This window comes from Tolypothrix sp. FACHB-123 (genome assembly GCF_014697075.1).
GTDB lineage: Bacteria > Cyanobacteriota > Cyanobacteriia > Cyanobacteriales > Nostocaceae > Aulosira.
The window spans coordinates 1-47,095 of record NZ_JACJRE010000057.1 but is presented as its reverse complement, the minus strand read 5'-3'; the positions used below and the strand labels follow the sequence as shown (position 1 = coordinate 47,095).

Here is a 47,095-nt window from a genome sequence, read left to right as displayed (position 1 = left end):
ATGTCAATACATATAAGGCTTTTGGCAAAATAAAGATGCTTTTTTTGTGTTTATATGAGTGCTATAACTAATAATTTGGCATAATAGCTACTGAAGAACCATATTTTTATGAATTCCTAAATTATTATTTTCCGAATACTCAACTTCCTCTGTTTGATCTAGTCGGTATTCATATAATCCATCATAAACTTGGTAACCAGAAAGAACTTTCAGATAATATCCTCTTAAAATTTTTTGCGCTATTAATTCAACAAAAAGGCTAATTACTTCTTGTTCTTCTATAGGAGGAAAATATTTTTGTGTTAAAACTGAATCAAACCATTTTTTACCATTAAATATACGGGTCAGTTCTTCTTTAGGATCGTATAGAGGATTATTAATCCTACTGTCGCCACCACCTACAATATAACGACGATATTTTATAAAATTTCGTTGTTTTAATATTTCCAAAACTGTCTCAGCTATTTGTTTCATTCGATAAGCACTAATACCCTTACGACCAGCATCTAACTCTTTACGTACTGACATATCTTTTATGTCAACAATTACTGTATATGGTAAATAGTTACTATGATCAAATGGGTCTAAGCAAACACCAATTGGCATTCCGCATATTGAAAGCCAAAGCCCATGTTCTAAGGCAAAATCATAAGAAATACCATCTTCATTTCTAAATTGATCATTATACTGATTAATATGAGATTTGCTAGTTGCGGAAATAAATATACGTGCATGTAATGGGTTTATAGTACCAATTTTTATATCGTCTATTGTTTCATCTAGTACTATAGCCTTTCTGGCTTGATCTCTTAAATTTGTCGGTAAATTTTCTGTTCCTTCTACAAACTTTTCATATTGAGTGAGCCTATCATAAAATTGTAATTCACTATTTAAAACTGACTTAACTACTTCTCTAATAGTTAAATAACCAGTCTTTATTGGTACAATTCTTCCACTAATTGTTAAGCTAAATTCAAAACAGCTACCAGCATTAAAAACTGTGTCTAATATTCCTACAATAGATTGAGTTCTTAAAACTGCTATAATAGTTTTATCTGATTTGGCTATACGAAATGTTGCTGCAAGTGATTCCTCCACAACTTCTTCTGGAAATTTTAATGGAAATTTAAGTGTAATTTTTGTTCCATTTTTTTCATCAACATCGTGCGCCTGTTCACCAGAATCTTCTTCTTCAGAGTTTGGTATATCAGAACCAGAATATACAAATTGATATAAATTTCTGTAAGTTCTTGATGCCTTCTTTCTATTTTTGATGCTTTCTACTTGCAGATATTCACTTTGGAAAGCAACAAATGTAAATCCATAACCCATAAACCCAAATTTTCCAGCATCTCGCTCCCTTTTTAGAGATTTACCTGTAACCAGTATCTTGGATATAGCTGATTCTTCTATACCGACACCATTATCTATAATTGTAATAATCCTTTCATCAGGACTAATTTCAAGTGCAATCTTACCTTGACTAATATTTTCCTCACCAAACTGCTCAATAATTGCATCTGCGCTATTTTGTAATAACTCTGTATAAATATCCCAAATATGTCTATAACTTGAAATAATACGCTCAATATTAGAACGTATTTGGCTTGATTCCTGCTTTGATAACTCTTCTTTTAAAACGTTGGTCATATTTAAAACTCCAATATTTGGTAGTAAATACATATAAAAAGCTAAAGGCAGGCAAGATGCCCGCCCTGGAAGTACTATTCTATACTCTGATATTTAAAATTCCAATATTTGGCAGTAAATATCTAGAAAAGACTAAAGGCAGGCGTTATACCTGCCTAATTACTACTACTCAATCCCTTCAATCCGGTCTTCAACTTCTTGGTACAACTCGCGCAGGCGATTTAAATTTTCCTCGCTAGTCTCCCAATAACCGCGTCCATTCACTTCCAATAAAGTTGATACAACTTTGCGGAAAGAATGAGGATTAAGGTTCATCAACCGTTTCTGCATTTCTTCATCTTTGATGAAGGTTTCATTGGTATCTTCGTAAATCCAGTTATCCACAGCGCCGGCTGTCGCACTCCAACCCATTGTATTTACCAATCGCTTGGAGAGTTCGCGCACGCCTTCGTAACCGTGAGATAGCATTCCCTCGTACCATTTGGGATTTAATAATTTAGTACGAGCATCTAAGCGCACGGTTTCGGATAATGTCCGCACTTGCGCATTCGCTGTGGTGGTGTCTGCAATGTAAGATGCTGGTGTTTTACCATCACCCCGCAGGCTTGCTACTAACTTGGTAGGATCTGAGTCGAAGTAGTGGGAAACGTCCGTTAAGCTAATCTCGGAAGAATCGAGATTTTGGAAAGTCGCATCAGCAGTTTTCAAAGTGCTTTCAAAAATCTTGCGAGATTCGTCCATCATTCCGGGGTTATCGGAATTGAAGGCGAAAGATTTCCGCTTCAGGTACATTTCTTGTAATTCGGCTTCGCTATCCCAAGTGCTGTTTTCAACCGCCAAGTTGATGTTGGAGGAGTAGGAACCGGAAGCATTGGAGAAGACGCGGGTAGCTGCTTGACGCAGATTAATCCCCATTTCCTCAGCTTGTTGCAAGGCGTGTTTGCGGACAAAGTTCATTTCTAAGGGTTCGTCAACCTCAGCAGCCATCTTCACTGCTTGATCTAGCAGGTTCATTTGGTTGATGAACAAGTCGCGGAATACGCCAGAACAGTTGATGACAACGTCAATTCTCGGTCTGCCCAACTCTTCTAGAGGTATTAATTCTAACTTGTTGACTCTTCCCAAAGCATCGGGAACGGGTCTGACACCAACCATCCACATGATTTGGGCTAGTGATTCCCCGTAGGTTTTGATGTTATCGGTTCCCCAAAGTACACAGGCAATGGTTTCCGGCCATTTACCGTCATTTTCGGCTTTGTTTCTTGCCAATAGCCGATCGACAACGATTTTGGCTGATTGTACCGCCGCAGTTGTGGGGATGGATTGGGGGTCAAGGGCGTGAATGTTCTTACCAGTGGGTAATACATCGGGGTTGCGGATAGGATCGCCACCGGGGCCGGGTAGGATGTATTCGCCTTCTAAGCCTTTGAGTAATCCACCGAGTTCGTTATCTGCACAAACTTGTTGTAAACAGAATTCCAAATACTCAAATAGTGGCTTTAAGGCGGCGTTATCAACTTTGGTATAGCCTGCTTGATGCAATGCTTCTACCCAAGGTTCTTTTTTACCCATGTTGAAGAAATTCAACCGGGAAACCAGAGAAACGCGCCCTTCGGCGTCAGTTTGCTCTTTTACCAGGGCGCTAACTGCGGCGCGGGTAGCTAAGGTGATGTCTTGCAGTAGCTGGACATCTTCTAAAATACCTCGGTCATTATTTTGGTAAATATCGTCAATGTTACGCCCAATGCTGTTGGCGATAATTCCCGGTAAGCCTTGAAGTCCTTCTTCTTGACGATCTAAGCTAGCGATGTTGACCAGAGTTGCGATCGCTTCTTCGGCTGTTGGTGGTTTACCAATAATATGCAATCCACAAGGTAACAACCGCGATTCAATTTCCATCAGCTTGCGGTACACGCTGCCAACAATATTATCCCGTTCATCTTCGGACATATCCTTGGCATCGGTTTCGGGCAAGTTGATATCCTTGTCCAGGTTCACCATCCGGCATTTATCCATGATGGAGTTAACAATGGGGATACCGCGTCCTGTATCTTTCAGGGTTTGGTAAGAAGCAATCAACTCGCTGAGTTCTTTCAACCCCTTGTATAAACCAGCATTCTCAGCCGGGGGTGTCAGGTAGGAAATTGTTTCAGCATAGCTGCGGCGCTTGGCAATTGTCGCTTCGCTGGGGTTATTGGCTGCGTAATAATACAGGTTAGGAATTGTGCCAATTAGTTGGTCTGGATAACAATCACCAGACATCCCCATTTGCTTACCAGGCATAAATTCCAAGGAACCGTGAGTACCGAAGTGCAGTACAGCATCAGCTTGCCAAACTTGCTCTAGGTAGGTGTAGTAAGCAGCAAAACCGTGGTGCGGGCTAGCAGAACGGGAGAATAACAACCGCATCGGATCGCCTTCGTAACCAAAGGTAGGCTGAACGCCGATGAAGACGTTACCAAATTGTTTACCGTAAATCAGCAGATTTTGCCCATCGCTGTTGAGATGTCCGGGCGGTGGGCCCCAGTTTTCTTCTAGGCGTTGGGAGTAAGGTGTCAATGCTTCATATTCTGGCACTGACATTTTATAGGCGATGTTAAGCTCTGGGCTAGCGTACTGTGCTTGAGCATCGTGGATGACTTCTTGCATCAGCGCCTCGGCTGATTCCGGTAATTCCGGTAAATCGTAGCCGTTATTCTTGAGGGCTTTCATCACCTCGTAAATGGAACCGAACACATCCAAGTAAGCAGCAGTACCCACATTCCCCTTATCGGGTGGGAAGCTGAAAACAGTAATGGCTACTTTTTTATCCAACTTGGGTTTGCGGCGGAGATTTGCCCATTTTAAAGCGCGTTTGGCGACTACTTCCACACGATCTTGCAGTGCGATCGCTTTTCCGGTAGTACCATCTCTACCTGATAAAATGATCGGCTCAATTGCTCCATCCAATTCCGGTATGGCAATTTGCAAAGCTACTTGAATTGGATGTAACCCTAAATCACTATCCATCCACTCTTCAGTGGTTTGGAAGACTAAGGGTAAAGCTACCATGTAGGGACGATTTAACCGCTTAAGTGCGTCAATAGCTTTGGGATGGTCTTGTCTAGCCGGGCCGCCTACCAAAGCAAACCCAGTTAAAGAAATTACCGCGTCTACTAAAGCTGTATTGGTAGTTGGTTCATAAAAGTAAGCATCCACAGGCTTGGAGAAATCCAAACCACCAGCAAATACTGGTAGTACTTTTGCTCCCAGGGATTCTAACTCCTGGACTATGGCTACATAGTGAGCATCATCGCCTGTAACTAGGTGAGTGCGTTGTAATACTAAACCAACACAGGGAGCTAAAGGATCTTTGAGATCTTTGGGGATATCCTTCCGGGCTGTGTACCAATTGAGGTATTCTCTGACATCCTCAAACATACTCGGAGCCAGGGGATGCCAAATTCCCATATCTGGGTAAACCACTGGCGCTTGATATGTTGTCGAGGGCAGATTGGCTTTATCTACACCTTTTAATACGTATTTATCAGTCAGCATTAGCAAGAAGTTTTCCAGGTTTTCTGGCGAACCTCCTAGCCAATACTGAAAACTCAACATGAAATTGCGTGCATCTTGTGCTTTGTCCATTGGCAGAAACTTTAGCACCTGTGGCAAAGTCCGCAACAGTTTCAGCATCCCATCTTGGAAGCCTGCACCGGATTTTTCCTTGCGCTTGCGCATAAATTGCGCGATCGCACTCTTGGATTGCCCCAATTGTGCCAGAGAAAAGCTGCCCATTTTGTTTAGGCGCATAACTTCCGGCATTGATGGGAATACAACAGCTACGTCTAAGCGATCGCGGTATGGTTCTACGGCGGCTACTACTTTCTGTGCTAAGTCTTCAATGAAAATCAGTGAGGCAATAAATATATTGGCACTCTCGATATCCCGCTTGAACTCCTCGTAGTTCTCTGAATCTCGGAGTTCCTCAATTAAGTACCCGCTGATTTCAATCGCAAGGTTGGGATGGTTAGAGTTGATGGTGCGAACAGCTTGCGACAATGCACTCTGGTACTGGGACTCAAGCACGACATAGACCACCTTGATTAAATTACGTCCGCGTAAATTATCAGGCGCAATATGTCTGATGGTGGACTTGACGTGGGTGAACATGCTTCCTCGGCTCCTTTGATGCGCGTTCTCTACTAGAAGTTCATCACGGCTGATTCTGCCGTTCCTAACTTCACTTTATTTTTAGGAATATGAATTTTTTTTATCAGAAAACGTCTACCAAATGCTAATTTTGTCGTCTAACTGACACAAATCGATAAACATAATGACATATTTCTTTGCAGATATTGCTTTTATCCGTAAGTGTTTGCTACACTGATTGTTAAAATATGTAAACAAATAGCTGGCAGCATTTATGTTTTGAGGTTTTAAATGCTTGCTAGTTAACCATATAGCAATATTATTACTATCATTTTAGATCGCTATTCTTCAGATAAACTTCTATTTTTCTCGGAATGCTAGCTTACAGAGGAAAAATATTGTATTATATGGTACAAAATTTAGTTTTTATTGATAATAATTAGTAAAAATAGAGTCTTATTTAATTAGTTGCTTGTAGATAGCAGATCAGGATAAATAATCCAGCTTATAGCCATAGAGCATACAAGCGGATAAGCGTAATCTTGCTGGCAACTAATTACTAAAATATCTAACCTTCCTGTACCATCCAAACTAACATTCCCAATAGTTTTTCTACTAGGGGAACTGTATAATCATTTAAATCAATACTCAGTGTTTGTGCTTCTAATTTGAGAAAGCTCCAAGCTGCAGGGCGGCCGCATCATGTCAATAAGGCTAGACTATTCTCAATAAGCTTAAAAATAATCGCATTAAGCCATGCTTATTGACAAAAATTTAGGCGATCGCTTTGAGGTTTGGACAATGGATCAAATGTTAAATGCTGATTTTTTCGTTGATTCTCAATTTCAGTAGTCACCAAGTATACTTTAGATGCGTTCGCCCTGCTCCAAGCTGTACCACTGCTGACGCTGCCATAAATTGTTTGAATTAGTATATTATTAGCCTCATTGAATTTTTGCGCAGCAATCATTTCGGCTGCGCATTGTCCTAAACCAGGTTTTAAATCGCCTTTTTTCGCCACAATCATCACGATTACTGGAGCTTCAATAAAGATTTGCTCTGGTGAACGGCTGATTAAAAAATCACAGCCTCCACTTAAGCCTAAATCTGCTGCAACGGTAAAATCTTCACCGGAAAAAAAGCTGACTTTGCGTTCAAGTATTTTCCGAACTTCTACAAGGATAGGACTAATAATCAATTCTGAACGAGCTTTTTCGGAACTAGTTGCAGTTGCTAGTGGTAGTCCTTCACTTAAAGCTTCTTGCAGGTAAAAACTAGGTTCTCTAGACTGGGTTTCAGGTAAAAAGCGTCCGTTTTCAACAATAGTTAAGTTAAATTCGCGTTTGACTTTTGACAGTGAGAAGTCACTATCAGACATGAGTAATATGCTTACTGTGATTGATTATTGCTTGCTTGTGTTTGTAATTGTTCAACTTGCTCGATAGTTAAACCCGTGATCTCGACTATTGTTTCAACATCGATACCTTTATTAATCATTTTGATGGCAATTTCTTGAGCTTTTTGTTCAATACCTTGTTCAATACCTTGTTCAATACCCTGCTCAAATCCTTCTTTAAGTCCTTCTTGCAAGATATCTTGATAAATCACAGATTCGCGCATAATATCACTCCGCAAAATTCTTTTAATCTCGTCTTTCTTTAAAACTAGCCCAGCTAAAACTGCTGTTGACGCAGCAACATTACTGCGGATGCGGGTATCATTGATGGCTTCGATAACTTCCGCAACTTATTCTAAGATTTGGCGTTGATTTTCGGTTTGGCTTAAAGTTGCAAAAGGTAACAAACCTGGAGAGGTAAAAAATAGTTCTGTTGGTTGTTCCCAAAGGCGAATTACTTCAAATCTATGCCGGGTATTCTCTAATGTAAATTCCGTTTGGTAAACTAGATCAGAATCGCTGGGTTGTAAATAAATTACAACTTGACGCATTCGCTTCTGGGGAAATCTTCGATACACCCGCAAGCGATAATCACACATTCTAAAGAGTATGTCAGCGTCTGGTCGAGTTTGGAATTCCAGATGGAGGACGATTTCGTCTGACTGCAACAAAATTAATGCATCTGCACGGATTGGTTCGAGGGATAATTCCGATGGACTCAGTTCTGTGAGTGTAATTGGCTCATTAAGTAGCCAAGTTGCAAAGTCCCTGGAAAATGATTCAGCAAGAAATTTACATACATTGTCAAACATGCCCTGAAATTATATCCGTTAGGAACGAATGAGGTAAGATTTGCCTCTTGACTAATAACTTCTAACTATTCACGATTAACTCATGACTCCAGTCGATATTTTAATTCTCTCCAATGGCCCTGGAGAAGTGACAACCTGGGTACGTCCAGTAGTTAAGGCATTACGTCAACAATTGGGTGACGATCGCACAAGCGTGAGAATTTCTGTAGTTTTATCACCTTGTCCTAATGCTAGCGGTAAAGAAGCTGCGATCGCACTTTCTTATCCAGAAGTAGACAGAGTTCAAAAGGCTGAACATTTTTGGCAGTTTTTACTTTGGGGCAAAACCGTTGATAATTGGGATTGGAGAAGTCACGGTGTAGTTGTGTTTCTGGGTGGAGATCAGTTTTTTCCTGTAGTTATTGGGAAGAAACTCGGTTACAGTACAGTGATTTATGCCGAATGGGATGCGCGCTGGTACAGCATCATTGATAGATTTGGTGTGATGACAGCGAAAGTTGCTGAACGCATTCCCACAAAATATGCGCACAAATTTACTGTGGTTGGCGATTTGATGTTAGAAGCCAATAGTTATGCGTCTTTGGTACAGGATAAAGAACAAAGTGCAGAAATCATTGGTTTATTACCTGGCTCTAAAGCCGCTAAGTTAGCTCAAGGTGTACCATTAACATTAGCGATCGCAGAATATATTCACTCACAAAAACCCAATACCAAGTTTGTTATTCCCATAGCGCCAACATTAGATTTACAAACCTTAGCTAGTTTTGCAGATTCTCAGAAAAATCCTTTTGTAGAAACTTTTGGTTTTAGTGGTGCTTCCTTAATTTTTTCAGAAGATAATCAACAAAAACCAATATTAAAAACAGCCAAAGGTTTAACTATAGAACTTTGGCAAGAATCACCAGCCTATCAATTATTATCTCAATGTAGTATCTGTTTAACTACAGTTGGAGCTAACACCGCCGAACTTGGTGCTTTAGCTGTACCCATGATTGTCTTATTACCAACCCAACAACTTGATGCGATGCGTTCTTGGGATGGTTTACCTGGATTATTAGCTAATTTACCAGGTGTAGGTACAACATTCGCTAAAGTAATTAATTGGATATTTCTTAGACGCAAAGGTTTATTAGCTTGGCCGAATATTTGGGCACAGGCAGAGATTGTACCGGAATTAGTAGGTAAACTGCAAGCAAAAGATATTGGCGAAATGGTATTGAATTTACTTGCTCATCCTGAAAAATTAGAGCAAATGCAGATGAAATTACGTAATGTTAGGGGTGAAGCTGGTGCGGCGCAGAAGTTAGCAGCTTTGGTGAAGGAAGAATTAGAAAAGTCTGAAGACCTTGGAACTTTAGGAAGTAAAACCTAACATATTCTACAAATTAAAATCTACTGAATAAATAAAACATTATCTTAACCAAACAAGCAGAGATGGGAATAATTAAAACATACACCTGCTGATATTTTCCCTAACATGCTTTACTGTTCAAATCCTCATTGCTCAAATACCTTTAGTCCTGATGTAAATAAGTTTTGCATTCATTGTGGAGAAACACTTACACCACTATTCCGAAACCGCTTCCGTGTGATTAGGCTTTTAGGTGAGGGTGGATTTGGTAAGACTTATGAAGCCAGGGATACAGATAAGATGGATGAACCTTGCGTGATTAAGCAATTTTTCCCGCAAGTAGAAGGAACAGCAGCATTAGATAAAGCAACGGAATTGTTTAAGCAAGAGGCTAAACGTTTGTATGAATTGGGAGAACATCCGCAAATTCCCCGTTTGATTGCTTATTTTGAACAGGATAAGCGCTTATATCTTGTACAAGAGTTTATTGATGGACAGAATTTATTAGAAGAATTGCAGCAACAGGGAAGATTTAGCGAAGAAAAGATAATACAGCTTTTGAATGATTTATTACCAGTTCTGCAATTTATTCATAAACGCGGAGTTATTCATCGAGATATTAAGCCAGAAAATATTATGCGTCGTCAAAAAGATGGCAAGTTAATATTAATTGATTTTGGTGTTTCTAAACAAGCAATTGGTTCAATTATTGGACAAGTAGGAACTACAGTTGGTACACCTGGATATGCGCCATTAGAGCAAATGCGCGGTCAAGTTTTTCCTGCTAGTGACCTTTATAGTTTGGGAGTGACTTGTATTCGGTTATTAACTGGATGTTTACCAAAAACAGATGGTTATGATGAACTTTATGATGCATTAAAAGGTCAATGGATATGGACAAAATACTTACCATCTGTTAAAGGTATTAATTCTATTTTAGGAAAAATTTTAGATAATCTGCTGCAGGATTATGTGAAAGAACGTTATCAATCTGCCGAACAAGTAATAGCAGTTTTAAAGATTCAAAATACGCCAGATAAACCAAGAACAACCCCATCAGTACCACCTCATTATCGTGTACAAGTTTGCCCAAATATTCCAACAATCGGAGTTGATTATACAAAACTGGAAAATCTACTATCAGCGAGAAGATGGCAAGATGCTAATGAAGAAACTTTAAATCTCATGCTAAAAATAAGTAATCGAGAGAAACAGGGTACACTCTACCTAGAAGACATTGATAAATTTCCTTGTGTGGATCTTCGTGCGATTGACAAACTCTGGCTTAAATATAGTAATCATCGCTTTGGTTTTAGTGTACAGCAACAAATATGGAAAAATATTGGCGGCACACCAGAGACGAATGAGAAGATTTTGCGTATTTTTGGAGATAAAGTAGGATGGTTAGGTTCCAAAATCCTACGTAAAACATTATTATTTAATGCAGATTTGTTTTTTGAGTCCCTAAATCCTGTATGGTTTGATGAAGTTAATTTTTCTATAAAAGCACCAAAGGGACATTTACCTTGTTTGGGAGCTTGTGGGATGAAAATAGAATTACTAATAGGTTTAATTTGTTTATATTCTGAGTAATGTGGATAGTAGAAGTAGGGTGTGTTATGCCGCAGGCTAACGTACCTTGAATAAATAATAATGCCGGAATTTGAGTAATAACACAGTCTAAATTTTAATTTTATTAACGTAGTGCGATCGCACTCTATATTACTGTTTCATGAGCTATCTCATGAAGCCTTCCAGTCTTTTAGTTAAACCGAATTCTTATATTACCAATGACAAATGACGAAGGACAAATAACAGCCTTCGTCATTTATCTTTGAATTGCACCACGTAATTAAATCGAACTAATTAAATGCAGCTGAGCGATCGCGGCATTTATTAGATGATGGGTAATTGGCAGACTATCTACTACCATCCCCAGACACAACAGCATCATGTAAGAGATGGAATAGAGAAATAGCTGTCTGGCAATGGTACGATCTTCTGGGCTTTGCAATAAGCGCCAAGCTTTGTGGATGAATATAGCCCCTAAAGTAGCAGCGATCGCTCCATAGACAATGCCACTGTCATGTAACGGGTAAACAAGTAACAGGGTTGTAGCGACTGTTACCAAAGTATACCACCAAATTTGCTTCACAGTGGCGGGGTCACCGACTACCAAAGGTAACATCGGAATGCCGACTTTGGCGTAGTCATCGCGAATCATCAAGGCTAAAGCCCAAAAATGTGGGGGTGTCCAGAGAAAGACGCTGGCAAAAATTACCCATGCGCCCCAGTTTAGCGTACCTGTTACAGCTGCCCAACCAACTAATGCCGGAATTGCCCCAGCAGCCCCACCAATAACAATATTTTGGGTAGTGTGGCGTTTTAGCCAGTGGGTATAAACTACAACATAATAAACTATGCCCGCAAAAGCTAAAAGGGCAGCAAGGAGGTTAGCGAAAACTGTGAGGAGGGTAAAAGAAATGATAGCGAGAGCGATCGCAAAAACTAAAGCGCCTTTTGGCTGTATCTTACCGGAAGGAATCGGACGATGACGAGTCCGTTCCATTTCATAATCAATATCGCGATCGTAGATACAGTTAATCACCTGGGCACTAGCAGCAGCGAAAGTGCCGCCAGTCATAGTCACTAGCAACAATACTATATCTACTTGTCCCTTAGCAGCAATCCACATACTGCCAGCAGTAGTAATTAACAGCAACGGAATAATCCGCGGCTTAGTTAGCTGATAGTAACTTTGGATTACCTGGAGAAATGTTTCGTGGTGGCGAGAGACATTAGTCTCAATCATTTTGGCTCAAGTTCCTTTTTAACAAGTTATGTGTAGCCCTTGCTCATAACGAATTCGCCACTGAGGCTAAGGGAGGGAGAGGAGGCAGAGGGGCAGGGAGAAGGGGGCAGGGGGCAGGGGGACAAGACTTAACTGTTGACTCTTGAATCTTGACCAATGCCCAATACCCCATGCCCCATGCCCCATGCCCAATATTCAATGCAATCCGTTTACTGATGTTGTCGCAGTTACGGTTACAGCTACAGGGTGATTGTTGGTTTCACGGTTTGCAATCCAGTCGCGGAATGAGAGGACGGTGAACGCAACTAAAGTACCGAGTAAGGCTGCGCCTATGGCTTGGTGAGTGACGGTGAGGAGTTCTACTTGTAGGCGTAATTTAAAAGTCGCAACGCCTAAGAGAATTTGCAGCAGCAATAAGCCGCCTGCCATATTTGCTAGTCTACGTAAAGCTGGGTGAAGTGCTGGTCTTTGCCAGGATAGCCAGACTACTGCTAAGGTCGCTACCGTTGGCGGGACTAAGCCGAAAATATGGCTGTACATCACAGTGCAAAGTTGGGATGTGCCCAAACATTGGTGAAGTGCCCAGCGCGAACCGACTAAGGCACCTAAGAGACTTTGCAAGTAAACCAAAATTGCGGCTGTTAAACCTATCCAAGGTAACTTACCGACATTGCCAGTTCCTTGATAAGGAGTCAGGGCTGTACCAATTACCAAGAGGGTGATGAAGAACAGCAGTGCAGTTCCCAAGTGGGCAGTCACGATATCAAACCGTAACAGTTCTGTGACTGTCAGACCCCCTAAGATGCCTTGAAAGACAATTAAAAACAGAGCAAATGCCGATGCCCAAGGGAGCCAATTGGGTAAAGTGCGACGATACCACCAAGATAAACCAAGCAAGGCGATCGCACTGACACCAATCAAAGCTGCATCCAATCTATGAAACCATTCCAAAAATACTTGGAAATTCATCTGTTTGGCTGGCACTAATTCCCCGTAGCACAAAGGCCAGTCAGGGCAAGCAAGTCCTGCGTTCATCACCCGCGTGGCGGAACCTATCGCCATCAAAATCAAGGTGGCTATGCAGATCTTCCAAACCAAACGACGAATTATATCTGGCGGCTGTGAGCCTACCGCTTCATTTTGTTGTTGTAGGACAAATTCGCTCATGAACTATACCTTTAATGCCCGCTCTGAAATAGAGCTACTTACTTAAAACTATTAGTTTGTTAGTTTGTCAGTCACGACCCTTTTCCACCCTAGCGTATACGACTAGGATTGATAGATTAGCTTTCCGTTATACTTTTCCCTTACACTTTGAATCACTATTGCTACTTTTTGCTAAAAGCTTTAGGTATTTTTCAAGTTGTTGATATTTTTTTTAAGGCAATAAACTTTACTTGCGGAATCCAGTTTGATTCTTGATACTTGTAGGCTGGGCAATACCTACAAAAACACCAATACAGCGGGCATTAACCGCTCTAGGTAATTTTGTTAAAAATCAAAATATTCATCCTACATCTAAAATTATTCTTAAATTTTTTCCATGTTTCACATCTATCCATAGCAATATCCAATAAGACTCTTTTACTCAAAAATATTTATATAGCTAAAAAAATTAATAAAAATTTCAGACCTTTAACGTCCAGAGCCAGTGGACTCGACTACCTTAGTAAGTGGGCAGCTTTAAAATCACATAGTAAATTCATTTAAGTGAGCCGTGAAAATTCCAAGTTCGATCTGGACATTACTCATTGGCGTTGTGCTAACGCTCGTCAGCCTTTGGTACGGTCAAAATCACGGTCTGTTGCCAACAGCAGCCTCTGATGAAGCCGTCTTGGTTGATGGTCTGTTCAACACCATGATGATTGTTTCCACAGGCATTTTTTTAATTGTCGAAGGTGTTTTGCTTTACGCCGCTTTTCGCTATCGGCGGCGACCTGGTGACAATGAAGACGGGCTACCAGTGGAAGGTAACGTACCTTTAGAAATTCTTTGGACAGCGATCCCCGCAATTATAGTTATTGGTATTTCTGTATACAGTTTTGACGTATACAACGAAATTGGTGGCTTCGATCCCCATGCTGTCCATGAAGCGCCAATTACCCAAAATATGTCTATGAACATGCCAGGGGCAGCAATCGCCGCAACTCTCAACGATACACCCCCTAGCACAGAACCCAACCTCAATCAGCAAAAATCTGATGAGGCGATGCAAGACCCAGCTACAGCCGCTGTGCGCAATGCTGACCAAATTCCCCAAAAGCAAAATGCTCCGGGGATTGGGATTGTATCTCCCACCATTGGGGGAAGTCCCGACAAAGCCGGAAAACCCCCAGCCTTAGCAATTAACGTTACAGGTCTCCAATATGCCTGGATTTTCACCTATCCTGAAACAGGTATTACTACTGGGGAGATGCACCTTCCTATCGGGCGGGAAGTCCAAATTAATATGACCGCCAACGATGTGATTCATGCCTTTTGGGTACCAGAGTTCCGCCTCAAGCAAGATGCAATCCCTGGTAGACAAAGTGAAATTCGCTTCACACCCAGAACCGAAGGTGATTATTCCCTGATTTGCGCCGAACTTTGTGGTCCCTACCACGGTGCAATGAGAACGCAAGTAGTTGTAGAAAGCCCAGAAAAATTTGCACAATGGCTACAAGAGCAGCAAGTAGCTAGCCGTGACACCTTGAATCAAGCCGTTGCTCTTAACCCTAGCAATATATCAGCACATGAATTCCTGGCTCCTTACACCAAGGACATGGGAATTAAACCGGAAGTACTTCATCAAGTTCATCATTAGTCAGTGGTCAGTAGTCAGTGGTCATTGGTTAAAAAACAACTGACAACTAACAACTGACAACCACCAAAACCCTTATGACCCAAGCGCAAATTCAAGAAACTGCCAACATCCCTGCCCGCATTGAAGAACCAGGGGTGAGAAAATGGCAAGATTACTTTAGCTTTAATACCGACCACAAGGTGATTGGGATTCAATACCTCGTCACTTCGTTTATTTTCTACTGCATTGGCGGTGTGATGGCGGACTTAGTTCGTACAGAATTAAGAACCCCTGAGGTAGATTTTGTCACCCCAGAAGTTTATAACAGCTTGTTCACGCTCCACGCCACAATCATGATTTTCTTGTGGATTGTGCCCGCAGGTGCAGGGTTTGCTAACTTCCTCATCCCCTTGATGATTGGGGCTAAGGATATGGCATTCCCCAGATTAAATGCTGTGGCCTTTTGGATGATCCCGCCTGCTGGTGTGTTATTAATTGCCAGTTTAGCTGTGGGTGATGCACCGGATGCCGGCTGGACTTCCTACCCGCCCCTGAGCTTGGTCACAGGCCAAGTGGGTGAGGCGATTTGGATTATCAGTGTCCTGCTGCTGGGGACATCATCGATTTTGGGGGCGATTAATTTCCTCGTCACCTTGCTGCGGATGCGTATTCCCGGTATGGGAGTGCATCAAATGCCCTTATTTTGCTGGGCGATGTTTGCGACTTCCGCCCTGGTGTTGGTATCTACCCCAGTGTTAGCAGCTGGTTTAATTTTGCTAGCTTTTGACTTACTCGCCGGGACAACATTTTTTAACCCTACTGGTGGTGGCGATCCGGTTGTGTACCAGCACATGTTCTGGTTTTATTCCCACCCAGCTGTTTACATCATGATTTTGCCTTTCTTCGGGGCAATTTCGGAAATTATTCCTGTGCATTCGCGTAAACCAATATTTGGTTATAAAGCGATCGCTTATTCTTCTTTAGCAATTAGTTTCTTAGGGCTAATTGTCTGGGCGCACCACATGTTTACCAGTGGTATTCCCGGTTGGTTGCGGATGTTCTTTATGATCACCACCATGATCATTGCCGTACCCACAGGAATTAAAATTTTCAGCTGGTTAGCTACCATGTGGGGCGGCAAAATCCAGCTGAATACACCCATGCTATTTGCAATGGGCTTTGTCGGTACCTTTGTGATTGGCGGAATCAGCGGCGTCATGTTGGCGGCTGTACCCTTTGATATTCACGTTCATGACACCTATTTTGTTGTCGCCCATCTCCATTACGTTCTATTTGGTGGTAGCGTCCTCGGAATTTTTGCCGCTATCTATCATTGGTTCCCAAAAATGACGGGACGAAAATTGAACGAATTTTGGGGTAAGGTTCACTTTGCCTTAACCATTGTGGGTCTCAATATGACCTTCTTACCCATGCACAAGCTGGGTTTAATGGGCATGAACCGCCGGGTAGCGCAATATGACCCTAAATTCGCATTGCTGAATGAAATCTGCACTTATGGTTCATATATACTCGCCGTTTCCACATTCCCCTTCATTATCAACGCAATTTGGAGTTGGTTGTACGGAGAGAAAGCTGGTAATAATCCTTGGCGGGCACTAACCTTAGAGTGGATGACCACCTCACCACCAGCAATCGAGAATTTTGATAAAACTCCTGTACTGGCTACAGGCCCCTACGACTACGGCTTGGAGCGCGCCAGCGAAGATGTACCGTTATCCGATCCCAATCCAGTATTATCTGGTGGCGTCAACTCGGTCTTAAGAGCCGAACCCGACGAACCATATCCAGGAATCACTGCGGAAAAAGAATAATTGGGTATGGGGCATGGGGCATTGGAACAATTTTGGATTTTAGATTTGCAATTTTAGATTCCAATCTAAAATTTAAAATCCAAAATCTAAAATTCCTTGTCCCCCCTGCTCCCTGCTCCCTGCTCCCTGCTCCCTGCCCCTAGCCCCTAACCCCTCATCTTTAACATTCAAGAATTCATGCAAAGCCAAATAGTTGACCCAGCACAAGCTGAACTAAATCATCACCACGCTGCGGAAGCTGCCCATGTTGGTCACGAAGAACATCCAGATCATCGCCTGTTTGGGCTAATTGTCTTCCTGATTGCGGAAGGGATGATTTTTATGGGTTTGTTCGGGGCTTATCTTGCTTTCCGTTCTACTTTACCTGTCTGGCCTCCCGCAGGTACACCAGAGTTAGAACTGCTACTACCTGGAGTTAACACTGTCAATCTAATTGCTAGTAGTTTTGTCATGCATAATGCTGACACTGCTATCAAAAAGAACGATACCAAAGGTATGCGTACTTGGTTGGCAATTACGGCCTTGATGGGTACGCTTTTTTTGGTGGGTCAGGTATATGAATACACTCATTTAGAATTTGGTTTAACTACCAATTTATTTGCCAGTGCATTTTATGTGTTAACTGGCTTTCACGGTTTGCACGTTACTCTCGGCGTTTTAGCGATCGCGGCTGTGTTATGGCGATCGCGTCGTCCCGGTCATTATAGTAATGAAAAACACTTCGGTATCGAAGCCGCAGAAATTTACTGGCACTTTGTGGACGTAATTTGGATTATTCTTTTCGGATTGTTGTATTTACTCTAAGTAATAGTAAGTAGTTGTTCACTCCACGCGAATAACTACCCCACCCCCTGTAGGGGGTTTTTTTGTCAGTAATTGCGTAATCTACTAGTTTCAAAGTTATTATTGTTGCTTTATTTATCGCTATTAACCCTGAGTTAAGTTGGCTATTCAAACTTTTGTTAAATCAGAGTTTTCTACTTCAAATATTCAGAGAAATCAACATTTTAGATGTAATTTTCGCGCGATCACCCAATTAACTTTTATCTGCAATTGCCTGAGATTGCCGTCATAGGATTATTCAAATATCAAGCTGTTTGCTGTTTATACAATAAGTATTATTTTTTACTATTAACTAATAGTTAACTTATGGAATCTAGTTTTTTTATACATTCTTATATACATTGAAATTAAGATTAATGATACATTAAAGTGTGTTTATTAAACGAATTTGAGATTCATAACTCTCAACTCGGCTAATGTTACCAATGTTACTGAAGCAATTATCAAAATTTTACTTGCGCTCAGCCATGACACTCTACCATCAAACTCTAATTTGTCCGCAATTTTAGTAGGTAGGATACGCCAAATGCGTCAGTACCCTCGCATCATTAAAACACTTCGGCATCGCTACGTTACTGTGACACAGTTGAAGAGTAGAGTATCTAGTAATATTAGTTACTTGCTATCAGGTGAGCCAAAGAAGAGGCAAAACTATCCTCTGATTAAAAGAATACTGCGAAATCGCTTTAAGATTATCCAACTTTTAGCCAGAGGCGGATCGGGCGATACCTACTTAGCTATTGATCTAGATTTACCAGGACAACCCTACTGTGTTGTCAAACATTTTTATCCTAAACATCCCCATCCGGCTGTTATTCCTATTGCCAAAAACCTATTCGATCGAGAAGCAGAAAGTTTATATCAACTCGGCAAAAATCATCAGCAAATTCCCACATTATTTGCTCATTTTCATGAAGATGGAGACTTTTATTTAGTCCAAGAATTTATTGATGGTTATGATTTAACACAAGAAATTGTTCCCGGACAACCTCTAAGTGAAGAAGCAGTTTTAAATTTATTAAAAGATATCTTAGAAGTGTTAAGCTTCGTTCATCAACACAACATTATTCACCGCGATATTAAACCTCACAATATCATGCGGCGGCACTCCGACCAACAAATTGTGTTGATTGACTTTGGCAGTATTAAGAAATTGGGTATTCAAGGAGATACATTAACAATTGCTGTAGGTACTCCTGGCTATATGCCAACCGAACAAGCTAAAGGAAAACCAAAACTGAGTAGCGATATTTATGCAGTCGGGATGATTGGTATTCAAGCTTTAACAGGTTTAAAACCCGAAGAATTACAAGAAGATCCCGAAACAGGAGAAATCATCTGGCGTGACAAAGCCCAGGTAAGCGATCGCTTGGCAGATATTTTAGACAAAATGGTACGCGAGCGCCATAATCAGCGTTACCAATCGGCAGCAGAAGCTTTGCAAGCTCTAATTCCGGAGTTCGCGTTGTCACAGTATTCAGCATTTTCCGCTCCCTTGGAAAATCCAGATGACAACTCCTTGCAAGTTTATAAAAAGTTTATTTTGCTCTTAGGAATGGGGCTAGGAATAATGACTAGTGTCATTGTTATCGCCTTAATATATACCTTTTTACGCACGAGTGTATCGCCACCAAATCAACCCACTCCCATACATTCTCTAAAAGCAAGTTTTATTTATCAATTATCTGCTTCTGGAAATCATTCAGTAGAGCAGAGATTGTTAAATCCTAACTATAAATATAACTAAATGTAGGGTGGGCACTGCCTACAAAAACCTTGATTGGCTGGCAGTGCCCACCCTGCTAAAAAAGAGGAATTTAAATTCTTCTTTCTAGTTATTAACTAATAATTGCCTGCGTGCTTAACAACTTTAATATCCAGAAACTTGTGTAAATTCCATCTCAATCAATCGCCTAAATAACATGGACAATACAAACCGAGGCAGAGCTTTAATTAAAGAAGAAATCGCTATTTTTTTGAGAGGTTTAATTATTGGTAAAGTCTTGACACTGATGGTAATTGGCGGCTTGCTCTGGTGGTTACTTAAACCAGGTTTATTGTCTGGCAATAATAACGAAGCCACTAACTCAAGTATCAAATCTACTTCTAGTACTGGATCAACTTTTCAATCACTAGCTGATGTTCCAACTAACTCATTTAACTATGGTGGTAGCACAGCTTGGGCACCGATTCGCCAAGTAGTAGACTCGCAAATTCTCAGCGCGCGCCCGGAACTACAATTGCAGTACTTAAACCCAGCTAAAGGTAGCCCAGGTTCTAGCACCGGAATTCGCATGTTACTTGATGGACAATTAGATTTTGCCCAGTCTTCTCGTCCTGTGACAGATGAAGAAAAAGCGATCGCCAAAGCGCGAGGTTTTACACTGGAGCAACGTCAGATTGGCGTTGATGGGGTAGCAGTGGTAGTTAACCCAGCTTTACAAATACCAGGTTTAACTGTCGAGCAATTGCAGCAAATTTATTTAGGTAAAGTTACCAACTGGAATCAGGTAGGCGGGCCAAATCTTCCGATCACACCTTTTTCCCAAACACCAGAGAATGCAGATACTATCATCTTCTCTAGTAACGGTGAATCACAAGAATCAGAACTTGGTTCTAATGTCAAGTATGTTTACTCAACTACAGAAGCATTGCGCCAACTCAGCAAAACCCCTGGTGGTATTTATTATGCTTCTGCTCGTGCAGTCGTACCGCAATGTAGCGTCAAACCTTTACCGATAGGTCGCACTGCTAGCGATTTTGTTTCGCCCTACCAGGAAACACTGGTAAAGCCAGAACAATGTCCGCGTCAGCGCAACCAAATCAATACTGAAGCCATCAAAAATGGTAGCTATCCCATCACCTCTCAATTGTTTGTGATTATTAAACAAAACAAAGGTCAAGCACAGAAGGCAGGAAATGCCTATGCTAATCTGTTGCTAACTGACCAAGGACAAAAGGCGATTGAGCAAGCTGGTTTTGTCGGAGTTGATTAGGGAATTAACTTAAATTACGGGCTATATCATCCGGAGGATCTCACTTTTTTAATCAATACCCTAGTACTGTATTGCTACACAAACAAATCCTGTTTATACAGGCTAAAAACAGTTAAAGCCTGCTTGCGCAGGCTTCGTATTTAGAGCCTGCGGGCGTTTATAAAAACTGGGATGCTCTAATAACATCTACTTGGTCAGCTTGCTAACATGGTAGAATTTTGTTCAAACAAAATTACTGATGGCAAAAATTTAGTCAATGTCTCTACCAGAAATTACGCAAAAGCTCTTAGCAGCAAAAAAACAAAAAGGACTCAGCTTTGCTGATTTAGAAAAAATTCTTGGACGGGATGAAATCTGGATTGCAGCGGTATTTTATCGTCAAGCTAGTGCTTCTGAGGAAGAGGCTAAGTTAATCCTGGAAACACTGGAATTAGGGCCAATCTATATTAAAGATTTGACCGAATATCCCTTAAAAGGATTGGGGCCAATTGTCCCCACAGATCCTTTGATTTATCGTTTCTACGAGATTATGCAGGTATACGGTATGCCCATTAAAGATGTAATTCAGGAAAAGTTTGGTGATGGGATTATGAGCGCCATTGATTTTACCTTGGATATTGAAAAAGAACCAGATCCAAAAGGCGATCGCGTCAAAATCATTATGTCTGGGAAATTTCTTCCCTACAAAAAATGGTAGATTTTTACTGTGAGCTAGGATGGCATTCCACCTATGCTCATATCAGCAATTATCTCAGTAAAAAAATTAGTTAACTTTGACAGCAAAAATAAAAAAGGCAGATAAATTTAGTAATTTTAACCCTTATTATATTCAAAATCACGGGGCAGTATATTTAGGTGATAGTCTCGAACTAATTAAATTTATTGATGACAACAGTATTAATTTAATTCTGACTTCGCCGCCTTTTGCCCTTGCGCGTCAAAAAGAATATGGTAACGCCAGCGCAGACAAATATATAGAATGGTTTTTACCTTTCGCTTCTGAGTTTAAAAGAATACTGGCAGAAAATGGCTCATTTGTTTTAGATTTAGGCGGTGCTTATCTTCCTGGTAATCCTGTACGCAGTATCTACCAGTATGAACTTTTAGTGAGATTGTGCAAAGAAGTGGGCTTTTTTCTCGCGCAAGAATTTTATCACTATAATCCAGCCAGATTACCTACCCCAGCAGAGTGGGTAACAATCAGACGAATTCGTGTCAAAGATTCTGTAAATGTAGTTTGGTGGTTATCAAAAACACCCCATCCGAAAGCAGACAACAGACAAGTTTTAAAACCCTATAGCCAAAGTATGAAACGATTACTTAAAAATGGCTATCAAGCAAAAATTCGTCCTAGTGGTCATGATATTTCTGATAAATTTCAAAAAGACAATCAAGGTGCAATTCCGCCAAATTTGCTAGAAATTGCCAATACTGAATCAAATAGTGCTTATTTGCGTCGCTGTAAAGCCGCAGGAATTAAACCCCATCCTGCAAGATTTCCGCAAGCTTTTGCAGAGTTTTTTATTAAATTTTTGACAGATAAAGGTGATGTAGTATTAGATCCTTTTGCTGGTTCTAATACTACCGGATTTGCTGCTGAAGTTTTGCAACGCCAATGGCTTGCTTTTGAACTTAATGAGGATTATGTCAGGGGAAGCCTTTACCGTTTTAATCAAGTAAAAGATGAAGTATGAAGGATCTGATTACCCCACCCATGAGGGGATGGAGTAGGAACATTGAATGAAATTATGTATTTTATAAAATTATCACTTCATTTTCATCCTTTAAATTTTACAATTCTTGATTAAAAAACCAGCAAAAACTGAACAATGATTTCTTGTACTAATACATTATTTGGGGACTAAATTATCACTGGCAAAATTCTGAATATTTAAAATATTCACTTTGGATTTTTAATTATTGACCCCAAAAAACAGGTTTATATTTCACCGTTAACCTGCATTTTATGTACTTCGTCTGCTAGCTCTTGACGACTTTGATCGTCGAGTTTATCAATTGCTAACATCCCCATCAGTATAACCTCTTTGAGAGTCAAACGAGTTGAATGTGCCTGTTTTTGCACAATCTCCTTAATAATCGGACTGACACCGATCGCAGTACTAGCTCTAGCCACGAAATAACAGATAAATATTAACGACTTCGCCTAAATCTTAGCATTTCCTATCGGTTTATTCTATATAAATATATCAATCTATTTGAATTCATCAAATGCATATTTTGCATCCCAGCATTAATAATACGGTTGACAAAATCTAATTAACAGAAAAATAGCTGATTTTCCTATTCCTCTAGTTATAATATTCGCCCAAATCGCCTATTTCTTTTGATTTTTGCCTAAATTTTTAATTGTGGCTTCAAAAGTCTGCGTTAATTTATAGATGTCATCCCTCCAGGTAGCGCAAATCATCGCCAAGCGATCGCCAGTCTTTTTCCATGTATAGTTTGTGTTGTCCTACTTCTCCCATCTTAAATCTAAATTAATACCACGCTTTAATGATGATACCTGAAGATGCCAATTGAATATGAAAAAACTAAAATCAATTTTTTCCGAGCCTCGCACCTCAAAAATGGGATTAAATCCTTTAAATGAGAGATTAAAGCACGAATTTAGTCATTTACTTCTCAACAACATTCAACTTAAGCGCCTCCTTGATGAGAAAGTTACAGAATCATTCACTATAAGTTACTAGGGTAAATACTGAAATTAAAAGTAGGATAAATCACTTAATTAATGGCTATTAGCGTTGCTTATGCGAGATAAATAAACGTGAAAGTACTGAGATTGCAGTGTAAGCAGTACGAGAGCAAGTTAAATTCTATTTGTAATTAAAGTACAAAAAACAGATCGCAGATGTAGGATCTCGGTAAAAATTCGGTTTAAAGAGATTGTAAAATGTCAAAGTGAACCCCGCGAATCCGCTTTACAGATAGAGACAGAGTAAATCAAAATAAGAAGTTACACCGAAATAAAGTTTCCTGAATTTAGTTAATTACTACTGTCATAAGTAAAAGCAATGAGTATAGGAGAGAAAATGCGATGAGGGACCCTTATCTGTTGACAGCAAGCTTGTTAACAGTATTGGCAATACCAGCATCGGCTCTTCCCCAGATGTCGATTATTCTGCCAGAACATTCTAGATTTAATTGGGGTTTACAACAGGGTTCCCAGTCAAAAATCAATCATCAAAGCATTCCAAGCGTGAATTTATTCTTACCAGAATTTACTCACCAAGGTTTGCAAGCATCAGAAATTTCTCAGCCAATAACAGGTGAAAAAATTAACCCTCAGTTTGGCTTGGCGTTACCAGCAGCCAGCAATCAAAAATTAGCCACTCTAGCAGAATTATCAGTAAATTATACTTTCCCAGAAGCTAATCGGGTGTTGGTATCAGGGAGTCAGCTTTACGATCAAAGATTAGAGGCTTTAAAGACAGTTCAACAGAGTAAACGTCTATTTATAGATAGTTTGCAACCATTAGAGTCAGCAAACAAACGGCAATTAACCTATGAAGATTGGAAACGTTTATTAATCTTAGAAGCCAAAGCGATCGCCCGCAGCAAAGGGACAAATTCTCTCGGTATTTTAGTTGGTGATTCTTTAAGCATGTGGTTTCCCCAAGAAAAACTACCTGCTGGCAAATTATGGTTAAATCAAGGTATATCAGGCGATACTTCTACTGGTATTTTAAAAAGATTGTCAGCATTTTCGGAAACCCGACCAGATGTAATTTATATCATGGCTGGGATTAACGATTTAAGAAAGGGTACAAAAGATGAAGTAATTTTGCGCAATCATCGGCGAATTATGCGCAGTTTACGGAAGACTCACCCCAATGCGCAGATAATTGTGCAGTCAATCTTACCAACCCGCTTACCCACTATTTCTAATCAAAGAATTCGTAATCTGAACAATCAACTAGAAGTAATTGCCAAACAAGAGAAAGTTACATATGAAAATATGTACAAGTGGTTTACAGACTTAGAAGGCAAATTGCGCCAGGATTTAACCACAGATGGATTGCATTTATCGTTAGATGGGTATGATGTTTGGCGAGCGCAAATAGAAAACATAGAATTAAAATCGACAGAGCGCAATAATTGAGCGATCGCTATTTTAAATCTATGGACATTTCTCCCAGTGATGCCATCGCCATCCGCGAGACAATTGAACGGCAATTAGCAGCCTTTCAGAAGGATGATAGCGCAGGTGCTTTTGCCCTTGCCAGCCCAGAAATTCAAATCCAATTCCGCAACCCCGAAAACTTTATACAGATGGTGCGCTTAGGCTATCCTGCGGTGTATCGTCCTCGTTCTGTCTTCTTTGAGAAGATTAAAACCATTCATGGAAAGATAACTCAACTAGTACTATTGCTTGGCCCCGATGGCATTCCTGTCAGGGCATTGTATATCATGGACAAGCAGCGTGATGCCCTTTGGAAGATTAACGGGTGTGTTTTGATTCCTGTAGAAGCGGAAATTGATTAGTTAGTTGTCAGTTGTCAGTTGTCAGGTGTCAGGTGTCAGTGGTTAGTTTTCAACAATCAACCGTCAACCGTCAACAAAAAATTATGAAAATTTATATTTCTCATGCCCAATACCCAATGCCCAATGCCCAATGCCCCAATTTAAAATGTCACTACACTTCTAATTGATTCACCTTTGTGCATCAATTCAAAGGCATGATTAATTTGCTCAATTGGCATGACATGAGTAATTAAATCATCAATATTTATCTTGCCATCCATATACCAATCAACAATTTTCGGTACATCTGTACGTCCTCTAGCACCACCAAAAGCTGAACCTTTCCATACGCGGCCAGTTACTAATTGAAAGGGACGAGTAGTAATTTCTTGTCCCGCACCAGCAACACCAATAATTACACTCACACCCCAACCTTTATGACAGCATTCTAAGGCTTGACGCATCACTTTCACATTACCTATACATTCAAAAGTGTAATCAGCACCGCCTTTGGTTAAGTCAACTAAATAGGGAACTAAATCGCCTTCAACTTCTTGAGGGTTAACAAAGTGTGTCATGCCAAATTTTTCGGCTAAGGCGCGTTTACTGGGATTAATATCTACGCCAACAATCATATCGGCTCCTACTAACCGCGCCCCTTGGATCACATTTAAGCCTATCCCACCTAAGCCAAAAACTATTACCTTTGCACCTGGTTCTACTTTAGCTGTATAAATAACTGCACCAATACCTGTTGTCACGCCGCAGCCGATGTAACAAACCTTATCAAATGGCGCATCTTCGCGAATTTTGGCAACGGCAATTTCGGGTAAAACTGTATAGTTGGCGAAGGTAGATGTGCCCATATAATGATGTATCATTTTGCCACCAATGCTAAAGCGACTGGTACCATCAGGCATGACACCGCGTCCTTGAGTAGGGCGAATAGCTTGGCAAAGATTAGTTTTGAGGCTGAGACAATATTCACACTGACGACATTCTGGGGTGTAAAGGGGAATAACGCGATCGCCTGGTTTTACACTCTTTACGCCAGCACCCACTTCCACCACCACACCAGCGCCCTCATGTCCTAAGATGGCAGGAAATAAACCTTCAGGATCTTCACCGGAAAGGGTAAAAGCATCGGTATGGCAAACACCACTCGCTTTAATTTCTACCAAAACTTCCCCAGCTTGCGGCCCTGATAATTGAACGGTTTCTATAGTTAATGGCTTACCTGCGCCGTAAGCGACTGCGGCTTTAACTTCCACGCCTTAGCCCTCCTAATATACAAGTTGCGTTAATGGGCTTTTATGAGTTTACAGAAGTTGGCGTCGTAGAGCTAGGAAATGGAAAGGCGGACAACTGAAGCAAAATAAAATATCGTAACTTTGTTAAAATGTCATTCTCTAGTTAGATTAATAAAAGATGGAAATCGCTGTATTGGCAATGATGTAAACTTTTGCTAGCAGAAATTCCCTCATAAGAATTTAGTAAATTCCTCAATAAATTATTAGTCACAGCCTATGAATCCTGCCCTTACGAAAATTGGCGCTCAAATGTCCAACCTGACCGGCGTGCGAGCGATTATGAAGGATATTATCGAAACGCTGCAATCTGGCGCAGGGCAGGAATTGATTAATTTGAGCGCGGGTAATCCGCTAATTTTGCCCGCAGTAGAACGGTTATGGCGCGATTGTACAGCAGATTTGCTGGCTAGCTCAGAATATGGCGAGGTAGTTTGTCGTTACGGTTCTAGTCAAGGTTACGCACCATTAATAGAAGCGATCGCTAATGATTTTAATCGTCGCTACGGTTTAGATTTAACTGCTCGCAATATTTTAATTACTCCCGGTAGTCAAACTCTCTATTTTTACGCCGCTAATGCTTTCGGTGGTTACACGACTACAGGGGAACTCAAGCAAATAGTTTTACCTTTAAGTCCTGATTACACTGGTTATGGTGGACTTTGTCTAGCACCGGAAGCTTTAGTAGCTTATAAGCCAGCTTTAGATATTGATGCACCTGCCCACAGGTTTAAATATCGTCCTGACTTCAGCCAACTGTCAATTTCTGAAAGCACAGGTTGTGTGATTTTTTCTCGTCCCTGTAATCCTACAGGTAACGTGCTTACCGATGAAGAAGTGAGAAAAATTGCGGCTTTAGCTGCACCTTACGATGTACCAGTCTTAATTGACTCCGCTTATGCGCCGCCTTTCCCCGCGCTGAACTTCACGGATATGTCGTTGATATTTGCAGAAAATATCCTGCATTGCACCAGTTTGTCGAAAGCTGGGTTACCAGGGGAAAGAATCGGGATTGCGATCGGTAATGAAAAGACGATTCAAGTTTTGGAGTCATTCCAAACTAATGCTAGCTTGCATTCATCGCGTTATGGACAAGCGATCGCCGCACGGGCGATTAATTCTGGCGCGTTAGCAGAAATTGCCGAACAAGTGATTCGTCCCTTCTATCAAAACAAATTCAGCGTATTAGAAAATACCTTAGAAGCCTCCATGCCCAAGGACTTACCTTGGTTCCTGCATCGCGGTGAAGGCGCAATCTTTGCTTGGTTGTGGTTACAGGATTTACCAATTAGTGATTGGGAATTGTACCAAGAGTTAAAGAAAGTAGGTGTAATTGTGGTGCCTGGTAGTACCTTCTTTCCTGGTTTAAAAGAAGAATGGCCGCACAAACAACAATGCGTCCGTATCAGCCTCACCGGTAGCGATGAGGAATTGGTAACCGGGATGCGTCGGTTGGCGAAGGCGGTAGAACAAATATATCAAAGTGCAACTGTGAGCGCTTAAGAGAAGACAGCGCCTCGACTTCGCTCGGCGCTAGAGAAAGTGGTAGGGTGTGTTATGCCGTAGGCTAACGCACCATCTAAAATTTCAATTAAATAATGGGAATGAACCGCGAAGACACGAAGAACGCGAACAAGGAAAGGAAAAAAGAGATTAATCCAATATCGCCAAGGGAAAGCCTAAAGTTAGATGATTGGCTAGATATTGGTAAGATTGTTGCACCTCAAGGATTGGCTGGAGAGATGCGGGTGTATCCGAATACTGACTTTCCGGAACGGTTTGAGGTAGCAGGAAAACGCTGGTTGTTGCGTCCAGGAGCTAAAGAACCGCAGCCTGTGGAATTGCTGGAAGGGCGTTACATTGAAGGGAAGAATTTATACGTGATTAAATTAGCTGGAGTGAACAATCGCAGCCAAGCTGAAGAATTGCGCGATTGTCAGTTAATGGTACCAATAAGCGATCGCCCCCAATTGGCAGAAAATGAATTTTATGTCCCCGATTTGCTTGGCTTAGCAGTCTTTTTGCAAGCATCGGGGGAATTGGTGGGTAAGGTGGTAGATATTATTCCCGCAGGCAACGATCTATTGGAAGTAGAGTTAGATCCAGGATTTGCACAGAATAAGAACCAGAAGAAAATTTTAGTTCCCTTTGTAGAAGCGATCGCACCTGTTGTTGATATCCCAGCCGGTCGCATTGAAATTACACCCCCACCTGGATTATTAGAAATTTAATTTTGGGCATGGGGCATTGGGCATTGGGCATTGGGCAAGAGTCAATATTCCAAAGTTATTTCTTCCCCCCTGCTCCCTGCCCCTCTGCCTCCTTGAATACTAGTGCTACAATCCAAGCAACATTTGTCTTCACCCGATAGGTGGAAAATTTACGCAAAATTTGCCATTAAATTTATTGAGCCTAGCTAAAGTAAATCAAGCTCTGGGATGCAAGTCATATTGCCGACTTTCTTGCGCTAATTTAAATGTAAGACAACTTGATTCTCCCCTGCTAAAAGTAGAATTTTAAAATTCCTGAAACTAGCTTTGATGTGACGTTTTGTGATTTGTCACATCAAAATTCTTGGCGTAGAGAAGCCAAAACAAATAAATTTTTGATCCCCGTTAATATTTAGCTATTTATTCGCAATAAATCAGTCATAACTCTCAGATATGTTTTCTAAAATACCAATTTATCTGATTGTAATAATTTACATAAATCAGGAATTTAATCGTAAAAACAATCTTAAAAATAAGATAGATAGCCTGATAAATTTGTTACTCTGGCAGAGAATTCGTCATTGGTGTTTTTTTATATTTATTTTAGATTTGGGCGAATAACTGTCTGGCAAAGCAATTAATTGCTACCTTCCAGCAAAATACTGGAAAAATTTGTCATGAGTAAGATGACACTCAAGCGCTAGATAAGTAAACTTGCATACTGATTGAATGAATTCGTCACCATCCTCATGTAATGGAGTTTGATATGACTTTAGCAAGTCCAACTCAACCAAAGCCTTTAAAGGATGAAGAATTGCGGAAGATAAACGCCTACTGGCGTGCAGCTAATTATCTTTCTGTAGGACAAATCTATCTCCTTGACAATCCGCTGCTACGAGAACCACTCAAGCTAGAACATGTCAAACCCAGACTTTTAGGTCACTGGGGAACAACACCCGGTTTGAATTTTATCTACGTGCATTTAAATCGGGTAATTAAAAAGTATGACCTAAATACCATCTATATTGCCGGGCCTGGTCATGGTGGGCCGGGAATCGTCGCCAATACTTACCTAGAAGGAACTTACAGCAAATACTACCCGAACATTTCCCAAGATGTTGAGGGGATGCAACGACTTTTTAAACAATTTTCCTTCCCTGGTGGAATTCCCAGCCATGTAGCGCCAGAAACCCCTGGTTCAATTCATGAAGGTGGCGAACTTGGTTATGCACTTGTCCACGCCTACGGTGCGGCTTTTGACAATCCCGATCTCATTGTGGCGGCTGTTGTCGGTGATGGTGAAGCAGAAACAGGTGCTTTAGCTACTAGCTGGCACTCTAACAAGTTTCTTAATCCTGTCCATGATGGTGCGGTATTGCCGATTTTACACCTCAACGGGTATAAAATTGCTAACCCAACTGTATTATCGCGGTTAAGCCATGAAGAGTTAGAAAGCTTATTTATCGGCTATGGTTATAAACCTTACTTTGTCGAAGGTTCTGACCCCGCAGATGTGCATCAGCAAATGGCGGCAACTTTAGATACTATCATTGGAGAAATTCAAAGTATTCAAAGGGAAGCCAGGGTACATGGTTTTACCGAACGCCCACAATGGCCGATGATTATTCTGCGGACTCCCAAAGGCTGGACAGGCCCCAAAGAAGTAGATGGGAAAAAGACAGAAGATTTTTGGCGATCGCACCAAGTTCCTTTTGGCGAAATCGCGAAAAAGCCAGGACACCTGAAGTTATTAGAAGATTGGTTAAAAAGTTATAAACCAGAAGAACTTTTTGATGATAGCGGTAAGCTAATTCCCGAATTAGCAGAACTGGCTCCCCAAGGACATCGGCGCATGGGCGATAATCCCCATACCAATGGCGGTATCGTATTGCGCGACCTGAAAATGCCTGGTTTCCAAAACTATGCCGTAGATGTTCCCCACCCAGGAACAGTTGAAGCCGAAGCTACTAAAGTCACAGGCAAATTTCTGCGGGACATCATGCGATTTAACGAAGAAAGCCGCAATTTCCGCATTTTTGGCCCCGATGAAACCCAATCCAACCGTTTAGATGCGGTATTTGACGTTACAGACCGCACTTGGACTGCTAAAATTCTTCCCGAAGACGAACATCTATCACCCGATGGGCGAGTGATGGAAATGCTCAGTGAAACTTGCTGTCAAGGTTGGTTAGAAGGTTACTTGCTCACAGGTCGTCACGGGTTCTTCTCTTGCTATGAGGCGTTTATCCACATCATAGATTCGATGTTCAACCAGCACGCCAAATGGTTAAAAATTACCCTTGATATACCTTGGCGCAGACCAATTGCATCCCTTAACTACCTACTGACTTCCCATGTGTGGCGACAAGACCACAACGGTTTTTCTCACCAAGACCCTGGTTTTATTGATCTGGTAGCCAACAAAAAATCAGAAGTTGTCCGCATCTATTTACCCCCCGATGCTAATACTTTACTGTCGGTGACAGACCACTGTCTCCGAAGTAAGCATTATGTCAACGTCATCGTTGCCGGTAAACAGCCAGCTTTACAGTACTTAGACATGGACTCTGCTATTAAGCACTGTACTAAGGGCTTGGGTATTTGGGAATGGGCAAGTAATGATAAAGGTAGCGAACCAGATGTAGTCATGGCTTGTGCTGGTGATATTCCCACCTTAGAAACCTTAGCGGCTGTGGATATCTTGCGTCAGCACTTCCCAGAGTTAAAAGTGCGGGTAGTCAACGTGGTAGATTTGATGACACTGCAACCCAAAGGCGAACATCCCCACGGTTTAAGCAGCAAAGACTTCGACACAATTTTTACCACCGATAAACCGATAATCTTTGCTTTTCATGGTTATCCTTGGCTGATTCACCGCCTAACCTATCGCCATACCAACCACCACAACTTGCATGTACGCGGTTTCAAAGAAGAAGGTACTACCACCACTCCCTTTGATATGGTTGTTCTTAACGATCTCGATCGCTTCCATTTAGTCATGGACGTAATCGATCGCGTACCAAAACTTGGTGCAAAAGCCGCCTACGTCAAGCAAATGTTGCAAGATAAGCTAATTGAGCATAAGCAATACATTGAGCGTCATGGCGAAGATATGCCAGAAATCCGTGATTGGAAGTGGCCTTATTAATTGTTAAACAGCATCCTGTTTATGAATAGGATGCTGCTTGGCGAATCCAGGATAAGAACCTTGGTTCATCCCCTAATCCCGCCGTCACCATAGAATGGTGCGGCTAATCAAACAAAGCCCACTCAAGTGGGCTTTTTACTGTTAGAACCAGGCTTCCAGGCTGCGGGCGTTATTTTGGGGGTATGTGATACCAATTTAAATAGTTTTTGCGGCACATTTGCCTCACTACTTAACAAAGTTAAATCCCCTAACTTGAATCATGGGGATTTCCTCTACCTTCTGAATATGAAGAGTTGATGAATAGCTTTTTGAGACTGCTAGGACAGAGTGACGCTGTGATAAATTCTTACTGTGCCTGCGTATATACTTAGAGAACTTTTGCGATTAAATGATTATTGCTACTGTGATTTCTACAGTGATCGCACTACCATCCCCTGTAAACGCCACAGAAACTAACTCTAAACTCCTAGCCAGCCAAATAAATAGCACAACTAATGGCTTATCAGACTGTTACCATGCTATTTTCGTCAACCGGGAACGCCAAATCCTGGCAAAATGTAATGCGTTTAGAAGTATAGCCGATCGTAAGAATGGCAGGCAGTTTTCCTTTGACTTTCCAGCAGGAAGCATTACTTTTTACACGGACTTTAACAGTCCTCCGGGAAAATACCAAGATGGCGTAGTATGGAAAGGTCAAAGAACGCGATCCTATTATATTAATCGGATTGTGCTCAACGATAAGAATGTCAACATTCAAGATACATTGCGTTCTTCTGATTCGCGTATTCGGTGCTATGTCACAGATGACTACGTTGAAGCCGCTTGCGATCTACCAAATAAAAGTTATGTCCAGTATAAAAAATAGTTTGTTTAAAACCTAGCTGAGAGCTGTTAGTACTTCTGAAGTTTGGTTTAGAGCCAGCCTCGGCTAGAATTTCGCCTTGTTTTGTTTCCTCCACAGAAGTGTTTTCTGAACTTAACCGTATTCTCTTTTGTCTGCGATCCAAACATTGTCAGCAGTTTAAAATTCTACCGCGACATTCGCCAAATCCAATGCGGTTGTACCCTGCGCTTTCACAATATCCGCGCAAAATAACTTCATCACCGTCAGCTAAGAATTTGCGAATTTCGCCTGTAGGTAGTGTAATTGGCTGAGAACCGCGCTGCGTAATTTCTAATAAGCAACCTTGGGAACCAACTTCCGCACCGGAAACTGTACCACTAGCCAGTAAATCTCCTGGACGCAGGTTACAACCATTACTAGCGTGATGGGTAAGCATTTGCGCTAATGTCCAATACATTTGCTGGAAAGAACCGCGACTCAAAAGCCAAGGCTGTATACCCTGTTGTTGCATCTGTGCTGAACTTATCCAGACTTCTAGTGTAATGTTGATACCGCCTAAACTGCGATCGCTTGGCGAAGACAGATAAGTTAGCGGCTGAGGATCGCCTTCAGGACGACTAAAAGCCGGACAGCGAAACGGTGTTAAAGCTTCTAATGTAACTACCCAAGGGGAAATTGTGGTAGCAAAACTCTTGGCTAAAAATGGCCCTAGGGGTTGGTATTCCCAAGCTTGGATATCCCTCGCTGACCAATCATTAACTAAGCACAGTCCAAATATATGTGCTTCTGCTTGATCTATATGTATAGGTTCTCCTGGTTGATTACCCAAGCCGACAAAAAAACCAACTTCTAATTCATAGTCCAACATTTGCGAAGGTGCAAATTTAGGAACTGAATCTGCTGGGGGTTTGATTTGCCCGCTAGGACGCTTAATTGCAGTATCGCTTGGCACAATTGAGGAAGCACGTCCATGATAGGCGATAGGTACGTATTTGTAATTGGGCAGTAAAGGATTATCGGGACGGAAAAGCTTACCGACGTTGCTGGCGTGAAATATGGAAGCGTAAAAATCAGTATAATCTCCAATAGATGCAGGTAGTAAAAGTTCAGCATTAGACATTGATATCAGAATTTCGGCTGGGGGATGGGGTTGTGTATCAGCTTGCAACAACTGACTGAGGCGATGACGCAAAGCTAATCTAGGGGTAATTTCCATTCCCATTAATAGATTTAAATTAGGTGCTGTACAGGCGATTTGCACCTGTTCGGGGAGTTCTGATAATAAGCTCAGTTGGTAACATCTAGCTAAATCTAAAATTTTGTCGCCAATTGCTACCCCGATGCGGGGAGTTTCTAGGCTATCTTGGCGGCGAAATACGCCAAAAGGCAAGTTTTGGATCGGAAAATCGGTATTTGGTTGATTTGCTAATTCAACCCAACTGCGTAAATTGGGATTATGGGTGGCGTTAATGGTATAAGTCACTTCGCGTTGCTCCGAGTTAAGAATTAAACTTTTGTAGTGAATAATCCCCAGTCTTGAAGAGTAGAGAGTATGGCACACTTAGTTTATTGGGAGCGATCGCTCATTGACGGCTGCCCCCAATCTTCAGTATCACCTTTATCACGCAAATGGTATCAATGCAGATATTTAAAGTCATTGAAGACGCAATTACAAAACCACCCATTCCCCACGAACCCTATAAGCAATCGTTGAAAGCTTGGGCGATGTATTGTCTCCGAGATAAAGGTTTTAAAGTTGTTTATGCCCAAAATGCCGATTTTGCCATTGAACCAAAAAATGGCAACAAGTTGTACTTTAAGGTGACAAATAACGCCGATGATGTAGACAATTCTTGTAGCTGGATCGTTTGGGATAGTACAAGCAAACAGGTAAGTCTAATTCCTCTACAGACTGGGGTTTAGGGAGACAAGGGAAATACCCAATGCTCCATGCCCAATGCCCCATGCCCCATGCCCAAATCAAAACTCATTGGTAAAATCATCTGTGATGATCGGCACAAAAGGAAATCGCAGAATGAACTGAGTCTGATTATTTCCACTTTCTGCCAAGATGATTCCATTCATGTACTCAACCAGTTTTTTTACCAATGCTAGCCCTAAGCCAGTACCGCTATGTTTCCAAGGATCTTGATTGGGAACGCGATAAAATTTATCAAAAATCCGGGGGAGTTCTGCGGGAGAAATTTCTACTCCTGTGTTGCTGACGGTTATTTGTAAACAGGATGAGTGGCGTTTTCTGGGATAGGAAATTGGCTGTGGCTTAGCTATTTTGTCTTCAACAATGCTGACATTGAGGGAAATTGTCTCCTCAGGGGGCGTATATTTCCAAGCATTGTTGAGTAGTTCTGTAATAATGCGGCTGAGGCTAAATGAATCAATTTTAACGGTTGGTAACTCCGGTGCAAGATTGACTTCAAAGATTTGCTGCTGATTGGGAATTAACCTTTCAAATGGTTCAACGATGTGCAAAATTAAGTAATGAAGATTAATGTTTGTCAGTTGTTGGGGGTAGGTTCCAGCTTCTAAATGTTGCAAGCTTAAAATGTCTTCGAGTAACTGAAGTTCGCGATCGCAATTTTCCTGCAAAACAGCAAGATACTGAAAAATTTGACCATTTTGATCAGATGATGAAGACATCTGCAAACTCAGTTGATCTTCTGGTTCAATTAAGCTACTCAACAACTGAACGATCATTTTCATGTTAGCGATGGGCGATCGCAATTCATGGGTAACAGTGTGGAGAAAATCGTCTTTGAGTTGGCTGATGCGCTGAAGTTCTCCAATCTGGCTTTGGGCGGCTTCATAGAGCCGGGCTTGGCGCAAGGCGATCGCGCATTGATTTGCTACCTGTTGCACTAATTTAACTTCTATTTCCGTGAAACTAGCATCGATATCTTTAAATAGCCATAAATCGCCCAAAATTCCAGTTGCTTCTACCCGATCATCAAAAATACTACAGGCTAAAATAGCCGATTGGTTGGAAATTTCGGGAGATTGAATTTGACAGAACGCGCAATAGGATTTGTGTCGTTGCAATTGCTGGTAAATTTCTGGTGCATCTACCATATATAGCATTTGCTCTTGAGTCAGATTTTGCCCTGACATCACATATTGATAGCGGATGTTTGCAGCTTGGCGGTCGCGCTCATAAAGTACAGCATCGCAGCATTTTACCTGCAAAGCGATCGCTAATTCTTCTACAGCACTTTGCAAAATTTGATGTTGATCGAGGGAGTCCCGAACTTTATCAGAAATCCGTTTGAGTGTGGCTTCAAAGTTTAAAGATTGTTGTAATTGCGAAGTCCGCAGTTGTACTTGTTGTTCTAAATCAATATTTAATAGTTGGAGTAGGGCTTCAGCACGTTGACGTTCCTGAATTTCCTGCTCCAATCGCTGACGATGTTGTTGAATAAACAGTTGATTTCTAATTCTTGCTAGTACTTCTAACTCTTGGAATGGTTTAGTAATATAGTCCTGTCCACCCAATTCAAAGGCACGGATTTTATCATTTAATTGATCGAGAGCGCTAATAAAAATAATCGGAATTTTCGGCGTTCCTTCTAAAGTTCTTAATTTCTGACAAACTTCGTAGCCATTCATTTCTGGCATATTAATGTCCAGCAAAATTAAATCTGGCGGATCTCGTTGAGCAGCTTGTAATGCCATTCTCCCATTCAAAGATTTGCGCACAATATAACCCTGCAATTCCAACATTTTAGATAGCAACCGCAAATTATCAGGGGTGTCATCTACAAGTAAAATATTTGTTTGCGATGCTGGTTTGAGTAAATTAGACATAGGTATTTTAATTAAAATTAAGTTAGTAATTAATCGGAAATCCAAAATCTAAAATTCCGTAAGGTTAGCGATCGCTTCTAATTGAAAATTATCGACTAAATATTTTAGTGAATCAGCCAAAGGTTGTGATTGACTAGGAATTTGGGTAATTAGTTCGTAGAGTTTGGCATCATTCAAATCTAAAGCTGCTTCATGCATCTGGCTAATCCAATTGATTGGCATAACTTGTAAGTCTTGGGGCGTGAGGGCTTGGGGTTGGGAAGTTGGGCGATTAACATCTGATATAGCTTCTGGGCTGTAGAAATAGCGTACCCCCAAGTGAAGTGCCATTTTCTCAAACAGTGCTGTTTCCGTAAAAGGTTTAGCTAAGTAGTCATTGCAACCAGCCTTAAGACTAGCAAGGCGATCTTCTTCAAAAGCAGAAGCTGTCAGCGCAATAATCACGACCTTTTTTTCGTTATCTTTTGCGCGGATTTTCTGAGTTGCTAAGTAACCATTGATCACGGGCATTTGCATGTCCATCCAAATGAGATGGGGTTGCCATTCCTGCCATTGGGCGATCGCCTCGGCACCATTTTCCACAGCACAAACCTCAAACCCCACAGATTGCAGTAATTTGACCAGTAATTGGCGGTTTTCGGGAACATCTTCAGCCACAAGAATCCGGTACATGGGTTGTCCTGGTTCCAATCCCACAATATTGCGGGTAGCTGGGGAAGCAACCAAATCTACCGAAGTGGCTAAAGATAGGTATACCTGACAGATAAACGTTGAGCCTTGGTTTACAGTACTTTGGACTGTAATATCACCACCCATCAACCGCGCAAACTGACGGCTGATAGATAAACCTAAACCCGTACCTTGAGCATGACGACCTTGTTCGGTTTGGATGAAGGCGGTAAAAATAGATTCCAAGTCTGAGGGGGCAATACCACATCCGGTATCTGTGATTTCTAGATGCAGTAAGATTGTCGGTTGAGAATTGGTAGCATTGGTAGGCAAAATGTGGGTATCGCCTAATACAACAGCCCTGACTCTCACCTGAATTCTTCCTGCGCTAGTAAATTTAATTGCGTTCCCTAGCAAGTTAATTGTGATTTGCCGCAGTTTTGCTTCGTCACCACATACATAATGGGGAACAGTAGCATCCCACTCACTACTTAGGTGCAAACCTTTTTCCGATGCTTTGAGAGCAAACATATCGTTGATCGACTTAAACAGTCGATGTAAATCGAAACAGCTTTCAGTCAGAAGTAACTGTCCTGCTTCAATTCTCGACATTTCCAAAACATCATTGATCATTGTCAGGAGATGTTCTCCACTACGGCTGATGATACTTAAGTTTTCCCGAAATTCGCCGGGAGTAGCACTATCACGAGACATTAATTGGGTAAAGCCCAAAATGGCGTTGAGTGGGGTACGCAATTCATGGCTCATCTTGGCGAGAAACTGACTTTTTGCTAAGTTAGCGATCGCAGCTTGTTCAGCGGCTTGTTCTAGGGCTAGTTGCGAAAACTCCAATACTCCCAACATCAAAGTGTTGCGCATTTCCCAAGCCGCCTCAATCTCTACTGCTTGCCAAGGTAGGGATTTTGCTTCAACAGTTTGTTTCCAAAGTTCAAAGGATTTTCGGGGTGACAGGCGCATTTCTCCAGCGATTGTTGAAATAGATACTGCTTTATGAGGATCGCCTGCCCAGTTTACTGTTTGAATTTGCTCCGGTCTAAACCAGACAATATGATAAGATTTTTGCCGTAGCACAATCGAAATCGCTAAAATACCACTAGCAACAGCTTTAAATTGCTGCGCCTGGGGGTAAAGTTGCCAGAGGGAATCAGTAACAAACATTGGTTGACGCTCTTTTTCTAATAGCCAAGCCATCAATGCTTGCACTTCATCAGCAGATGGTGTCTCACCCAACAGGGAAACTTCATTATCTAAAATTAAGGCGGCTCCCTGAGCGTGAACCAAATTCAATAAATCAGCTTGCTTACGTCGCAGCACTGATTCAATCAAACTCGTTTCTTGAGTAAAAGCTTGTCGCAATTTTTCTTGAATCGATTTCACTTGGAAGCGGTAACGATTGATTTCTTGTTCTTGCTGATACAATAATTCTACCGAGGCAAACTGTCCGAGAAATTCGCAAGCTTTGCGCGTTTCATAATCTAAATATTTGGGATTGTAATGATGACAAGCTATCAGTCCCCAAAGTCGTTTCTCGTTAATCAAAGAAATCGTCATTGAAGCTGTCACACCCATATTTTGCAGATATTTCTGATGGCAAGGTGATACACTCCGTAAGTGGGCACTAATGAGATTAAGCGGAGTGTTACTAATGGGGTGATTATGAGGAATTAGCCGCACCGGTTGATAGTTGACATCGGGAATTAACCGCAGCCAATTTTCAGAAAAGATTTTGCGGGATTGTTCGGGAATGTCAGAAGCTGGGTAATGTAAGTTGAGATAAGTTTCTAAATGTGTGGCTTTGTCTTCGGCAACTACAACACCGCTATTGTCCTTAGCAAACTGATAAACCATGACACGATCGAACCCGGTAATTTGTCTTACTTGCTGCACCAAAGTTGTGAGTAAATCATTGAAGCTTTCCGGTTGGCGAATTTTGGCGATCGCTTCTTTTAAAAGATGATAAAACTTGAGAAACTCTTTACTTTTAGTGACTTTACTAGGTTCTAGCTCCATCACTAACAATCCATCACTGCGGTGCAAAATAGCTCGAAAATTCTGCCACTGTGTCTTATGTTTTGCTGAAGATGGTAGGAAACTGCGAATTCTTAATTCTAAGGGGGAAAAGACTTCTAAGTTATCTTGTTGCAGATATTGACAGATTTCTTTAAATTTAGTTTTTGAGCATAGATAATTGAGCGGTTTTCCTAACAATTTTTCGCCATTAATACCCAAAATATGCTTAACATTCTCACTAATTTGCAGAATTTCTAGTTTTGGCTCGCCCAATGTCAGCAATAGTCCATGTGGTTGAATTAAACCAGGAATGTGGATCGATTCTGAAGCCACAAATGCCTGAACATTGGCTGTATCTAATGGTTGCATTGCCAAACTTAATTTTTATCGGATACTTCAATCTATAATTTTCTATTCTTCAATCAAATTTTCCATAAAGTTATATTAATTTTGTGAATTTTGTATCCTCAATCAAAGTCTGTAGCTTGTCTGCAAACACAGTTTAGTTAAGCATTGCTTTCTTCTCTCTGCTTCCTCCTCATCTTGGCAGTTTCCGTCAATCGAAGGGCGGTTTATCTGAACCGAATTTGGTCTAAAATTCTCAAAGTTAACCCAAATAAAAAATTAGGGGCGCAAAGCTTTGCGTCCCTATATATAGAGTTAAGGTTACAAATATTTTTTGAATGGATATAAAATTTAAAATGCAGTTCCTAAAGAGAGGGAAAAAATATGAATTGAAATTACAAATTACAGCATGGTGGAGAATTCCATTTGAGTATTGCGGAAATTTCCACCGTCAGCGAAACGGGATTAAAAGGTTTGAGAATGATACCTGCAACTTTATACTCTTGCATAAATTGCGGATCTAACCACCGGGCTGTAGTACTCAATAGAATAACAGGAATTTCTTGAGTTTTCACATTTTTTCTGAGTTGTTTTAGCAGCATAAAACTGCCACGCATAGATAAATCTAGTAAAATTGCATCTGGAGAATTGATTTCTGCTATTTTTAAACCGGTAAATGGAGACTCAGCAGTTAATACATGCCAACCACCTAAATCTGTGAGACACAGTTCTAACAACTCCCGAATATTAGTTTCATCGTCAAGCAATAATATGGTTTTGGTGGCTAGAGTCGTCTTCTCTAAAGTCTGCATATACCTTTCCTGGGTGTGAGAAACATTTGTCTGTAATTAGAAAGGTAAAATACAATAATAAAGAACTAATAAAGAACTAAATTTTTTTTTAAACTTTTTTTAGTCCACCCACCCCAGAATTTCAGCGACATTTTGAGAAATTTTCAGAGGTTCAAAGGGTTTGGTAATCACACCAGCAATTTTCATTTGGGCAAAGCGGGCGCGATCGCTCGGCTGAACTTTTGCTGTCAGAAATATCACAGGTATAGATTCTGTTACGGAGTCTGCTTGAAGTTGTTCGTAGACTGTAAAACCGTCCATATCAGGCATAGACACATCAAGCAAAATGGCATCAACACTTTGGCTTTGTGCTATTTGTAACCCTTCTTTTCCTGATGCAGCGGTGAGCGTCGCCCATCCTCCCAATTCTTCCAGACAAGCTTGTACCAGTTCCCGGATACGTTCTTCGTCATCCACAATTAACAATTTTTTAGTAGTCATTAGTCAGTTGTCAGTTGTCAGTTGTCGGTTGTCGGTTGTCAGTTGTCAACAATCAACAGTCAATGGTCAACAATCAACAGTCAACAGTTAATTATCTTTTACTTCCCTGGTAATGGTAGCGTAAAGAAAAATGTACTTCCTTCACCTGGGGTACTTTCTGCCCAGATTTGCCCATTATGTTGATCAATAATACTACGACAAATTGCTAATCCTAAACCAGTACCACCTTTATCGCGAGAATCTGAAGCATCTACTTGTTGAAATCTGCCAAAAATTGCTTCTAACTTATCTGCGGGGATTCCCCTACCGCGATCGCTAATTTGGAATAGTACATGCTCTACTTGCTGGTGGACGCTGATAGTGATAGTGGAATTGGCTGGTGAAAATTTTAGGGCATTACTTAATAAATTGTTGAGTGTTTGAATGATTGCATCAGCTGCTGCCCAAACTTGAGCATCGGTGGGATAAATATTAAAAGTGATATTTTGTTGTTGAGCGATCGCTTTAACGCCCTGTACTGCTTGTTCAATTAACTCAGCGGCTCCACAGGTGGTTTTGTCTAAAACACATCGACCTGATTCTAAGCGTTCCAAATCGAGAATATCGTTGACTAGGCGCACTAGGCGATCGCTATCAATGGCTGCAATTTCAATCATGCGCCTAAACTTGTCTGGTCTGTTGTCGTAAATACCACTATTTAATAAACCCAGTGATGCACGAATTGCAGTTAAAGGTGTGCGCAGTTCATGACTGACAATCCCAATAAACTCACTCTTGATTTGTTCAACTTTTTGCAGTTCCGTAATGTCTTCTGCAATCCCCGCAATCCGCACAATTTCCGCCAAGTCATCTTTGATCGGGAAAGCGCGATCGCGAATCCAACGAATAGAACCATCGGGGCGGATAATCCGATATTTGATATCAGAGCGCCCTGTTTGCAGTTGTTCGCTGAGTGAAATATTCACCCGCTGGCGATCCTCTGGATGGATAGTGTTTAACCACTCGGAAAAATTTTCATAAACGCTTTGACAACTTTTTTGCCAGATAGTTTCAAAGGCTTTGCTGACGTAAATAACTTGCTGACTTTTAATATCCGTCATCCAAAATACCGCTTGGATGTGTTCAGCCAGTTGACGAAACTTTTCTTCGCTTTCCCGTAAAGCTTCTTCGGCTTGTTTGAGCTTAGTCAGATTATGCAGGATAATCAGCGCGCCGGAAATGGTACCATCTGCTTCGCGGTAAGGTGTATAGGTAACGCTGATATACCGCCGTGTAAAGCCGGGACGTTCGCACCAATGGTCGCTTTGAATCGTTTCTCCAGCCAAACATTTATCTAAGCGCGGCTTGACTACTTGTGTAAACAAATCTTCACCAAGAACATCGCCCATCGGATAGCCAACAATTTCGCTATCAGACTTGTTCCACCATTCCTTGTAAGCTTGGTTAACAATTCTATAAGTATAGTTGCGGTTAACCAGGGCAGTACCATCTGTGGTGTGGGAGACTATACGTTCATATTGATGAAGCACTGCTTCAGCTCGTTTGCGATCGCTAATATCTAAAAGTACGCCCAGCGATCGCACAGCTTTTCCAGACTCATCGTAAATTGCCATCGCCCTTCCCATCAACCAATATACCGAACCATCTGGGTGAACTACGCGATACTCGGCTGCATAATCTGTGTGGTTTTCAATACATGCAAGAAACTGTGTTTCTACCCAACCTAAATCTTCTGGATGCAACCGCTCGCGCCAGATATCAAAACTTGGCTTCATTGCAAAGGGAGTTAAACCCAGTAAGGTAAAGAGATTATCGTTCCAGATGATCTCCCCAGTGATTAAATTCCAATCCCAGCAGCCAATATGGGTCAAATCTACAGCTAATCGGCGGCGTTCCTCACTTTCTGCGAGGGCTAATTGTGCTTGTTTGCGCGCAGTAATATCATTATTGATTTCTAAAATTTTGATTGGGTTACCAGCATTATCTGTTTGTAAAACCCAACGACTGGCCACAGTAATCGGTCGAGCATCGCGACTGAAATGGGTCAGTTCTCCTTGCCAATAACCTGTTGCTAAAAGTTCTGCTTCAATTTCGCTTTGGGGTTGGGAAAATTGAGTTTGCAAAAGATTGTGTAAATTCTGCCCCAAGGCCTCGGCTTTCTTCCAGCCATACATAGACTCGGCTCCTTCATTCCAGAAGAAAATCTCTCCGTTGAAGTCGCGGGTAATAATGGTATCGTGTGCCAAATCCAGGAGTTGCGCCTGTTCTAATAGCTGGAGTTGGTTTTTTTGCTGCTCTATAACTGTTTCTAGCAGGCGTTGGTTTACTTCTATAAGTTCGGCGGTGCGCTCTTGAACGCGGATTTCTAACTCTTGCTTGGCTTGTTGCAGTTTGGCTTGGGCTTGTTTGCGTGCGGTAATTTCTTCACAAACTGTACTGATACCAATGATGCGATCGCCATCTTTTAACGGCCAAAAGCTTTCTAACCAATTGCGCTGTATGCCTGGTTGAGCGGGAGTTTCGCCAGTGATTTCCACATTTAGCACTGGTTGACCTGTTTCTAAAATGGAACGCAGCAGGCGATCGGCTGTATCCCCTAGATTGGGTAACAACTCACTGACTGTGCTTCCTAGATGGGCTTCCACAGGTAACCCATTCATTTCTGCTAGACGCTGGTTAATGCGCACAAAGCGGAGGTCGGTATCAAAAACACTCAACCCGATGGGGGCTGATTGGTAGATAGTTTCGATTTCTGCCAGTTGGCGCTGAAGTTGAATTTGTTGTTCTTGGAGAGCGGCTTCTGCTTGTTTGCGTTCTGTAATATCTGTGCAGGTACCAATCCACTCGCTGACTTGGCCTGCAAGATTGTAAATTGGCACGCCGCGCACCGCAAAATCACGGTAATTGCCATCTTTCATTTGGAGCCGGTACTCTGTGGCGTACAAGGTACCTTTGGTCACAGATTCTTGCCAAGATTGGAAAGCGTGGTCGCGATCTTCCGGGTGAATAAATTCCAGCCAACCCAATCCTGAAGATTCGCTGGGGGATTGTCCTGAGAGTTCTTCCCACATCTCTGTGGTGCTAATTGTCATTCCTCGATCGTCGGTGCGCCAGACAATTTGAGCGGAAGCATTAACTAAAGCACGATATCGGCGTTCGCTTTCTTGCAAAGCTGCTTGGGCTAGTTTGCGATCGCTAATATCGCGACATACACAAAATCGCAGCAATTCCCCTTCCCATTCCACAGTACTAGTGCTAATCTCTACATCATAAGTTGAGCCATCTTGACGGCGGTGGCGCGTTTCAAATACTCCGGTTTTCCAGCTAATCGAGTCATGTAATAGTTGCTGAAGTTCTTCTGGGGTAAGTTGAGCTTCCCAGTGATAAACGCTCATCTGAAGAATTTCTTCTTTGGTGTAACCCAGCATCTGCGCAAATCGCGGATTGGCATCAATGACATTTCCTAGCCGATCTAAGATCGCGATACCATCAAAGGAAGTCTGGAAGAGTATTTGAATCCGCAGTAACTCTCTGGCTAAAGTTTGTTCAGCTTGCTTACGCTGATCAATTGACATGACAGTTCCCGTCATCCGCACTGGCAGATCTGCGGCGTTATAAAATGCCTGTGCTCTGACTTCCAGCCAGTGAATGCTACCATCTGGCCAAATCACGCGATACTCATGGTGGAAGGTACTGCGAGTTTGTAGCGCCTGTTGGATGACTTGCTCGAATATGGGACGATCGCTAGGATGCAAGCAAGTTAAAAATGTTTCGTATCTATTATCAAAGCTACCAATAGCCAAGCCAAATAACTGGTGACATTCTGGCGACCATTTCACCTCGTTGGTTAATAAATTCCAATCCCACATGCCCATGTGGGCAGCAGATAGAGCCATGTGCAGTTGTTCGGCATTTTCCTGAGCTAATTTTTGGCTGAGTTGTTGAATTTTCTTTTTGCTTTCATGCAGGCTGCCGGTCACAAGATTAATCGACAAGCTAACTAGTAAAAAAACAGACAACCGCAGTAGGCTTTCTGGGTGATAAATTTTCAGTTGATGGATATTCGCCAGCAAAAAGGATTCAATTGCCATTGTTGACAGCACAATTGCCACCATTCCTGGGCGATAACCACCATACCAGCTAGTAAAAATGATCGCTATGTAGAAAAAAGCATTAACTGTTCTAAACAGCAGCGGTTCAAACCAGAGTGTCAACATCAGGGCGATCGCAGTTGCTGCAATCGCCACTGTGTAAGGTAACAATCGCCGATAATGTCCGATCATGCTCGCTCCTCCCTGGCTCTACCTAGTTGCCAATGCTTTCGCACTCGCTGAATCCGGCTGATTACCCTGGTTACCAGTTCCGGCCCTAGCACTGGCTTACTGATAAAATCGTCGGCTCCGGCGGCAAAGGCTTGCTGAAGAGACTCAGCATCGGTATGCCCTGTTACTACTAAAATCGGTATATCTCCCCAATGGGCATCTTGCCGCACTACTTGGCACAACTCTAAACCACTAACTATTGGCATTTCTAAATCTAACACCACCAAGTCAGGAAAGGTTGTAATTAGCACCTCCCAAAATTTCTGCGGTTCGCTCAAAGTTACCACCTCTAACCCCCAAGGTGTGAGCAATGCTGATAAGCTGGCGAGGATTGCCGGATCGTCATCAACAATTAAAACTTTGGCTTCAAAACTGTGGCTTTGGGGAAGAACGCGGGCGATCGCTTGAAATATTTGCTCGGTTGTGGCGGGTTTTTGCAGAAATTGTCTGGCTCCTAAACGGGAAACAGCCAAGCGATCGGCTAGGCTATCACGGCCAGTAAAGACAATTATGGGGAGATTGGGCGATCGCACTGCCAATTCTCGCAACAGCGTCAATCCATCTTCGGCTTTGTCGGGAAAGCTCAGATCTAGTAAAACTGTGTCCGGCTTTGCTAAATCCAGGCGATCGCGAGCTGTTGCCAAATCAGCAGCAATTTCTAAGCGCATTCCCCAATTACCAGCTTCACTCTGTAAACGCTCAGTCAACAGCGTATCATCATCAATTGCCAACACGCAGTAAATCGGTTGCGCTGTGATGGCTGGTAAAGTTTGGGTTCCAGGCGACTTTGTTAACTCCTGTTGCAATGCCTCTACCAACTGAGAAAACTCTGTAATCTCCTCACCTTTAAAAGGGCGATTGTGTATTAATAAATGCTCTATACTCCTGGCTAATTGGGAACCTTGCGGATAGCCAAAAGTACCCATTGCGCCTGCTAGCTTATGGGCTTCCTGCTTGGCAATTTGGTGTAAATTCTCAGGTAAATTTCCTGCCAAAAGCGCCGTTTGGGCTTGCACTAATATCCCCACCTGTTCGCTAAAAGAGTCGCGAAATCGCTCTAAAACTCGATTAACTGCGGTGATATTGGCACTGCTAGCTGGTTTTATGCTCTCTGGCTCATCCAAACTTGGGGTATTCACAGCAACAGCTCGATTAGGTGCAGGTTTTAAGCGATAACCAATACCATAAACTGTTTCCAGAATATCTTCCTTTAAACCTGCGGCTTTCAGCTTCTTACGTAAATCTTTAATATGAGTTGTAACTGCATGTTCCACAGGTGCATCATCAAATCCCCAGAGGCGATCGAGAATCACCTGTCGGCTAAAAATGCGATTAGGGTGTTGTAAAAATAATTCTAGGAGATTGTATTCTGTCACCGTCAGGGCAATTAACTTTTCATCGTAAGTAACTTTGCCTGCTGTTTGATCTAAACAGAGATTTTCCCAAGTTAACCGGGATGAGCTAATTGTCCCACTCCGACGCAACAAAGACCGAATTCTCGCTAATAAGGCTTCTGGTTCATAAGGCTTAATCACATAATCATCAGCACCAGCATCTAAACCGGCAACAATATCTGCATTGCAATTCTTCGCACTGAGTAAGAGAATCGGTTGCTGGTAACCTTGCGATCGCAATTGGCGACATAGGCTAATTCCATCCAGTTTAGGAATTAACCAATCAAGTAAAATTAAGTCATATTCCCTAGATTTTGCTAACTCTAATCCGGTTTTGCCATTATTGGCTAAGTCGATACTGTAATCGTTTGCTGTCAGCAACTCTGCCAATGCCATGCTGAGTAATGAATCATCCTCTATCAATAAGATTTTCATGATTGGCATCCAAGATAAGATGCTGGCGACAGTTTAAGTATCATCTATTGTTAAATCACTTTTGACATTATTTCATCCTGAAAATTACGGTTCTTTAGTACTTGTTATGCTAAACTAACAATCAAAATGCCAGTTTAACAAGCATCTAATTCGGAAGTTTTCAAAGTTTCTAAATCCATAAGCCGAGCG

General features: G+C 41.6%; 30 protein-coding genes and 1 pseudogene. 16 read left to right on the top strand and 15 right to left on the bottom strand.

Annotated features, from left to right (window positions below):
- Positions 1–87 precede the first annotated feature (87 nt).
- The 4 genes and pseudogenes from H6G41_RS27235 to H6G41_RS27220 all read right to left on the bottom strand — a co-directional run bounded on the left by H6G41_RS27235 (position 88) and on the right by H6G41_RS27220 (position 7,989).
- Positions 88–1,650, bottom strand: coding sequence for an ATP-binding protein (locus H6G41_RS27235; protein ID WP_242038068.1), 1,563 nt, complete (start codon positions 1,648–1,650; stop codon positions 88–90).
- A 165-nt stretch (positions 1,651–1,815) separates the two neighbouring features.
- Positions 1,816–5,802: a magnesium chelatase subunit H gene (locus tag H6G41_RS27230; protein WP_190750474.1), complete on the bottom strand. Its 3,987-nt coding sequence runs from the start codon at positions 5,800–5,802 to the stop codon at positions 1,816–1,818.
- Between the two features lie 739 nt (positions 5,803–6,541).
- Positions 6,542–7,159, bottom strand: coding sequence for a hypothetical protein (locus H6G41_RS27225; protein ID WP_242038067.1), 618 nt, complete (start codon positions 7,157–7,159; stop codon positions 6,542–6,544).
- A gap of 11 nt (positions 7,160–7,170) precedes the next feature.
- A pseudogene (locus H6G41_RS27220) lies at positions 7,171–7,989 on the bottom strand (Rpn family recombination-promoting nuclease/putative transposase).
- 82 nt (positions 7,990–8,071) lie between these two features.
- Between H6G41_RS27220 and H6G41_RS27215 the strand changes: the two are divergent.
- Together H6G41_RS27215 and H6G41_RS27210 are read left to right on the top strand one after the other, a co-directional pair.
- Positions 8,072–9,361 (top strand): lipid-A-disaccharide synthase, encoded by a 1,290-nt coding sequence (locus tag H6G41_RS27215; RefSeq protein WP_190750472.1) that lies wholly within the window; start codon positions 8,072–8,074, stop codon positions 9,359–9,361.
- A gap of 105 nt (positions 9,362–9,466) precedes the next feature.
- The gene (locus tag H6G41_RS27210; protein WP_190750470.1) at positions 9,467–10,933 is read left to right on the top strand and encodes a serine/threonine-protein kinase; all 1,467 of its coding nucleotides are present in this window, start codon (positions 9,467–9,469) and stop codon (positions 10,931–10,933) included.
- Between the two features lie 259 nt (positions 10,934–11,192).
- On the opposite strand, the gene H6G41_RS27205 is transcribed toward H6G41_RS27210, so the two are convergent.
- Positions 11,193–12,152, bottom strand: a complete 960-nt coding sequence (locus tag H6G41_RS27205; protein ID WP_190750468.1) for a heme o synthase — start codon at positions 12,150–12,152, stop codon at positions 11,193–11,195.
- A 195-nt stretch (positions 12,153–12,347) separates the two neighbouring features.
- Positions 12,348–13,319, bottom strand: a complete 972-nt coding sequence (locus H6G41_RS27200; RefSeq protein ID WP_190750466.1) for a heme A synthase — start codon at positions 13,317–13,319, stop codon at positions 12,348–12,350.
- 550 nt (positions 13,320–13,869) lie between these two features.
- Here H6G41_RS27200 and H6G41_RS27195 point away from each other — a divergent pair.
- From H6G41_RS27195 to H6G41_RS27165, 7 genes are all read left to right on the top strand, one after another.
- Complete coding sequence (locus H6G41_RS27195; protein WP_190750464.1) at positions 13,870–14,955, top strand: cytochrome c oxidase subunit II; 1,086 nt, start codon at positions 13,870–13,872, stop codon at positions 14,953–14,955.
- Positions 14,956–15,029: 74 nt separating this feature from the next.
- A complete protein-coding gene (gene ctaD, locus H6G41_RS27190; RefSeq protein WP_190750462.1) occupies positions 15,030–16,766 on the top strand; it encodes a cytochrome c oxidase subunit I in 1,737 nt (578 codons plus the stop codon).
- Positions 16,767–16,943: 177 nt separating this feature from the next.
- Positions 16,944–17,570: a heme-copper oxidase subunit III gene (locus H6G41_RS27185; RefSeq protein WP_190750460.1), complete on the top strand. Its 627-nt coding sequence runs from the start codon at positions 16,944–16,946 to the stop codon at positions 17,568–17,570.
- 565 nt (positions 17,571–18,135) lie between these two features.
- Complete coding sequence (locus H6G41_RS27180; protein WP_190750457.1) at positions 18,136–19,356, top strand: serine/threonine-protein kinase; 1,221 nt, start codon at positions 18,136–18,138, stop codon at positions 19,354–19,356.
- Between the two features lie 175 nt (positions 19,357–19,531).
- The gene (locus tag H6G41_RS27175) at positions 19,532–20,605 is read left to right on the top strand and encodes a PstS family phosphate ABC transporter substrate-binding protein (protein ID WP_190750455.1); all 1,074 of its coding nucleotides are present in this window, start codon (positions 19,532–19,534) and stop codon (positions 20,603–20,605) included.
- Between the two features lie 256 nt (positions 20,606–20,861).
- Entirely contained in the window at positions 20,862–21,302 is a 441-nt protein-coding gene (gene cynS / locus H6G41_RS27170) for a cyanase (RefSeq protein WP_190750453.1), read from the top strand.
- 76 nt (positions 21,303–21,378) lie between these two features.
- Positions 21,379–22,299: a site-specific DNA-methyltransferase gene (locus H6G41_RS27165; protein ID WP_190750451.1), complete on the top strand. Its 921-nt coding sequence runs from the start codon at positions 21,379–21,381 to the stop codon at positions 22,297–22,299.
- Between the two features lie 245 nt (positions 22,300–22,544).
- Here H6G41_RS27165 and H6G41_RS27160 read toward each other — a convergent pair whose 3' ends face one another.
- Positions 22,545–22,757, bottom strand: coding sequence for a hypothetical protein (locus H6G41_RS27160; protein WP_096642333.1), 213 nt, complete (start codon positions 22,755–22,757; stop codon positions 22,545–22,547).
- 906 nt (positions 22,758–23,663) lie between these two features.
- On the opposite strand from H6G41_RS27160, the gene H6G41_RS27155 reads away from it, so the two are divergent.
- Both H6G41_RS27155 and H6G41_RS27150 read left to right on the top strand, forming a co-directional pair.
- A complete protein-coding gene (locus H6G41_RS27155) occupies positions 23,664–24,728 on the top strand; it encodes an SGNH/GDSL hydrolase family protein (protein ID WP_190750449.1) in 1,065 nt (354 codons plus the stop codon).
- A 20-nt stretch (positions 24,729–24,748) separates the two neighbouring features.
- Positions 24,749–25,111: a DUF4864 domain-containing protein gene (locus H6G41_RS27150; protein ID WP_190750447.1), complete on the top strand. Its 363-nt coding sequence runs from the start codon at positions 24,749–24,751 to the stop codon at positions 25,109–25,111.
- Positions 25,112–25,251: 140 nt separating this feature from the next.
- On the opposite strand, the gene H6G41_RS27145 is transcribed toward H6G41_RS27150, so the two are convergent.
- Complete coding sequence (locus H6G41_RS27145) at positions 25,252–26,361, bottom strand: S-(hydroxymethyl)glutathione dehydrogenase/class III alcohol dehydrogenase (protein WP_190750445.1); 1,110 nt, start codon at positions 26,359–26,361, stop codon at positions 25,252–25,254.
- A 255-nt stretch (positions 26,362–26,616) separates the two neighbouring features.
- On the opposite strand from H6G41_RS27145, the gene H6G41_RS27140 reads away from it, so the two are divergent.
- From H6G41_RS27140 to H6G41_RS27125, 4 genes are all read left to right on the top strand, one after another.
- Positions 26,617–27,900 (top strand): valine--pyruvate transaminase, encoded by a 1,284-nt coding sequence (locus H6G41_RS27140; protein WP_190750443.1) that lies wholly within the window; start codon positions 26,617–26,619, stop codon positions 27,898–27,900.
- Between the two features lie 101 nt (positions 27,901–28,001).
- The gene (gene rimM, locus H6G41_RS27135) at positions 28,002–28,628 is read left to right on the top strand and encodes a ribosome maturation factor RimM (RefSeq protein ID WP_190750441.1); all 627 of its coding nucleotides are present in this window, start codon (positions 28,002–28,004) and stop codon (positions 28,626–28,628) included.
- 745 nt (positions 28,629–29,373) lie between these two features.
- Positions 29,374–31,755 (top strand): phosphoketolase, encoded by a 2,382-nt coding sequence (locus H6G41_RS27130; protein ID WP_190750439.1) that lies wholly within the window; start codon positions 29,374–29,376, stop codon positions 31,753–31,755.
- A gap of 388 nt (positions 31,756–32,143) precedes the next feature.
- Positions 32,144–32,620: a hypothetical protein gene (locus H6G41_RS27125; protein WP_190750437.1), complete on the top strand. Its 477-nt coding sequence runs from the start codon at positions 32,144–32,146 to the stop codon at positions 32,618–32,620.
- Positions 32,621–32,768: 148 nt separating this feature from the next.
- Here the strand turns inward: H6G41_RS27125 and fahA are convergent, their stop codons facing one another.
- Entirely contained in the window at positions 32,769–34,082 is a 1,314-nt protein-coding gene (fahA, locus tag H6G41_RS27120; protein WP_190750435.1) for a fumarylacetoacetase, read from the bottom strand.
- 155 nt (positions 34,083–34,237) lie between these two features.
- Here fahA and H6G41_RS27115 point away from each other — a divergent pair, with 155 nt between their 5' ends.
- Positions 34,238–34,522 carry a hypothetical protein gene (locus tag H6G41_RS27115; RefSeq protein ID WP_190750433.1) on the top strand — a complete coding sequence of 95 codons (285 nt, stop codon included), beginning with the start codon at positions 34,238–34,240 and terminating at the stop codon, positions 34,520–34,522.
- A gap of 57 nt (positions 34,523–34,579) precedes the next feature.
- Here the strand turns inward: H6G41_RS27115 and H6G41_RS27110 are convergent, their stop codons facing one another.
- The 6 genes from H6G41_RS27110 to H6G41_RS27085 all read right to left on the bottom strand — a co-directional run bounded on the left by H6G41_RS27110 (position 34,580) and on the right by H6G41_RS27085 (position 46,906).
- Positions 34,580–36,418 carry a response regulator gene (locus tag H6G41_RS27110; protein ID WP_190750431.1) on the bottom strand — a complete coding sequence of 613 codons (1,839 nt, stop codon included), beginning with the start codon at positions 36,416–36,418 and terminating at the stop codon, positions 34,580–34,582.
- Positions 36,419–36,466: 48 nt separating this feature from the next.
- The gene (locus H6G41_RS27105; RefSeq protein ID WP_190750429.1) at positions 36,467–39,487 is read right to left on the bottom strand and encodes a response regulator; all 3,021 of its coding nucleotides are present in this window, start codon (positions 39,485–39,487) and stop codon (positions 36,467–36,469) included.
- Positions 39,488–39,858: 371 nt separating this feature from the next.
- Positions 39,859–40,275 carry a response regulator gene (locus H6G41_RS27100; protein ID WP_190750427.1) on the bottom strand — a complete coding sequence of 139 codons (417 nt, stop codon included), beginning with the start codon at positions 40,273–40,275 and terminating at the stop codon, positions 39,859–39,861.
- A 99-nt stretch (positions 40,276–40,374) separates the two neighbouring features.
- Positions 40,375–40,755 carry a response regulator gene (locus H6G41_RS27095; protein ID WP_190750425.1) on the bottom strand — a complete coding sequence of 127 codons (381 nt, stop codon included), beginning with the start codon at positions 40,753–40,755 and terminating at the stop codon, positions 40,375–40,377.
- 98 nt (positions 40,756–40,853) lie between these two features.
- Positions 40,854–45,038 carry a PAS domain S-box protein gene (locus H6G41_RS27090; protein ID WP_190750423.1) on the bottom strand — a complete coding sequence of 1,395 codons (4,185 nt, stop codon included), beginning with the start codon at positions 45,036–45,038 and terminating at the stop codon, positions 40,854–40,856.
- A complete protein-coding gene (locus H6G41_RS27085) occupies positions 45,035–46,906 on the bottom strand; it encodes a response regulator (protein ID WP_190750421.1) in 1,872 nt (623 codons plus the stop codon). Before H6G41_RS27085 ends, H6G41_RS27090 begins: the two co-directional genes overlap by 4 nt.
- Positions 46,907–47,095 lie beyond the last annotated feature (189 nt).

Bases quoted from the DNA above. Each gene is read 5' to 3' on its own strand.
- cynS (WP_190750453.1), top strand. From the start codon at position 20,862: ATGTCTCTACCAGAAATTACGCAAAAGCTCTTAGCAGCAAAAAAACAA.
- H6G41_RS27140 (WP_190750443.1), top strand. From the start codon at position 26,617: ATGAATCCTGCCCTTACGAAAATTGGCGCTCAAATGTCCAACCTGACC.
- H6G41_RS27200 (WP_190750466.1), bottom strand. From the start codon at position 13,319: ATGAGCGAATTTGTCCTACAACAACAAAATGAAGCGGTAGGCTCACAG.
- H6G41_RS27100 (WP_190750427.1), bottom strand. From the start codon at position 40,275: ATGCAGACTTTAGAGAAGACGACTCTAGCCACCAAAACCATATTATTG.
- H6G41_RS27230 (WP_190750474.1), bottom strand. From the start codon at position 5,802: ATGTTCACCCACGTCAAGTCCACCATCAGACATATTGCGCCTGATAAT.
- H6G41_RS27125 (WP_190750437.1), top strand. From the start codon at position 32,144: ATGATTATTGCTACTGTGATTTCTACAGTGATCGCACTACCATCCCCT.
- H6G41_RS27130 (WP_190750439.1), top strand. From the start codon at position 29,374: ATGACTTTAGCAAGTCCAACTCAACCAAAGCCTTTAAAGGATGAAGAA.
- ctaD (WP_190750462.1), top strand. From the start codon at position 15,030: ATGACCCAAGCGCAAATTCAAGAAACTGCCAACATCCCTGCCCGCATT.
- H6G41_RS27235 (WP_242038068.1), bottom strand. From the start codon at position 1,650: ATGACCAACGTTTTAAAAGAAGAGTTATCAAAGCAGGAATCAAGCCAA.
- H6G41_RS27180 (WP_190750457.1), top strand. From the start codon at position 18,136: ATGCGTCAGTACCCTCGCATCATTAAAACACTTCGGCATCGCTACGTT.
- H6G41_RS27095 (WP_190750425.1), bottom strand. From the start codon at position 40,755: ATGACTACTAAAAAATTGTTAATTGTGGATGACGAAGAACGTATCCGG.
- H6G41_RS27175 (WP_190750455.1), top strand. From the start codon at position 19,532: ATGGACAATACAAACCGAGGCAGAGCTTTAATTAAAGAAGAAATCGCT.
- H6G41_RS27115 (WP_190750433.1), top strand. From the start codon at position 34,238: ATGCAGATATTTAAAGTCATTGAAGACGCAATTACAAAACCACCCATT.
- H6G41_RS27110 (WP_190750431.1), bottom strand. From the start codon at position 36,418: ATGTCTAATTTACTCAAACCAGCATCGCAAACAAATATTTTACTTGTA.
- H6G41_RS27085 (WP_190750421.1), bottom strand. From the start codon at position 46,906: ATGAAAATCTTATTGATAGAGGATGATTCATTACTCAGCATGGCATTG.
- H6G41_RS27155 (WP_190750449.1), top strand. From the start codon at position 23,664: ATGAGGGACCCTTATCTGTTGACAGCAAGCTTGTTAACAGTATTGGCA.
- H6G41_RS27205 (WP_190750468.1), bottom strand. From the start codon at position 12,152: ATGATTGAGACTAATGTCTCTCGCCACCACGAAACATTTCTCCAGGTA.
- H6G41_RS27090 (WP_190750423.1), bottom strand. From the start codon at position 45,038: ATGATCGGACATTATCGGCGATTGTTACCTTACACAGTGGCGATTGCA.
- H6G41_RS27210 (WP_190750470.1), top strand. From the start codon at position 9,467: ATGCTTTACTGTTCAAATCCTCATTGCTCAAATACCTTTAGTCCTGAT.
- H6G41_RS27150 (WP_190750447.1), top strand. From the start codon at position 24,749: ATGGACATTTCTCCCAGTGATGCCATCGCCATCCGCGAGACAATTGAA.
- rimM (WP_190750441.1), top strand. From the start codon at position 28,002: ATGAACCGCGAAGACACGAAGAACGCGAACAAGGAAAGGAAAAAAGAG.
- H6G41_RS27215 (WP_190750472.1), top strand. From the start codon at position 8,072: ATGACTCCAGTCGATATTTTAATTCTCTCCAATGGCCCTGGAGAAGTG.
- H6G41_RS27185 (WP_190750460.1), top strand. From the start codon at position 16,944: ATGCAAAGCCAAATAGTTGACCCAGCACAAGCTGAACTAAATCATCAC.
- H6G41_RS27225 (WP_242038067.1), bottom strand. From the start codon at position 7,159: ATGTCTGATAGTGACTTCTCACTGTCAAAAGTCAAACGCGAATTTAAC.
- H6G41_RS27105 (WP_190750429.1), bottom strand. From the start codon at position 39,487: ATGCAACCATTAGATACAGCCAATGTTCAGGCATTTGTGGCTTCAGAA.